Source organism: Streptomyces sp. 63XJN7_1_ISO-PGPR-S23-121, assembly GCF_056173025.1.
Genome location: NZ_CM149653.1, coordinates 3,980,016 through 4,035,895 on the forward strand (window position 1 = coordinate 3,980,016; position 55,880 = coordinate 4,035,895).

Sequence of the window (55,880 nt, forward strand, 5' to 3'; positions counted from 1 at the left end):
GAGATGACGCTGCGGAGGACGCCGCTCTGGTTCCTCGGCTGCAGGATTCCGATGAGAGGGGTCAAACGCGCATGCCCTTCTCGACCAAATTTTTACGGCTCATGATCGCTTCAGCACGCACAGGCATGGGCCACGACATTGAGTTACCTCTCAGACACCATGCGTGAGCTGCGGGAACGTGCTCCCCGTGCCGCACGGAACCGGTCGCTCCCGCCGCCCCGAACGCACTGCCGAACCATCGAATGCGTGACGGATATCACATGGGTGGAACGTTTCCGGACTGAACAGGCCGGTCGCCGCACGGTCCTCGGCAGGGAAGGAGGGCTACAGGCCGAACTCCAGGTGCTCGATGTCCGTGAACCGGACCTCCTCCAGGGAGCCGGCCCGGCGGCCGCCGTCCTGGAAGTACACCTCCTTGAGCCCCTCGGCCGCGATCTCCCGCAGCTCGTGTTCGCCGGCGCCGGCCTCCCGGGCGTCGAAGAGGCGGGCGGCGTACTGCGGGGGCAGGGCGACGGTCAGGTGCCGGACGCGGTCCTGGTCCGTGGACCCGACCGGCGCGGTGTAGCCCATGCGGGCGCGGGTGTCAATGACGATGCCGCTCGTGGTGGCCGCCCGCCGCCGGGCCCTGGCCCGGACCTGCGGCTGCCACCGGGCCTTCACCTCGCGCTCCAGGCGCGCGGCGAGGTCCGGGCGGGGTCTTTTGATCTGGTCCTTCACATAGCGCTCGACGGTGCGCTGGGAGATCCGCAGCAGCCGGGCGGCGGCCCTGGTACCGCCCAGCTGCCGGACCAGGTACCGCATCCGCGCGCCGGCGCCCTTGGGCGCCGGGCGGGTGAACGCCTTCTGCACGGCGGCGTCCAGGCCGTCCCCGAACAGGCTCATGGGCGCCTTCTCCTACTCTCCGCCGTCGGCGTCGGTGACGGTGCCGTCCTTGATGTACCGGGCGAGGTTAAGGCCGGGTGCGTCGAACCGCTCGCGGACCTCCTCGCCCCACAGCACGGTCTGGGTGCCCTCGTGCTTGACCAGGCCGGGGTTGACGCCGAGCCTGAAGCCGCCGGGCAGCGGCCTGCCGTCGCGGTAGGGCAGGAAGTCCAGCGGTGAGGGCCCGTCGGCCGCGTAGACGACGCAGTCGGAGAGCACCGCGACCGGGTAATGCCCGGTGTACGCCGCATGCTTGACGATCTTGCGGTGGAGGTTGGTGCGGGTGCGGGAGATGACGGCCGCGCGGATGTCCGGCCGCCAGGTGGGACGGGACAGGGCGCGCCACGGCCGGCCGGGCCGCCAGCCCTCACCGCGGGGCCGCTCGCGCAGCTTGCCCAGGCCACCCTTGACCGTCGCCTTGATCGCCGAGACGACGGCCGCCAGCTCCGGGTCACGGTCCCGGTGGCCGTCCATCGCGGCGAGGAAGCCGGCCGGCGTCAGGTCGGCGGTGACGCCGAGGTCGGCCATGGTGGCGAGGTAGGCGTCCCGCAGCCGGTTGTACCAGCCGTCCAGATAGCGGCCGGTCTCGTAGCGCACCCACGCCTCGATCGGGCGCACCTCGCAGCCGAGCTCCACCGCGTAGGCGACGGTGGGCGTGGCGTACCAGGCCGGGCCCTCGGGGCGCTCGCCCTTCGGTGTGAACGGGCTGGGCAGCATCGAGGCGTCCAGCTCCACCCATTCCTTGCCGAGCCTCACCCTCGACAGGTCGGCGCGGGAGAGGTCCACCAGCCACGAGCCGGGCAGCTTCGGGTCGAACGCCGGGGCCTTGACGTGCGTCGGCGCGCCGAGGCCGACGGTCAGTCCGTTGGCGCCCGCCGCGAAGGCCATGTTCACGTCGATGCCGACCAGGTACCGCAGGGTGCACTCGTCGTCCGTCATCGGCCGCGCCCAGTCGTACGCCTCCTCGAAGAGCTTCTCGCCGGGGCCGCGGACGTGGAAGCGCGGCAGGTCCGCCAGGAGCGGGTGCCCGTCGGGGGCCTCGCACGGCGCCGGGTCGACCGGGTCCTTGCCCAGGCTGCCGGGGTTGTGCTCGGAGTGCCGGCGGCCGTCGGCGTCCGGTTCGGAGGCGCGGGTCGCGGGGTGCAGGGCGGTCATCAGCTCGAGGCCGGTCACGGCGGTGGAGCCGCGCGGTGTCATCACCCGGGACGCGTACACGCCCAGCACGCGCGCGAGGTCCGCCGGCGGAAGCTGTCCCGCCCTCCCCCAGTGCCGGGTGTCCAGCGCGTTCCACGACGGGATGCACAGCTGCACGCACCGGCGGTCCGGGCCGGTGGCCGGGCGGTAGATCCGCGCCCACGGCCCGAACCCGCGCTTCGTCAGCTTCCACTCCGCACGGACCAGCTGCTTGACGACCTTGTGGCCCTCCGGGAGCCGCCCGGCGTGACGCTCCTCCTCGGTCAGGGCGACGGGCAGGCCGTAGCGCTCCAGCGCCGCCTCGGTGAGCACAAGGAGCGGGTCGGCGTCCTTGCCCGGACCGGACAGCTTCGGCTGCCCGAGCCGCGCCTCCTCGAGGGCCCACTCCACCAGGGCCGGGACCGACTTGGCGGGCACGTCCAGGACCGGGCCGCCGGTGCAGTACGCCAGCGCCCTGCCGTCGGCGTCCACGTCGACGACCGCCAGCGGCCCGTTCGGGAACCGCGGGTCGCTGACCTGCGCCGGGGCGGCCTTCGGCACGTCCGCACGGCGCGCCGCCGACGGGGTGGCTCTGCGTGCCGGACGCGGCGCGGCGGCCGGGGCGGTGGCCGCCGGCGAGGCGGCCTGGGCGGGGGCCCGGTTCTTGCGGGGTGCCGGTGTGGCCGGGGCGCCGGATACCCGCTCCGCGGCCGGTGTCCGTGCGTCCCCCGGGGCGGGCGCGGCGGGTGCCGGGGCGGGCGGCTCCTTCGGTGTGGGGTAGAGCTCCGCGAGCTGGTTCAGCAGCCGCGCGTACGCCTCACGCTCGGGGCCGCGCGGCTCGGTCGGCTTCCTGGCCGACTCCCAGCCGGACACCGTGGCCCGGCGGACCTTCAGCGCGGCGGCGACCTCGTCCAGCGTCAGGCCGTGCGCGGTGCGCAGCCGCTTGCGTTCCTCCGCCGGCGGCAGCGCGGAACGGGAAGCGACGAGCGCGTCGACCGCGTCGAACAACTCGGACATGGAGCACCTCCTGCCCCACACCCTAGTTCCGTACGGATCGCGTACGGACCACGTACCCGGTTCGTACCTCGCCCGGCGTTGCGTTCGCGCGTCCCGCGTCCGCGGTTTGCCAGGCGTTGCCAAGCCGGTGTGCCGGTTCCCGGCCGGCTGGGCCTCGCAGGTGGGCGCGGGTCCTCGTGCCGGGGTGGGCGGTGTCCGGGGTGTTTCTCGAGCGGTTTTTGCTCGGACGCCGTGCGCGGGCCGCGGTCGAGCTGCGGATGGCGGAGATCTCGCTGTAGCCGGGTTCGCCGGCGGCGGTGGAGGAGCGGGACCCGCTGACGGCCCCTGAGCAGCGGGGGGCGGCGCTGGCGGCGCGTGGGCTGACGAACCGACAGATCGAGGCGGGGCTGCTGCTGTCGGTGAGTACGGTTCAGCAGCGGCTGACGCGGATCTACCGCAAGCTGCGCATCCGGGGACGGGAGGAGTTGCCGGAGGCGCTGGTGCAGCGGACGCGGTCGCCGGCTGACGCCGGGCCGCTCGAGTTTCACTGGACGCGCGCTTGAGACGGCCTGCGTCAGGGGCAGTTGGGATCGATCGGGGGTGCTTGAATGAGCGGTGCCGGCAAGGTAATCGACCGCAGGGAGCGCACCGCGATGCGAAAGTCGTTCTACGCAGCGCACGTCTACATGATCGTCGGGGTGGTCTCGGGGCTGTTCTACCGGGAGTTCACCAAGATCAAGGACTTCACCGGGGACACACAGCTGTCGGTGATGCACACGCACCTGCTGACGCTGGGCATGTTCGGTTTCCTGATCGTCCTGGGGCTGGACAAGCAGTTCGGGCTGTCCTCGTCGAAGTTGTTCACGAACTTCTTCTGGTTCTACAACGCGGGAATCGTGGTGTCCGTGGGCATGATGGGCGTGCACGGCTGCCTGACGGTGCTCGGGCACGAGATGCCGGAGGCGCTGTCGCTGGTCGCGGGGCTGGGGCACATCCTGCTCACGGTCGGGCTGATCCTGCTGTTCGTGCTGCTGGGCAAGCGGCTGAAGGAGCCGGCCGGGCAGCACCGGCCGCCCGCCGGGGAGCCGGAGCACGCGAGGACCTCGGTCTGAGCCGCCGGCCGGGGGCTGCCCCGGGCCGGTGGGTGGCGCGTCCGGTTCAGGCCGGCTGGGCGGCGGGGCCGGTGAGCACGTCGGTCAGCACGGCCAGTCGCTCCGGGGCCTGGCCGGCGTCGAGGCGGCCTGCGTTGGCCAGGGTCGCCATGCCGTGCCAGGCGCTCCACAGGATCGGGGTGAGCGTGCGGGGGTCGCGGCCCGCGGCCAGGGGGGGGGGCGACGGTCTCCTCGATCTCGGCCAGGACCTCGGCGAGGCGGCACGGCTGGCCGGGGAGGTGAGCGCCGCGCTGCTGGCGCTTGCGCTGTCGGCTCCCTCGACCCCGGTGGACGACCTGCTGCCGGCGGCCCGGGCGGCGGGCGCGACGCCGGCGTCGCTGCCCGGTTAGGTGCCGCCGGGCCCGGGCCGGCCCCGGTGCGGGGACGGCGGCCGCGCAGGTGGCCTACGGCGTGGAGCACGCCTACCGCAGCGGCTACAGCCTGTGGGGCAGCCGGGGCCGGCTGCGTCTGGAGCGTGCCTTCAGCACCCCCGACGAGCACACGCCCGTGCTGAGGGTGGAACGCGAGGGGACGGTGCGGGAGATCGCCCTGCGGCCGGACCGTCACTTCACCAACATCGCCGGTGTGTTCGCCCGGACCGTGCTGGAGGGCGGGGACTTCGCCCCTCACGCACGCGACATCCTGGAGGAGGCGGAGCGGGCGGCGGCCGGCTGAGCGGGGGCTGCCGGCCGGGGTCCCTCCCCCGGCCCCGGCGGCGTGTGCGGTCCGGGCTCCGGCCGGGGGGTGTGGCGTCAAGGTCTGCCGGGTCACGGGTTCGTCCCGGCGGGGCGGCCGGCCCGCCGGCGGGTGCCGGCCGCGGGCTCGGGGCCGGGCGGCAGGGCCGGGGCCCGGGCCCGGGCCCGGCACGGTGTGTCCCGGTGCGCCGGGGCACACCGTCGCCGTGTGCGGGCCGGGCGGTGTGTAACAGGGGTGTCCTGGCAGGCGGCCGCAGGGAACGGCACCCCGGTCCGGGCCGGTCCTGTTGGGCACGGACACCCGCTCGCACCCCGCCGGGGCCGGGCGGCCGGCACCTGCCACCGACACTGAGGAAGAAACGATGCGCGTTCGCAAGGTCACCTTCGCCGCCCTGGCCGTCGCCGCCGGTCTGTCGCTCGCGGCCTGCAACGGCGACGGCGACGGCGACACGTCACGCGGCGGCTCCGCGTCCGCGTCCGCCGCCTCCCCGGACGGGACCGCGGGTTCGGCCGGCGCGGAACAGGACGGCGGGAAGGACACCGTCGGCAAGGGCTCCGGCTCGCGGGACACCGGCGGCAAGGGCTCCGCCGGGGCCGGGACGGACGCCGGGGCGGGCAAGTGCCGTACCGACGACCTGGACATCACCGCGTCGGACAGCACCATCGACGGCGACACCGAGGGCTCGGTCGCGGTCACGTTCGACAACGGCGGCGGCCGGGACTGCCTGCTGTCCGGCTACGCGGGCGTCGATCTGAGGACCGACGCGGGTGACCTGTCCGCCGAGCGCACCGGCCAGGACGCCGGCCCCGTGGTCCTCAAGGCCGGCGAGTCGGTGTCCTTCACCGTCGGCTACCCGGTCAACGACAGCGGCGGCTCCGGCGTCCGCGTCACCGCGCTCGTGGTGACCCCGCCAAACGAGACGAAGCCGTTCTCCCTCGAGTGGCCGGGCGCCGCCACCCTGCCCGTCACCGACGGCTCCGGCTCCCCCGTCACGGTCGGCCCGATCGGCAGCGCCGGGCAGGGCGGGGCGAGCTGAACCCGGCGGGCGCATCCGCCGGCGGGCCGGGCCGCCGGCGGATGCGGGCGGCTCACGCCTGCTGGAGCGCGTAGAAGTCGACGCCCAGCCGGCGGAACACGCCGCCCATGTCGAGCTGGTCCCAGTGCTCGGCCAGCAGGCCGTCCTCGACCCGCCAGATGTCGATGGACTGGAAGGTCAGCGGGCGCCCGGTCGCCTCGACGCCGAAGAAGGTGCCCCGGTGGGTGCCGGAGTACTCGAAACAGCCCCCGATCCGGTCCCCGCCGACGATCACGTCGTGGGCGACGACCCTCACGTCCGGGAACGCGTCGAAGACCGCCTGGAAGAAGGCCGCGCTGGCCTCCAGGCCGTCGGCGACGACCGGACTGTGGTCGATGCGGCCCGGCGCGGTGTGCTCGCCGATGATGCCGACGTCATGGTTGTTGATCATGTCGACGAAGGCCTGGATGAGTGCACGGTGGTTGTCTGCCATGCCTGGAGCATCACGGCCGCGTCTCGAGCGGCCCCGGAGGCCCCCAAAGGCGCGTGCGATCCCCCGCTCCCGCTCTGGCGCGCGTTCCTAGGGTGGCATGAAGGCTCTCGTACTCTCTGGCGGGGCCGGAACCCGCCTGCGCCCCCTCACCCACACATCAGCCAAGCAACTGGTGCCCGTGGCCAACAAGCCCGTGCTCTTCTACGGCCTGGAGGCGATCGCGGAGGCCGGTGTCACGGAGGTCGGGATCGTCGTCGGGGACAACTTCATCGTCGGCGGCATCTCCTCCATCGTCGACGACTTCCGCGCGCAGCGCCCCGACGCGCAGAGCCTGCTCACCCGGGTCTCCGGCCCGCGGGCCTTCGGCGTGGCCGAACCCGGCCCGGACAGCAGCGTGATCGGCCTGGAGGAGAAGCCGGCCACGTCCAAGAGCGACCTGGCCCTGGTCGGCGCCTACCTGTTCACGTCCGCGGTGCACCGGACCGTGCGCGCCATCAAGCCGTCCTGGCGCGGCGAGCTGGAGATCACGCACGCCCTGCAGTGGCTGATCGACCACGGGCACGACGTGCGCTCCACGACCGTGTCCGGATACTGGAAGGACACCGGGAACGTCACCGACATGCTCGAGGTCAACCGGTCCGTGCTGGAGTCCGCGGAGCCGCGCATCGAGGGCGACGTCGACGACGCCAGCGAGATCATCGGGCGGGTGCGGATCGAGGAGGGCGCCAAGGTCACCGCCTCGCGCATCGTCGGCCCGGCGGTGGTCGGCGCGGGCACGGTGATCTGCTCCTCCTACGTCGGCCCGTTCACGTCGATCTCGAACGACTGCGACATCACCGACAGCGAGATCGAGTTCTCCATCGTCCTGGACAATTCCTCCGTGCGCGGCGCCCGGCGTGTGGAGGCGTCGATCATCGGACGCAACGTGGAGGTGACGCCCGCCCCGCGGGCGCCCGCCGCGCACCGGCTCATCCTCGGCGACCACGGCAAGGTACAGATCTCGTCATGACCCTCACACGCATGCTCGTCACCGGCGGCGCGGGATTCATCGGTTCGCACTACGTCCGCCGGCTGCTGGGCGCCGGCGGGCCGGGCGACGTGAGCATCACCGTGCTCGACAAACTCACCTACGCCGGCAACCCGGCCAACCTCGACCCGGTCCGCGGCCATCCCGGGTTCCGGTTCGTGCGGGGCGACATCTGCGACCGGGACCTGGTCGCGGGCCTGGTGGCCGAGCACGACCAGATCGTGCACTTCGCCGCGGAGTCCCACGTGGACCGCTCCATCCTGGGCGCGGCCGAGTTCGTCACCACCAACGTGCTGGGCACCCAGACGCTGCTGGACGCGGCGCTGCGCCGGCCCGGCGGCAGTGCGCGGTTCCTGCACGTGTCCACCGACGAGGTGTACGGCTCCCTGGCCGAGGGCTCCTGGCCGGAGAGCGACCCGGTGCGGCCGAACTCCCCCTACGCCGCGTCCAAGGCCTCCTCCGACCTGATGGCGCTGTCCTACCACCGCACCTTCGGCCTGGACGTGCGGGTGACCCGCTGCTCCAACAACTACGGCCATCACCACTTCCCGGAGAAGGTCATCCCGCTGTTCATCACCAACCTGCTAGACGGGCGCCCGGTGCCGCTGTACGGGGAGGGGCTGAACGTGCGGGACTGGCTGCACATCGACGATCACGTGCAGGGCCTGGAGCTGGTGCGCGCCTCGGGCCGGCCCGGCGAGGTGTACAACATCGGCGGCGGCACCGAGCTGAGCAACAAGGAGCTGACCGCGCTGCTGCTGGAGCTGGCCGGGGCGGGCTGGGAGAGCGTGGAGCACGTGCCCGACCGGCTCGGACACGACCTGCGGTACTCGGTCGACTGCACCAAGATCTCCACCGAGCTGGGCTACCGTCCGCGCAAGGACTTCACCGAGGGTCTGAAGGAGACGTTCGCCTGGTACCGCGACAACCGCGCCTGGTGGGAGCCATTGAAGGCACGCGCCGCCCTGTGAACGGAACAGCCCCCCGGCCGCCACGAGCGCGATCACGGCCGTCCCGGATTCCCGGGGCGGCCGTCGCGCGTCGGCCGGCCAGCGCCCTGACGCCCTCCTGGATGCGGGCGCCGGCACCGTCGTTGAGGAAGACCAGCGGGGCATCGGCCGCGATGGCCATGTCCATGATCTTGTGGATCTTCGTGCCTCCACCGTGCCCCAGCCGGTGATCACACCGTCGGTATAGGGCTTTCCTGGCTCCCAGGCCGAAGCCGTTCGCGCGCGGTCAGCTTGCCCTTGGCGCGCTGCGCCGCCGTCGCCTTCTCGCTCGGCCCGGCCGCCGCCTGGGCACGGATGCCGTGCAGTTCCGCGAGGCGGCGGGGGCCGGGGGTCGGCGAGGTGGAAGAAGGTGCCCGGTGCCGGCCGCGGTGTGTGTGGGGGGGGTGGGTGAAGCCGGTCAGGGCGGTGACGAGCCGGGCCTGGCAGGCGGCGGCCGCCGGGCCGGTTCCGGTCACCGTCCGGTCCCCGGTGATCTTGGCCGGCAGGGTGTGTGCGGCGCCGCCGGCGGGCGGGGTGGACTCGCCGAGGACGAGGCGGAGGTGTTCCAGTACCTCGCCGGCCAGCGACGGCACGAGGTATCCGGCGGCGTCGGCCAGCATCGTCCGGGTCCGGGTGGCCGGTGCTGTGGCTGCGCGCAGGGCGGTCGCAGTCAGGGTTTCGCAGGCCAGCAGGCCGGCGAAGGCAGCGGCCACCTCCCCGGCATGGTCCTCCTCCAAACCGCCCGCCAAGCCGCCGCCACCACCACCCACATCACCGGCCACCACAACAACAACACCATCTTCAACACCACCACCAACGGACCCATCACCACACCCACCTGACCACGCGTCAGGACCTCGTGACGAATCAGGGCCGGCGATCCCCCTCCCCGCCCCCACCAGCCCCCAGCACCGGCAAAGCCAAATGAGCAAGGTCTCCAGGAGGAGACGTGCTCACCGGCCACAAAGGAGCAGCAACACCGTCAGCGACCGCGGCCGGGGCGTCGGTCAGCCGCATGCGTTCCCGCAGCCGGCCGTAGAAGTCCATGGGCCCCAGCCGCACCGCGCGCAGCCGGCGAGGGGCGGCGTAGACACCGAGCCAGTCGCCGGGATCGAGTACACCCCGCATCTGACCGTCGATGCTCACGGCGGCACGACCCGACCGTTCAAGAATGCGTAGTCCGACGGGCTCGTCCGGGGCGGTCACCACGGACCGGTCGAACGTCATGTGCGGGGCCACCGCCGTGAAGACGAGTGCCTCCGCCCGAGGGGAGACGACCGGGCCGCCGGCGGCGAAACTGTAGGCGGTCGAACCCGTCGGGGTCGCCACCAGAAGTGCGTCGGCGGAGTATGAGGCCAGCAGCCGCCCGGCAACGTAGACGCCGACCGAGATCTGCCGGTCCCTCGACAGCTTCTCGAGCACCACGTCATTGAGGGCCGTGACGTTCAGGGCGACGCCCCACTCGTCGCCACTGGCGCAGTCGTCGCGCACCCGCGGAGGTGGCAGCGACGGGCCTCGCCCGTAACGCAGCAGCGTCTCCATCTCCTGCGGGATCTCCAGCGGACGAGAGGCGCGCAGAGTGAGCAGCATGCGGTTCTCCGGCTGCACGAGATCGCCCTGGACGGCGTCGAGCGCCGCCCGCACCTCCGGTGCTGGGACCTCGGTCAGAAACCCGACCCGCCCCAGGTCCACGCCCAGGATCAGGGCGTCGTTCCGCGCCGCCAGCCGAGCGCCGCGCAGGAAGGTGCCGTCACCGCCCAGGGTGACGATGAGGTCCGGGTCGCCTGCCGCGTCCAGCTCCTCCTGGGCGCTGCGCCGGCCATGGCCGCTCCACACGTCGATGTCCGAGCACCCGACGGCGTTCTCCGCACACCAGTCCCGGACCTCCCGTGCCGCCTGCGCGGCGCCCTCGCGTCCACCGTGCACCACGAGTCCGACCCGCTCGATCGCCATCGCCGTCTCCCTGCGGGTTTCATACCGGTATGCCAGGTGTGCTCTGAATCCTCGCCGACCCTGACGGCGAGGGGAGCACGACATGCCGGAGCGGGATGTGCGGCGGCGTTCATGGAGCGATCCCCTCATGTGCGAGGGGCGTGGCGTTGTGCTCTGGCGCCGAGGGAGCGGCCCCGGGCACCGGAGCGGACTTACATGAGGGGTGTGTCGTCCGGCTGGGTGTCCGAGAACTCCCACCACGCGAGCGGCAGCCAGTCGCCGCCGACGAAGCCGTCTACGGATGCGCCGGTGCCCCGGATGGCCACCCGGGTCCCCACTGGGTAGCTGGTGCCGGACAGCCCGGAGACCGGGACGAGCAGCACGCCGAGTCGTCGTGTCACGGTTTCTGATCCTTTCCGCGTCGCACGGAGGTGCGATTTTCCTTCCCTAGATGCAAAGCATTGCATCCTGGACCAATCTGGACAGTGAGGGAACACACAAATGGCCGGGCGAGCCGCGTGGACCAGGACCTCTTGTACGAGGGAGTGAAGAAGCTCTCCTGAGCCGCCGTTTCCAACAGTGATCGAGCGATTGCGTTGAGTGGAGGTACTCGACGATGAAGGCTGTCGTGTACAAGGGACCGTTCGAGGTAGCGATCGAGCAGGTCGAGGACCCCCGAATACAGCACCCGAACGATGTGATCGTGCGTGTCACGTCCAGCGCCATCTGCGGCTCGGACCTGCACATGTACGAAGGTCGGACCGCCGCCGAGCCCGGGATCGTCTTCGGGCACGAGAACCTGGGCGTCATCGAGGATGCCGGGGAGGGCGTGACGTCGCTCAGCCGCGGCGACCGAGTCGTCATGCCCTTCAACGTGGCGTGCGGCTTCTGCAAGAACTGCACGGACGGATACACGGGCTTCTGTCTGACCGTGAACCCGGGGTTCGCCGGCGGTGCGTACGGCTACGTGGCCATGGGTCCCTACGTGGGAGGCCAGGCCGAGTACGTGAAGGTGCCCTACGCGGACTTCAACTGCCTGAAGCTCCCCGAGGGCACCCAGAACGAAACCGACTTCATCCTGCTCGCCGACATCTTCCCCACCGGCTACCACGGCAACGAGCTGGCCGACGTGCGCCCTGGTGACACCGTCGCCGTCTACGGCGGTGGCCCGGTCGGGCTGATGGCCGCGTACTCGGCGATGCTGCGCGGGGCGAGCAAGGTCTTCGTGGTCGACCGGGTGACCGAGCGGCTGCAGAAGGCCGAGGAGATCGGTGCCATCCCGATCAACTTCACCGAGGGCAACCCGGTGGAGCAGATCCAGGAGCAGACCGACGGCCAGGGTACGGACAAGGGCATCGACGCTGTCGGCTACCAGGCCCAGGCCCGCGGCGAGGACCGTGAGGAACCGGCGATCGTACTGAACTCGCTGGTCGACACGGTCCGGCCGACGGGTGCTCTGGGAGTGCCGGGCCTGTATGTCCCGCGCGATCCGGGTGGACCGAACGAACAGGCCAAGCAGGGCATGCTGATGGTCTCCATAGGCCGCATGTTCGAGAAGGGCCTGCGCATGGGCACCGGTCAGTGCAACGTCAAGCGCTACAACCGGCATCTGCGCGATCTGATCATCGCCGGACGCGCGCGGCCCAGCTTCGTCGTCTCCCACGAGCTGCCCCTCGACCAGGCACCATCGGCGTACGAGAAGTTCGACAAGCGCGTCGAGGGCTACACCAAGGTCGTCCTCCATCCCCACGACTGAGGAGGCCTGTCCACGGAGGTTGAGTCCCGGCGCCGGGTAAGGGACCTGGTGCCGGGGCAGCCGTCGGACCTGGCTCGCTCGGCGGCAGTTCTCAGCAGCCCGCCTTGTCGCCGCTGCCCACGTTGGAGTTGGCGCTGATCAAGTAGCCGGCTCCGGTGGTGAGGTCGGGCCGGTTTCCGTAGCCGTCCTCCGCGAGGCCCTCTGGAGTGAGGAAGACGATCTGCAGGGACAGTTCTTCCTTGAGGAAGCACGGGTCGTCGGGCAAGGCGTCGAGGTCCGGCTTCCATCCGTCCCTCAACGCTGCCGTCCGGTAGTACGCGACGACGTCGGCCCTCGTACCGGGGAAGGCGTACGTCCGGTCGGCGTACATCAAGACATCGCCGCTGTCCGCCCAACAGCCCGCCTCGGCCTCTTCGAAGCCCCGAGCGACGGCGCCTCCGGCGGGCCGGGAATTGAGGATGCGCAGCGCCCTCATCTCCTTGACCCGGTCGTCTGTCCCCTCGCATTCCCCGGCGACTTCCAGCAGAGCACAGCCCGTGAGCGTTCCCATCGTGATCGCGGTCGACAGGACCAGGGACATCGGGCGGTTGACACCTGTCCGCAGAGGCACAGCAGGCTCCAGGGAGACAGAGACTGGGCGGAGGCAGAAGGAGGTCCGCCGAATAAGTCTTTCACGCCAACTCCCTCGCGAGCGGCGCTCAGTTCTGCCAAAAACCCGATGCCCTGACATCGCTCCCGGTGCGCACCGTCGTCGAGGTCCCCTCTTCGGACTCACGGTCCGACTCATGCACGGTGTCTGCCACGAACCGGCTCAGCCGATAGGTGCTCTGCTCCACTGGGCGTCGACACAGCGTGTCGATCCGGATGAGCGAGTCGTCGATTCGCGCTTCCCGGAGTGAGCCCAAGTGCGCGCGCAGCTCCGCCTGGTCCCCTGTTTCGAGGATCACTTTCCACTGCCCTCTGTCCGGTGCAGTGCGAGCAGCCAGCCGCTGCCACCCAGCCTCTTGCCGCCGCTTCCGCTTTCCCTGTCCTGGCATGCGCCCAGCCTTGCTGACCGACGTCTGCGCGACAATGCAGTGAGCCGGGACCGCACTGGCGCTGCCGTCCTGCGCCTCGTGCCAGTTGTCGCTCCAACTGGGAGAGCACGGCCTACGCTTGAAGGTCGCGCTGGTACCAGGTGCCCGACTTGCCGCCGAGATCGGACGGAGCGGCCGGGCCGACCGGGACGAAACCGGCCTTGCTCAACACCTTCTGGGACGCGGCATTGTCGTGGGAGGTGGCCGCCCGTAGTGTCCGCAGCCCGTGCCGCGCTGCTGCCAGCCGGCAGACCTCCTGGACGGTCGCGGTCGCCACGCCGCGGCCGGCAACCTGCTGTGCGACCCGGTAGCCGAGTCTTGCGGTGCCGTCCTCCAGGTCGTACAGGTTGAACCGGCCCAGAACCGAGCCGTCATCCCCGACGAGCGCGTAGAAGGCACAGACGCCGGCCTCTTGCTCAGCCAGCAAGGCGCGGTGCCGGTCAGGGTACTGGTCGAAGAACGTGTCGCCGCGATCGCCGATCGAGGCAGCGAAGTAGGCGCGGTTCACCAACTCGAAGGCCAGGACTGCCGGGGAATGGCCAGCACGTAGTTGCTCCAGCTTGGGCACGCCCCAACTTTACCCAGATGGTCTGCTGGTGCCATCTGATTCCGCCACCGATGGCCGACAACCGGCACAGGACGACTGGGAGGGGCCAAGTGGGTTTGCCATACTGGCGCGATGTGTTTTCGTGGGGGAACTCCTAACCGACATTACGTGTGCTTGCCGTGCCGTTCCTCGTTCAAGAAGCGTGGCACGTGGGCGAGCCGATGCGCGCGCTGCGGCGGTGAGTTGATCGACGCGGGCCAGGACCTTGCTGTGCCGAAGCGAAGGGACTCCGCGGGGTGGCGTACGCTGACCGCCCTGCTGAACGCGGGTGTCACGTTCCACTCCGGCTGCTGCGACGGGCCCGGCTGGCGGCCGCGAACACCACGCGAGGTACGCGAGCGGCTGGCCGCCGCCGCCGGCACCGGCGTGCCGCTGAGTGTGGCGCTGACGACAGTCGACCCCGACGAGCTCCGTTCGGGGCACACGGCACGCTGAGCCTCGGCGTGGCCCGTCCGCACGCGGGGACGCGCTCCTGAGACGCCGTTTCCTCAGCCTCAGGCAAGCGGTGGTCCCGGCTGGATTCACTCGTAACGCAGGCGCAGTGACTCGCGTTCGACCTCCTCGATCTGGTCGACGGTCAGGCCGGGCAAATCCAGCTGGGCCAGCGTCACCTCGGCGCTGGTCGGCTGGGCTTCGGCAGGCACCCAGTGCTCCGGTCGCCAGGCGTTGGCGCGCATCAGCGACTTCGGGCAGTGCGGGTAGGCCTGCTCGACCTGCACCACGATCGCCGAGACCGGCGGTTTGCCGACGGGAGTGAGCTGGGCGAGCAGCTCCGGGCGCGCCGAGACACAGGCGCGGCCGTTGACGCGCAGTGTGGTCGGGCGGCCGGGGATGAGGAAGAGCAGGCCGACGCGTCCGGTCTGCAGCACGTTGTGCATGGTGTCGAGCCGCTTGTTGCCGGTCGCGTCTGGGATCGCCAAGGTCCGCTCGTCCAGCACCGAGACGAACCCGGCCGGGCCGCCCCGCGGGGTCACGTCCGCACGCCCCTCGGCGTCCGCAGTGCCGATGAACACAAGCGAGGAACAGCCGATCAGCGCCCGGGTTTCCTCCGTCAGGCGGTCGGTCTCCTTGCGGAGCGCATGCGGCTTCGGCTGCGGGTAGAGCTCGCGCAGCTGGTCCGGGCTGGTGAGGGCGTCCGCCCGCAGGGCTTCGAAGAGCGCGCCAGCGGCTCCGATGTCGATCATCATACGGATGACCCTAAGAGATGACCGGGGCAATGCGCGGGTCAGCGGGTGATCTCGCCCGCATTGAAGCCGGGCTGGGGCGTGATCTCCCCGTGGCTCACCGATGTGTGACGGCCGCCGGTGAGCGGCCGTCAGAAGAACAAGGTGTGCGGGGTGCTGCTCCGACCGGCGTATCACTGTTCCTAGCTCGATGGTCTGAGATGCCTCGCGGACGCGTGGCCCCAAGGACGCACATGCTCCCCCTCTGATGGCTGATGTGGTCGCGTGGAGGTGAGTGAGAGCCTCCGGGGTGTCGCAACAGTCGGAGAAACCGGGAGCCGGCCTCATGACCATCAGCGCGCCACCGCCCACCCCTGCACGCCCCGCAACCACCGCACCCGTCCCTCCATGGGCCCGGCATGCGGCAGGCGCGGTCCTGTGGACCTCCATGCCGTCGGCGTTGTGGCGGTTCGCTGTGGTGACCGGTGTTCCGCTCGGGCTCGCCCAGTCCGAGTACGAGGCGATGCAGATTCCCGGTTGGGGATATCTCGTTGTGCCGTTGCTGTCCGTGCTGCAGGAGGCCCTGGCCTTCCTGACGTTGGGACTGGTGCGGCCGTGGGGCGAGGTCTGGCCGCGGTGGGTCCCGCTCCTACGCGGGCGCCGCATCCCAGTGCTCGCCGCAGCCGTGCCCGCGACGCTGGGCGCACTCGCCTGCACGGTCTACGGCGTGCTCTTCGTGTGGACGACGCTGCACTCCGACATGGCGATCACGCAGTGGGGGAAGTGGATGATGACAGCCTGCTATGTGCCGATGGTGGCGTGGGGACCACTGTTGGCTGTCGTTACCACGCACTACTACCGCCGACGCACTCGCCCGTGACTCGCCGCCGGGACCGAGAAGGCGTCGACACTCGGCCGCGTTCCCGGCGAGCGCGTGGCCGCGGGCCTGGTAGAGACCGGACAGCGTGGCCATCCAGCGCCCGCCGGTGTCCGCCGCGCCGGCGCCCGCCCCGTAGGAGAGCATCGCACCGGCAACGCGACTTCCGGTTCGCGCTCCATCCAGATGTTGCCGGTGGGGTCTCGGTCGTTGCGTTGTCGGACCATCCGATTGGTTTCCGCTGCGCTCTCCGAGATGCACGACGAATGGATCGCCTTACCTCGGCACTCCCCCCCCGAGTCGATATGGGCGATATCTACCATAGGCTCTGTTTTAGTTCCTTCGCGCCACCCAACGCACCGAAATACAGCGCCAGTTGATGCCCAACACCATGACGAGGGATACTGCCTGGCGGATGCGTGCTCCCGACCGAGTGGCACTCGCTTCAATACCCTCCCGTGCGGGTCATCACAGGTCATCTATCCAGAGACTACTGGGCAGTTGACCTCAGGGTTTCGTGGTAGCGTCCTCGCTCGGAGGGACAGTGCAACCTGAAAGGGAAATCGTGAACACGGAGAAGATCGCCGCTCGCCGCCTCTCGCTGGAAGAGGTGACGAAGCTCGGCGTGAAGGACAGAGTCTTCGTATCCGCCGACACGGCAGAACTCAAACTTCCCGACTGCTATGTCCCTGCTTTTCTGACCAAGTCCGGTGAGGAATTCGAGGGCGGCTCGATCACGGCGAGAACCGTATTCGAGGAAGAGGTCTCCTGCCTTCCCGACGACGAGAATGAAGCCGGAATATATCTCGCCGACGAGAACGGCTCGGCGACCATCGAGGTCCTCCAGTCCGCCGGTGTCGTGCTGGACCTGACACTCTTCGTCCCTGGTGGGGACAAGGGGGCCCTCACGGCCCTTTACGCTGCGGCCCGGCAGGCGTTCGGTGCCGACATCGTGCAGATCTGGCGCCAGGGCCTCAAGGAGGTTCCCGACGTGAAGGTCGACATCTTCGAGGAGCAGATTCCCCGGGGGCGCAAGGCGAGCGACAGCCCCAAGCGTGACCGTCGCGCGATCGACACCTACCCCACCCGTGCGGACTTCATCGAGTTCTCCCCCGGGTGGAAGCCGGTCGTTGAGATTCACAGGCCGATTGTTGACGACACCCCGACCATCTGAGGCCGCGTTACCTGCCGTCTCGGCCTGAGAGAACACCGCTCCGGACCCGGTCGACCCCTGAGCGGCCCAGTGAGCCGTCGGAAAACAACTTGGGTGTCGTAAACGCTCGGTTCGGCTCACCGAACACGCTGACGGAAACCGTGTCGCTGGCACGCCCGAACCTGAAGCCGACCTGGCAGGTAGAGGTCAATTTCAGGCGTGTGCAGATGACTTCGAGCCGCGCTCGCTCTCCAGCAGGACCTTGAGGGGTGCTGCGTAGCGGGTACCATCGCGTCGGCCGGGACGGCCTCGTCTGTCCTGCCGAGATCAGCCTCGGTCAAGGTGATGTCGGCAGCCGCCAGACCCTCCTCGATGCGGTGAGGTCGGCGGGCGCCCAGGACGTCTGCACGTGGTCGCAGCCGGTCGATCAGGGTGAGGTTCGTGGCGAGGTTGTCGGGGTGGAAGCGGGGCAGCCAGTGGGTGCGTGGGCCACCTCCGGCCGGCTGCCGGCAGGAACCGGTGAGCAGACCGTGTGCGAGGACCCCGTAAGCGCTGACGCCGATCCCAAGCTCGCGGCAGGTGTCCAGGATGCCGTTGGTCTCGGGGCCACGGCTGAAGAAGGAGTACTCGATCTGTACGTCACAGATGGGGTGCACGGCGTGGCGGCGGAGACCTCACCTGGACAGCTCCTGCTCGACCCAGATCGTCTTGCCCGTCTGCCCGTACCTGCTTCCCCACCGGCGGCTTAGCTGAGCCACCAGAAACAGACCTCGGCCCCCTTCGTCGCTGGTGCGGGCTCGGCGCATGCGGGGCTGGGTGTTGCCGGGGTCGGTGACCTCGCAGAAGAGAGCCTCGTCGCGGATCATGCGCAGCCCCACAGGGCCGCCCGCGTACCGCACGGCGTTGGTGACGAGTTCGCTGACGATCAGCTCGGTCACGAAGGCATTGCCCTCAAGTCCCCATTCGGCGAGCTGGCCCGTCGCCGCGTCTCTCGCCGAGGCGACCGCCCGGGGGTCGGCCGAGAACTCCCAGTCGGCGACGGAGCCCGCCTCCAGTGCGGAGACGCGCGCGACCAGGACGGCGGCGTCGTCGCGTAGGGGACGTGCCCCGGAACCGGCCATGAGCGCCTGGGCAATTGCGGTGAGCTCACCACCGGAGGACTGGAGCCGCGCCAGCCTGTCCGCCAGTTCACGGGTGGAACCGTCGATGTCGATGCCGTAATACTGAAGGAGGCCATCGGTGTAGAGGGCGAGGTAACTGTCCGGTGGGACGTCGACGGTCGTCGCCTCGAACGGCAGGCCGCCGACTCCGAGGGGCGGCCCCGGCCGCATGGTCACCGGAGCGACTCTGCCGTCCGGTAGGGCCAGCAGCGGCGGCGGATGTCCCGCCGTTGCCATCGTGCAGCGTCCGGCCACCGGGTCGTGCACGGCGACCAGACAGGTCGCGCTGACTACGTCCCCCTGTGCGGCATCCGCCTCACCAGCCAGCCGGCACACCAGGTCATCCAGATGGGTGAGCAGCTCGTCGGGCGTCAGTTCCAGATCCGCCAGTGTCTGCACGGCAGTGCGCAGTCGCCCCATGGTGGCAATGGCGTGCAGACCGTGGCCGGTCACGTCTCCGACGACGAGCGCGGTCCGCAGTGAGGGGAGTTCGATCGCGTCGAACCAATCCCCACCGATTTCGGCGCCGCCCGACGCGGGCCGGTAGGCACCCGTGGTCTCCATGACGCGAGTGGAGGTGCACGCCTGCGGCAGCAGGCGCCTCTGCAGGGCCACGGCAGCGCGGTGCTCTCGCGTGTACCTGCGGGCGTTGTCCACGCCGAGGGCCGAATGAGCCGCGATCTCGGAGAGCAGGGCCGCGTCCTCCTCCTCGAAAGGGTCGGGGCGGTCGGTGCGCCAGGCAGCGACCAGTCCAAGCACCAAGCCACGCGCGAAGAGGGGGGCGGCGATCATGGAGTGTCCGACTTCGGGCGCCGCAAGGCGCAGGTGGTCCGGGTCCGCCAAGCCCCGCCGCAGAGTCTCCCGGTCGATCACGATCGCGCGGCCTTCCTGCAGCTCACGGACCATGGGGACGTTGGGGAAAGGCGGGACGGTCGCGCCGGGCCTAAGCAGTCCCGGCGGCCATCGACCATTCGCCGAGCGGACCGCAGCCCTGCGCAGGTGGAGATCGCCTCCGCCGAAGGTCTTGGGCGGTTCGTCTCCCGTGAGAACGGCATCCCCCAGATCCACCCACGCGACGTCGGCGAAGTCCGGAACCAGCGTGTCGACGATCTCTTCGGCCGTCCTGCTGATGTCGAGCGTGCCCCCGATGTCCGCTGACGCGTGATGCCTCAACTCACGCCGTCGCTCAGCCTGCCAGTGCTCGGTGGCATCGGTGAACAGGACCGCGACGCCCGTGGGCCGGCCGCAGGCGTCCTCAGTCCGTACCGCGGACACGGACAGGGACCACTCCACGTACGGTGGCAGCGCGGACCTGACCCGCTGCTCGTGTGCGGCGAGCGGAACCCCTGTCTGTAGTACGCCCCGCAGCTCCGCTTCTACGCCGACGGCGTCGGCCGGGTGCATCGCGTCGGAGAGCCGGCTGCCCACAGGAAGCGGCGGTCCGGCGAGCGGGCTACGCGCCAGGTTGCTTTGTACGACGGCGAGATCCGTGTCCCTGAGGACGAAGCCGATGCGACTCTGTTCGAGCAGCGCACGCGACAGGGCCGCGTCCCACTCGGACCCGGAGGCCTGGTCGGCGGCGACGGCCGGAACGAGCGACAGTACGGGATTCCGCAGTCCGTCGACGCGGTAGCACACGGGGATGATCTTCCCTGGGCCGGACCGCAGCGTGGTCGTTCCGCTGTCCGGCAGCCGCCCGGTGAGAGCAACGTCGGGGTCGGCCAGCAGCCGGAGGACGGAACGATGCAGGACCTCCGCGGCCGGCCGCTGCACGAGGTCTTCTGCGGCGCGTGACCAGCCGACCACGACACCGCGGCGGTCGATCAGTGCGGCCGCCACCTGGCTCGGCGGAGCACCCTCGGCCGCGTCGTCCATGTTCATGCCGTCGTCACCGCCTCCCGATGGGCCGGTGAGTCCATCATGTCGCGACGCCGGGAGCCTCGCCTTTCCGGCGGAGACGGCACGGCGTACATCCATCTGCTCGGTCGGATCAAGAACCACACGCTGTCCGTGCTGCCCACGAGCGACCAGCCCTTGCACGAGTACATCGCGCACCGGCACGTACTGCATCGCGACCTGGTCGATGCCCTGGACTCGCGTCACCGCGACGAGGCGCTGCGGCTGATCCACAAGCACGACACCAGTCTCCAGCAGCCCGTTCCCCCCGGTTGTTGATGATCAATGCCGTTGCTTTTGGGGTGTGCGTGGTGTTGAGCCATGCGTGTTGGTGTCGCGTCTGGAGCGGTTGGGGTTGGGCATCCTGACTCGGTCGTGTCCTGCTGAGCTGGTGGACCGGGTCGTTGCCGAGGCCGGGTGCGCGGAGAAACGCCGGCGTGTGCTGTCGGCCCGGTTCACGGTGTACTTCGTGCTGGCACTGTGCCTGTTTCCGCAGGCCGACTACCTGGAGGTCTTGCGGTTGGTGAAGGCCGGCGAGCCGACGCTTCGGCCGTGGGCCGGGGTGAACAAGTCATCTCTGACACGGGCGAGGCAGCGGCTGGGCTGGCCGGTGATGCGAGAGCTGTTCCGGGCCGTGGCCCGGCCGCTGGGCCGGAGCACGGAACTCTTCCACGGGCTGCGGGTCCTGGCCCTGGACGGGATGCTGCTGGCCGTCCCCGACTCGGCCCACAACCGGGAAACCTTCGGCAAGTCCGGCTCGCAACGCAATCCGATGGGCTATCCGCAGGCCCGGGTGGTCGCGGTGACGGAGTGCTCGTCGCACGCGGTACTGGACGCGGTGATCGGCGGCTGGAAAGACTCCGAGCGGATCGTGTCCGACGAACTGGAAGCCCATATCGGGGCCGGGACGCTGGTCTTGGCCGACCGCGGACTATGGGGCCTGGCCCGCTGGCACCGCTTTCGCGACCGGGGCGCCCACCTGCTGTGGAGGATCGAGCGCCGGGCAGCCCGCAGGGTCCAGGACGTCCTGCCGGACGGGAGTTACCTGGCCCTGATCCAGGCGAACAAGCACGCCAAGGCCGCCGGAACCGTCAAAGCTCCACCAGTCCTGGTGAGGGTGATTGAGTACCGCGTGGACGGTCAGGCGGACGTAATCCGGCTTGTCACCAGCCTGACGGACCATGAGGAGTATCCGGCCGCCGAACTCGCCGCCCTGTATGCCCGGCGCTGGGAGATCGAGATCATCTTCGATGAGATCAAGACTCATCAGCGGGGCAGACCGGTCCTGCGCTCGCAGACTCCGGACGGGGTCAGGCAGGAGATCTATGCTCACCTGATCGTCCACCACGCGACCCGCGACCTGCTCAACGAGGTGGCCCGGATCGCGCAGACTTCCGCCGAGCGGACATCGTTTACCCGGGCTCAGCATGTTGTCCGCCGTTCGGTGATCGCGCCGTGCGGCTTTTCCCCCCTCAGCCCGAAATCATGACCGCCTTCTCGGCCTCGCCGAGATCCGCTGGTCTCTCCTGCCACGACGACGCTCACGCGACTGCCCCCGCAAACTGAAGTCGTCGATCACCCCGTTCAGCAGCAAGGCCCCCGACGAACCTGCCAGCCACCGCCGCCCACCAGCCGTCATCACCGTGAACCAAAGATGGCAGTAACCACCAAAAGCAACGGCATTGTGTTGATGATCCGGGGGGGTGTCACCAGGTCCGGAGGCATCACGGACCCGGTGATGAGGGGCTTGAGCACCGGCTTCACCCGAGCTGGGAGAGCTCTCCGTGACGTGGATGTGGCAGCTCGGTGCCCAGGCAGGCCAGACGAGAACGTGACCGGGGCCTGCGTGTGATCGACATCGACGACATCGACGTCTTCCTCACCGGAACCCGGATCCTGATCGAGGTCGGTGACGGCAGCGCCTTCCCGACCGCCGGTCACCTCGCCGCTTACGCAGGACTCGCCCCGGCGACCCGGAGCTCGGGCTCCTCGATCCGCGGCGAACAACTCTCCAGACGGGAAACAATCAGCTCAAACGGGCCTTCCTCTCCGCCTTCGCTGCCTTGAGCGATCCGGCATCTCGGGCCTTCTGCGACAAGAAAATTGCGCAAGGAAAGCACCACACCCAGGCCTTCGCCCGACTCCATCCCGACGACCTTGGCGCTTCCGGCCGAGTGATGTTTGTCCCCGCCGACACACCTCTCGATGAACGCCCTGGGGACGACGGCTATGACCGCGCAGAGCTACGGCTGAAGCACGACCTCTCCCTGCCAGACAACGAGGTGCTTATCTACCCCGTCGAGCACCCGCACGCCAAAGAACTCGAGACTCACCTGCAGATCGACGGGTACTCCAGGGACTCCTACGGCGAGGACGACCCCATCACCGCGTCCGCCGCCATGGCGGCACAAAGGGCAGGGAAGCCGGAGGGCAGGCGGGCCAGCCCATGGGCACGGCCTCGTCCCGACGACTGGGCGCTCCTCGCTCAATGGTATGGCGGCGTCTTGGACTTCGGTAACTACTACATAGGCGGTGACGTCTTCTGGACGATCGCGAGGAAGGACGTGCGGGCGCGGTGCTTCGACCAGGTGACCGTCCTGGGGTGCTTCGAAGGCCCGTGAACTGCTGTCCGATTCTGGCTGACGCTTGTGGCAGGGATCCAGGTCGCGGCTTCGGCCGCTGTTCTCTGAAGATGTTGCCGGTGTCGGCCGCGCGCTCAGTTCGGTCGCTCGTATTCGTCAATCGTCCCGTCTCCGTTGTCGTCGTGCATGTAGTCGTATGCATCGCCGTAGTTGTGCCGGTAGCGCATACACGTGCCCTCGGCGCGCAGTTCGGGCTCGCCGTCGTAGTAGTCGAAGTGAAGGGTGACCCGGATGCCGTCGTCGAGGGTGGCGGTGATGCCGTTGTCGACGTTCTCGACGGTGCGGCCGTCCTCGCGCCAGGTGGCCCGGAGGGATGCCAGCGCCGCGCGGTAGTCGTCGTCGCTGGCGAAATCCAGGTCCCAGGTGAAGATGGGCTCATCCCGGCTGACGCCGGTGTCGTCGAAGCCGAAGTCATCCACGCACGAGGAGCTGCCCTGCCGAGAGGCGTATGGTTCCTTGGCCGGTGCCGGGGACAGCGCGCGGTAGGCATCCTCGCCAGCCCGGGTGGTGGCCCGGACATGGTCACGGAACTCCTCGGTGCTGTGAACGGGCCCGCCTTGTAACGTCTCGCACGCCTTGGCCGTCAGCCCGAGGAGAGCCACTAGGGCGACCCCGAGCACGGGGGCCACGATCTTCGACTTCATGCTGTCGATCAAAGCCGCCCGGGCGGGATGCGGGGCAGCGCTCTGCTACTCAGCCGGTCTGAGCAGTAGCACCCAGATCGGGTTGACCGAAGTGGTCAAACAGGGCGTAGGCCTCCGCCTGAACAGGCGGGGGCCTACGAAGATCCGTGGATCACCCGGCCGTGCTGTTCCCGCTCGAACGCCCCGGATCTCCAGCACAGTTACGGAAAGCCGGCAGACGACGGCTGATATCCATGCTGCGGCCCAAGGCACCGCGCATGGCAGAACGGCTCGTCGCAGACATCTTCTTGGCGCTCGATGAGAAAACACCACGTCGCCGCGATCGTCTGCCTGGCCCGACGCCGCATCGACGTCCTCTTCGCCATGCCCCGGTTCATCATCGACGACCTCGAGAATGTTCTGGTAGCTCCACGGCAGCACACTCGTGGCCATGCCCGGCTGCCACTTCAGCACCGACAGCGTCCCCACACCCCGACGCTCGGCCCCCTCGAACGGCGAACCCTTCCCCCGCCACCGTCGGCGGCGTCTCGCCCGCCGGCTCGTCCGCGCCGCTGCCGCCGGTCCTCCCGGCCCGGAGCGAACCAGCCGTCTCCCGGGTGATCTCCAGCCTTGTGAGTTTCTCCCGCTCGGACTCCAGCAGTTCGGTCACCTCGGCCAGCCGGGCCTCGAGTTACTCCACCCGGCCCCGGACCTCGGCCTCGATCGCCTCGAACAACGAGCCCTTCAACACCGCCTCCTCCCCTCAGGGAGAGGACCTTCCCAGCGAGACACCAATCAACGTCTCCCCAGGTCAGCCCATCCGTCGAAGACGTACCCACGGCCGTTGTCAGCGTCGGCGCCTAAGGTTCAAGCGCGCGGTCGGCTTTCGGGGGTTCCAGCTCTGCAAGGAATGGTTGCATCCCCGGCCTGTCAGGGGGTGGCCCGGAAAATCATTCGGGACCTAACCGACGGTCGGGCTTCGTCGATGGCCAGCGGATGACCTGCCAGAGCCGACCGCGCACCATCCGCTCAAGGAAGACGGCCTGCCCCCGGACACCAATCAACTTTTCAGGTCAGCCCATCCCTCAAGACGAGCCGCACCCATCCGAGAAACAGCGCCTACCGCGGTCGCCACGGCCATCGGCTGTGGCGCGGCCGTTGCGCTGGGGTGACATTCCGCAGTCCGGCGAGCAGTCGCCGCGAATCCTCCAGCGCGGCCCCGTGCGCCCCGGGGACGTCCTCGGCGAGCTGTTCGCGCAGGGAGAGCGCCTCTTCAGCCGTGGCGACGGCCTCGTCCATACGGCCGAGAGCGAGGTACACGCGAGCGAGCGCGTCGAGGCTGCGGGCCAGGTGGGGCGCCTGTGCTCCGACGTCTGTGCCGGTGGGCGGGCGCAGGGCGGCGACGGAGCGTTCCAGCGGGTCCAGCGCGTCGGCCGGACGGTCGGTCAGCGCCCGGCAGAGACCGAGGGTGTACAGAGCTCTGGCTGCCGCGGCCGCGTGGGGCGCCGGATCGTCGGCGACCAGGCGCTGCCAGAGTGCGGCCGTCTCCTCGGCGGCGACCAACGCCTCCGGCCATCGGCGCAGCACCGTCAGGACAATGCAGAGGTTGTTGAGGCAGCGGGCGAGTTCCGCGTCGTGCGCCTCGGGGTTGGCCTGTGCCAGCCGTCGGAGCATCGCCACCGCTCGCGTAGCGGGATCCAGTCCTTCGGCCGGATCTCCCGCCCGTGCCCGATTGATGCCCAGGTTCCCGAGCGCGGTGGCGAGCGGCCGCTCGTGGACCGCAGGGCATTCCTGCCGGAGTCGGCTCCGGATGGCCACGGCCGCCTCGGTCTGCGCCAGCGCTTCTGCCGGGTGGCCGACCTCCGCCAACCATTGGCCCCGGTTGTCCAGGGCCTGCGCCAGCATCGGCTCGAACCCGTTCGGGTTGGTTTCGGCCAGCCGCCGAAGCACGGCGATCTCCTGTTCGTTCGTGGCCAGGGCCTCATTCCACCGGCCGGCTTCCGCCAGGTCGACGCTGAGGCCGGACAGTGCGCTTGCGAGCCCGCGTTCGTGCGCCGCAGGGTTGCCGCGGGCCAGGCGCGATTGGATGTCGACCGCTTCACCCGAGGCAGCCAGAGCCTCCGCCCGGTGACCGAGCGCGGCAAGGTCGCGGGCGTGGTTGACGAGGATGTCGGCGAGATCGGGTTCGTGGGTTTCAGGGTGGACGGCGGCGAGTCGGCGCCGGATGGCCAGGGACTCCCCTGTCGCCTCCAGGGCCTCTGCGCGGCGGCCCTCGTCAGCCAGCCACGTGCCGAGGTTGTGCAGAGCAGTGGCGAGGCGGTGGTCGTGCTGCTCCGGATCCGTCTTGGCCACCGGACGCAGCAGTTCCACGGCCTCGACCAGAGCTTGTCCGGCCTCGGCACGACGGCCGGTTTCGGCCAGCCAGAGGCCGAGATTGCCGAGTGCCGCCGGCAGGCCGGTCTGGTCGGGAGTGAGATCGGCCCACCTCCGCCAGAGGGACACAGCACGTTCGCTCGCCGCGAGGGCCTCCGTGGTCCGTCCCGTGCGCCAGAGGTAGTTGCTGAGGCCGTTCAAGGCACCTGCCAGGCTGATCTCGAAGCCGGTACGCACCGTGGCCGCGGCCGCCTCCCAGTCCTCCACCGCCCGTTCCATCGCCGAGACGGCCAGGTCGTACTGTCCGGCGTACGAGTGAAGGACGGCGGTGTCGGAGCGTAGCAGCGCCCGCAGCACCGGGCGCTGCGACTCGTCTTCCAGCCGCGTTTCGACTATGAGCCGCTCGGCGAGGCGTGCCGTCAGCGCGGCTATCCCCACGTCCAGGTCGACGTGGCGGCGTTTAGGGAAGTGCCCGGCGATGGCTTGGCCCAGCGGGGTGTCCAGCCGGTCGATGCGGGCAATGCCGGCCAGTGCGGCGCTTCCGCCATCGACCGCGAGACGGGGATCCTTGTGCAGCAGCGGCTGCAGGTGTCCGGACAAAATGTGCGGCCAGCGCTCGGCAGCGGCGGCCAGGAAGGTGACCGCCCGTGGTGTCCAGGCCGGGGCGGCGCCGTGGCCATCACGGCCGAGGAGGGTTCGTACGGCATCGGCCGCCCAGAGCGAGGGCGGATAGTCGGCGCGATGGCCTGGGAGCGTGAGAGCGATGAAATCCTCGGCGAGGAGGTCGGGGTACAACGGCTCCAGAACCGGCACGTCGACCGCAGGACCTGCGCCCTTCTGGGTGTTCGCGCCCGGTACGCCATCCGGCGGGTAGCAGATGGCGTGGTCGCCGCAGACCTGTTCGGCCGGGCCGATGCCAAGTGATGAAAGTACGCCGGTACCGGCGGAGCGGGTGAGCGGGCCGGTGAGCGCTGCCACGAAGACGGCTTGGCGCATCACCTCGGGCGCGGTCCGGAACGTGCGCTTGGCCAGGTCCAGCTCATGGGTGCCGTCGCCGAACAGCCGGGCCCAGTGGGCGTGCTCGCGGTCCAGCAGGTACGCCGTCAGGCCCGCCGCGGCCCCCTCGGGCGGTGGACGGCCCTCAGTGTGGGCGTCGACGGCGACCAGTGCGGCCATGTGCACGGTCAGCGTGAGGCCGAAGTCAGGGTTGTCCAGACCGCTCGGGACCGGGACGGCCGCAGGGTTGCCGAGCCCGTAGCGGGCTGCGAAGGCGCGGCGCGCCGCGTCGAACATCAGTCGGCGACCTCCGCCCCCCTCATCCTGCTCCAACGGCTGCAAATACCGGGTGGAGGTGGCCGCCTGTTGGTTGGTGAGGGAGGCCCGCAGAGCCGGCCATGCGTCCGCGGTACGGGCGAGCAGCAGCACCCTGGCCCGTACCCCGGTCTGGTGCAGGAGCGCGTTGCTGAGCAGCCATGCCAGGTGGGTCTGGGGCCAGCGGTCGGCGTAGTCGACGATCAGTAGTATCCCGGCTGCCCCGTCCGCGCGGAGATCTTGGCTGCCGGGCGGCGGCAGCACACTGCCAGGGCCGTGGGTGGCCGTGATCACCTTCCAGCCTGCATCGACGGCCTCGGCGGCGAAGCGGGCTGCGAGCCGGGACTTGCCCTGCCCGCCCGGGCCGTACAGCCAGCGGGCTGAGAGCCGGGGCCCGTCACGGCACCAGCGGTGCAGATCGGCGAGCTCGTTCTGCCGGCCGGTGAACTCAACAACGGCGAAGCGGGCGTTGAGCATCCTGCTCGGCAGCTCACGGAGAAACTCCGGATCAGTGTCCGGAGCCGGACACCACTCCTCCAGTACATAGAGCGGCAGGCCGTCGCCGAAAACGTGGACGGAGGCACCCACCACACCGTATGCGAAACCGCCGACAGCGGTGACGTTCTGCTGAAGGGACGGTGGCACCGCGGGCCGCTCGGGCCCGGCCCCGCCCTCCTCACCCACGGTCTGCCTGCGTGGCGTCGCCGGCCGTCGGCGTGGCGGGCCCCGCGTGATAGTGGATGTCACCGCCCTGGACGCCGAATGCGGTGCCCTGACCGTGGGCGGTGACCTGCTGCACCCACCGGTGCTCGCCCTGCGGCAGAGCCGGTTGTATCTCGTCCAGGAGAGTACGCAGTTCGTCTGCGGCGGCCGGGTTCTCGCGAAGGAAGGCGACCAGTCTGCGGTTCCAGACCGGCACGAGTTCCCGTCGCACGCCGGAACTGTCAGCCTCGCTCAGCACCAGCTCGGCGTCGGCGTCCAACTGGTGTTCGACGGTCGCCTGCCGGGGTGGCTCACCCCGTCCGAGGAGCCTGGCAGTGCCGGTCCGGGCCGCTTCCCAGGCATCGGTGGCCATGGCGGCTACCACGGTGGTAGCACCGGACAAGGCGAGGGCGGCAAGGGTCTGGTCCAGCACCGGATCTCCTCCACGTCGAAGGCACGGACGGCATCGGGCGGCCGGAGCGGGCAAGTCTGGTCCCGGCGGCAACTGCGGCCGGTCGCCACCGCCCCTCCCACTCCTGAGCCTCCATTAGGACAACGCTCGGGGGCACGGAAACGATCCCCTTGACCGGGCCCGCACGATTCCGCACAGCTTCGCCGTCTTGGGGGTTCACCGTAGTAGCCGAATCCGCCGCCCACCTCCCCGTCAGGCCGTCCACGAAAGCGGAGCCGTAGAGGCCAGGGGCAGCAGCCGGCCCGCCGCGTCGTAGCAGCCCAGCATCAGCGCCCACCCGTTACGCAGCAACGACCGCCGCAGTGATGCTCGAGCTTTTTGGCTGGTCGAGCCTCGTGATGCGAGTGGTGAGCATGACAGTCTGCGGAGTCGACCCCAGGGGCCCAAGCCCTCCTTCGCGCACGCGGGATACGTCCGTAGCAGGAGTTCGCCGACCGTCCAAGTACGGTTGTCGGGCCTCCTCGCCTCGTCCGCTGTCCGGTACAGGGGGAAGGGGCCGGAACGGCTGATTCGCCCTTACCGTGCGGACGCTGGCGGCAAGCGATGGTACCCCCAGGGCATCACCACGAGCTACGACGCCTATGGCGGCTCCGTGCCGGAGGGTGGGGGCAGGAAGGTCGCTCTCGTCTCCTGGTACGACAGGCAGACGGGCGGGAACCAGGGCGCCAGGGTGTCCGTCATCGACGTCACCTGCACCGGCTCGTCGAGCCGCCCGCGATACGACCACGTCCTCCTGGTCATGCCCACCAAGGAGTCGGGTGAGCCCTACGACTACAACGTCACCAACCTCCACGCGGGCGGTATCGCTCGGGTGGGCAAGTGGCTGTCCGTGGCGGACAGGATCCATGGCCTGTATGTCTTTGACACCACCAGGACGCTCAAGGTGTCGCGCGGGTCGAGGAGGTGACCCGGGAGCGTGCTCGGCACTGGTGCGGCTATCACGGTGGGGACAACAAGTACTACGCGCACGGCTACCGGTACGTCATGCCTCTTCATCATGTGTACCGGTCGGCCAACTGGTCGGCGAAGCTGGAATACTCCCAGGTGTCCGTGGACCGTACCGGGGGGGGCCACACAGTCGCTCGTCGTCAGTGAGTACTTCGAGAGGAGTCCCGGCGGCGTGGCCGTGCGGTGGGCCCTGAACAGAACCGGCTACATCGCCACTGAGCGGGCTGCCTCGGCCTGGCCTCTGTGCATCCCCAGGGTGCAGGGCGCGGTCTGTGTCGGTGACCAGACCTACTACTCGGCCAACGCCCCCGTGGAGGTCAATCCCGGCGATCCGAAGCAGGAAACCTATGGCCGCAGTGGCCCCGGGGCGAGAAGATGACCGCGCCTCGAGGCAAGCTCAGCTTGGGGCCGGAAGACCTCAGCTACCAGCCACGGGCCAGGGGAGGCTCCCTGTGGGGCCTCGCTGAACACCCCGGCACCCGGCGCGTCTACCGCATCCGCCTCTGACAGCCGTCCCCCAACGCCGCCGCACGGGATGAAGGGATCAGGCGGCACCGGGGCTACGGCCCCGGGAGCGTCGGGATGCCCCTCGGTTCCGGCTGTAGGAACGGCGCTGCTGGGCCGGGGGCTCGGGTTCCTGGGAAGACCGCTCCCCTGGTGGACTACGCCGACGGCCGCCCCCGCCCGGCTCGCACAGCTGGTCCGGGACCACTGGAAGATCGAGGCCCTGCACCACGTCCGCGACACCACCTCCCTCCCAACTGCGGGCAGGCGATGCACCCCGGACGATGGCGACCTGGCGCAATCTCGCCATCGGCGCCATGCGGCTCAGCCACTCGGTCGGGACTGATCGGCCTGGGTCAGTTCGAGCCGGCACTGACGGCGAACAGGTTGGTGGACGACCCTGGCCGTTGGAGTACGCCGAGAAGGGGCGAAGCGTCCGAGCACGTCCGCGCATGGACGCTTCGCCCCTTCGTGTGGTCTTGATGCCACACCGGCGAGAGCAGGGTTCAGAATGCCGCACGAAACGGTCGGCGTTCTGCCCGGTTCTTGCGGCACGACGCCGCGAGGTGCGGCTCAGGTCACAGCTGAAGCAGCGCGCGGTGGGCGATGCTGCTGTCTCTCAGCGGTTTCAGCGCGAGGCGCACCAGGGCCAGTGCGTTGTCGTCGCCAGCGATCCGGTTGGCGCTGAGCTCACCGCAGGACTTGCACTGGTGGATGATCATCCACTCACCGTCTGGCCGCACGGACATGCTCAGTGCGTCCATCCGTCCACGGCAGTGCGCTGCTCGGTCACCCGGGATCCGGCGGTCGACGTGCAGGCTGGCCAGGCAGTTCGGGCAGTGATTGCGGTGTGTGGTGCCGGGCGCGTCCAAGGACACGTCCAGTCGGCAGCCCACGCACCGGAAATCGTGTCGCCGGTGCCCTCCCTGACGGTGCAGGACGTCCTTGTGCCGCTGTGGCCGCCGTGTTCTCTGGGTGCTGGATTTGTTCGCTCGTCTCGGCATGGTTTCTTCTCCTTCCGGTTCACAGGTCGCCGAATGCTTCGAGCGGGAACGGTGGTTGCGCCAGCGGACGCACGGCCATGCGCATCAGGACGAGCTGGTTGTCGTCGGTGCAGATCGGGTTGGAGGTCAGCTCGTCGCAGCGCACGCAACGGTGGATGACCATCCAGTCGCCGGTACGCAGCACGGCGACGGATATCGGCGACATCCGGCCCTGGCATTCGCTGAGGCCACCATCGACATGGTCGAGGACGTGCTGGGAGTGCAGGCACGACGGGCAGTGGTTTCGCCGTGTGCCGTCGCCAGTGGCGGCGGACACCGTCAGGCCGCACCACGCACAGGTGAAAGTGCGGGTCAGAGCGGAGTTCGGGCCGCTGGAGAGACTCTTGTTGGTACTGGACACCCGGAGGGCTCCTTGCTGAGAAGTCGGTCATGACAGCAAGAGCAGGCCGAGCGGCCTCGCCGAAGACGCGCCCCCTGTATGCCGCAGCGCGCGAGGGCTACGGGGTGAGTGGGCAGGTCAGAGCACCGGAAAGCCGCGTCCGGTAGCCGTCCGAGTAGGACGGGAGGCAGGAGGACGTGACGGCTGGAGCCGTGCAGCGAGGCGCGCGCGGCAAAGGCCGGGGCACAAAACTCACTCCCTCCGGGGCGCAGCAGGCCCGACTAGTTCGACGGAACGCCCGAACAGTAGCCATGGACCATGAGCGGGCGCCAACGGATTATCGGACCCGCCACCGCCATGATCAGCGAAGACGACTGGCGGAACCCGAGCCGGCGACGCCTGCCCCCAGTCTCCTGCGCGAGATCGTCGCGGCCATCGGGGGGGAAGGCGCTCGTGCGCATGCGACCAATGCGGGTGATTCGGCCTTCGATGCTGCCTCCCACCGGCGCTGTGTCTGCGTTGAGCCGCGTGGTGCGCCGGTGTATCCGCAGAGGAGGCCCGCCCCGCGTCGCCCGGCCGGCGCAGACATGCCCAGAAGATGCTACGGTTCCAGCGACAGTGGCCCGTGCCACTCATGGAGATCGGAGGAGATGCGCGATGACGGTCGTGGTGACCACCGCTGTGTGCGGTGCCCGACTCGTTCGCATCTCTCGGGTCTCGGCCTGACCTTTCCTCTGCCGGTTCTCTCCTCCGCGGGGAGTGGTTCCGGCATGTCTGCCGTCCGGCGAGACCCCCTCTCAAGGGTCTTCACTTTGTTTCACCAACACGCTTCACATCCGTCTGCTCTCTCCCATCCTTCGCGCGTCCTGACTCCGGCCGACTACGGCTGGGACACGGTGCGTGAGCGATCCTTCGTTCCATCGAGGAGCGAGGGACTGGTCCCGGGCCGTGTCGTGCGGGCCGAGCGCGGTCTGTGCAACGTCGTCGCCGAGACCGGCCCCGTCCGCGCGATGGTCCTCCCCTCCTCGGGCACCGGTGATCGGCTGACGCCGTGCACCGGCGACTGGGTGGCCGTCCGTCCGGCCGGCCCGGTCACCTCCGCCACCGTGGTGGAGGTACTGGAACGCCGGACCGCCGTGGTCCGCTCCACCTCCTCGCGCACCTCCCAAGCCCAGGTACTGGCCGCGAACGTCGACACCGTGGCGGTGGCCGTCTCCCTGGCCGCCCCGCTCAAGCTCGGGCGGATCGAGCGAATGCTCGCCCTGGCCTGGGAGAGCGGCGCCACACCCGTGATCGTGCTCACCAAGGCCGACCGGTCAACCGACCCCACCTCGGCGGCGTCAGAGGTGGCCGAGGTGGCCCCGGGGGTGGAGGTGCTGGTCACCAGCGCCACCTCCGGCGAGGGCCTGGGCATCCTGACCGCCGTCCTGTCGGGCACGGTCGTCCTGCTCGGACCCTCGGGCGCGGGCAAGTCCACCCTCGGTAACCGCATGCTCGGCGAGGAGCTCCTGGCCACCGGCGCGGTACGCGGCAGTGACGGCAAGGGCCGGCACACCACCGCCTGGCGCGAACTGATGCCGCTGTCCCACGGCGGAGTCCTGCTGGACACCCCGGGCCTGCGCGGCATCGGCCTGCACGACGCCGACGACGGCCTGGAGCACACCTTCGCCGAGGTCAACGAACTGGCCCGCGACTGCCGCTTCGCGGACTGCGCACACGCCACCGAGCCGGGCTGCGCGGTGCTGGCCGCCGTCGAGGACGGCCGTCTCACCCGGCGGCGCCTCGACAATTACCACCGGCTGAGGCGCGAGAACAGCTACGCCGCCTCCCGCACCGACGCGCGGCTGCGCGTCGAACTGGAACGGCCGATGAAGCAGATCTCGCGCCAGGTGCGCGCCCTCAAGCAGTCCCCCCACTTCAAGGCGTGACGGAAAGGAATCTGGTCATGGACCTTCCCCGCATCTTCACCATCCGAGAGAGCGGCCACCGCATCCACAACCCGCTGACCGCGGACAAGTTGGCCACCCTGGGCGAATCCCTCCGCCTCCCCGCTGGGACCCGCGTGCTCGACCTGGCCAGCGGCTCGGGCGAAATGCTCTGCACCTGGGCCCGCGACCTGGGCTTCACGGGCACCGGCGTCGACATCAGCACACTCTTCACCGAGCAGGCCCAAGCCCGCGCCGCCGAACTCGGCGTCGCCGACCGGGTCGAGTTCATCCACGGTGACGCCGCCGGCCACGTCGCCGGCCAGCCGGTCGATCTGGCCGCCTGCGTGGGCGCCACCTGGATCGGCAACGGCGTCGCCGGAACGACCCAACTGCTCCAGCGCAGCCTCCGCCCGGGAGGAATGATGCTGATCGGCGAACCGTTCTGGCGGCATACCCCTCCGGACGAGGAGACCGCCAAGGCATGCCACGCCACCTCCGTCGCTGACTTCCTGCTCCTCCCCGCTCTGATCGAGCGGTTCCAGGAACTCGGTTACGACGTCGTGGAGATGATGCTGGCCGACCAGAACAGCTGGGACCGTTACGCCGCAGCCCAGTGGCTCAGCATGCGCCGCTGGCTCGATGAGAACCCGGACGACGAACTCGCCCCCGAAGTACGGGAAGAACTCACGACCGAGCCCGCGCACTACGCCCGTTACGGACGTGAGTACCTCGGCTGGGGCGTCTTCGCTCTCATGAAGCGCTGACACTCCCGCGCCCTGTGGGGCCCAGGCGTCAAACCGTCCGGGCCCCACTCGGGACACTTCATCAGCACGGCGATCAAGCCGACGGCAAGGGCGAGCCGACACCCTCCGCCTCCGTGCAGGCCCTGACCTTCGTCCGGACCGGGGAAGCTCGGGGTAAGGCCGTCAGAACGACTCGGCGCAGCGCAGCGAATCCTTCTGGCCGCGACCGCTCCCGGTGGCCGCTACATCGACGTCGCGCCTTCACCGGCGGCGCGAGAACGCTGACACTTCGACGCTCTCCGGCCATCACCCGGCCCCGCCCCTGCGGCGGCCGACCTGAGCAGCGCTCCCTCGGGCGCGGGTGACCCATCCCAGCTCATACGCGACCAGGGGAGTGTCAGTTCGTGCGTGCCTCGGACCGGCCGGGGGGCCAGGTCCTGGACACGCGCGGCCTCCTGGTGCCGCGCGAACACGGTGTCGACGTAGCGGTGGCCGGTGTCCGCGGCGACGAACAGCACCGTACGGCCGGGCTCCTCGCGCCACTCCCACCGGGCGGCGAGGTAGGCGGCGCCGGTGGACAGACCCGCGAACACGGCGTGCCGGCGCAGCAGGTCGACGCTCCCGGCGAGGGCGGCGTCGAAGGCGAGCCAGTGCAGGACGTCGTAGAGGTCGTGACGGACGTTACCGAAGGGGATGGAGCTGCCGATGCCGGCGATGATGATCTCCGGGTCGGCGACGTGTCCGCTGCCGAAGGTGACGCTCCCGTACGGCTGGACGCCCACGAGTCGTACGTCGACGGAGCGTTTGCCGAGGTAGTGGGTGAGGGCGCCGGTGGAGGCTCCGGAGCCCACTCCGCCGACGAGGGTGAGGGAGCCGCCGCCGGTCCGGGCGTGTATCCGTTCGGCGACGGCTTCGTAGCCGAGGTAGTGGACGTCGTCGTGGTACTGGCGCATCCAGTGGTAGTCCGGGTTCTCCCGCAGGATCTCGCGGACGCGCTCGACGCGGCGGTTCTGGTCGAGCTTGAGGCTGCTGCTGGGCGGCATCTGCTCCAGGTGGGCGCCGAGTATGTCGAGCTGGGTGCGCAGGGTGTGGTCGACGGTGGTGGAGCCGACGATGTGGCAGCGCATGCCGTAGCGGTGGCAGGCCAGGGCGAGCGCGTAGGCGTAGATGCCGCTGGAGCTGTCGACGAGGGTGTCGCCGCGTCGTACGGCCCCGGTGTCGAGCAGGTGGCTCACGGCGGCGAGAGCGGAGACGACCTTCATGGTTTCGAAGCGGAGGCAGAGGAGGCCGTCGTCGAGGCGTATCAGGTCCGGGCGGCCGATGGCTTCCGAGATGTGTTCGTCCACGGGAACTCCTCGCTGGTGTGGGACGCGAAGGTGGTGAAGGTGCGGGTCGGTGCGATGCCCTCGCGGTCCAGGGCACGGGTGCAGCGGCGCAGTCTGTGCCGCAGGCCGGGAGTGCGGGGGTCGAAGAGGATGCCGGCGACGTTGCCGCTGTGGGCGATCTGCACGCCGACGGCGCCCGTGCTGTCCGCTATGCCGGTGAGGGCGGGGAACTCCTGGTGGTGCAGGACGCGTTGACGCAGGCGGGCGCTGGCGGTGCTGACCCGGCCGAGCAGTGCCGAGTCGGCGGCGCTCACCGCACGGCGGAGCATACGGCGCAGGTGTTCGTAGGCGGCGAGGTCGCCGTCGTGGTGGAGGGCAGGCAGGGAGAGGGTGTCGACCGGTGCGCCTCCGGCGAGCGCGCACCCGACCACCACGGCGGGCGGCAGCGCCGAGCCCAGGACTTCCAGAACACGGCCCTCGCGCTGCGCGAAGAGCAGGGGGCGTGAAGCGTGCATCAGGGGGTCGCTGGCGCCTTCGGCGCGCACCGCGATCCGGGCGATCGTCTCCGACGGCAGCAGCACGCCCCAGGAGTCGGCGACCGCCCGCACCGTGGCGATGACGTCGCTGGTGGAGGAGCCCATCCCGAGGCCGACGGGGAGGTCCCCGGTGAGGGTCAGCTCCCCGCCGCAGGGCTCCGCGTCGTGGAGGGCGGCGCACACCCGTACCGCGAGGACGGCCGCCGCCCGTGCCTTGGTCCGGCCGGCGGGCGTCACCGTCACCTCCTCCGGCGGGCTGCCGGGCCGGTGCGCGAACCGGGCGTTGCTGCCCGGTCCGTACAGAGGCAGCGTGACCAGCGCGTGGACGGGGCGACGCCGCTCGTCGAGGAAGACACCCTGCAGGATCTCGCCGTGATGGCAGGCCGCGCTTCCGGTGCCCAGCGCGGGACGGGCGGCGGCCTCCGGCCGGCGGGTGGCGGCCGTCATGCGTCGGCCGCCACCCGGTAGCGGTACAGCGTGGTGGGTTCGGCGCTGAACTGGGAGAAGGGGAAGGGCTCCGCGGACAGGGCGGTCACACCCCGTCCGAGGAAGGCTCGCGCCACCGCGCTGCCGGTCTGGGCGTAGACCACCAGAGGCACGCCGCGTTCGCGGCAGCGTCCCAGGACGGTGTCGAAGCTTCCGTTGCTGAGGGTCATCCCGGTGGCCACGACCGCGTCGGCCGTGTCGAGCACCTCGTGCATGTCGTCGGTGACCGGGTCGCCCCACTGCGTGGTGCGCAGGTTGAAGTCGCAGAGCAGGGGATCACCTCCGCGCTCACGGATGGCCGCGACGAGCGGGTTGACCACCCCGATCAGGCCGACCCTGGCCCCGGCGTCGATGTCGAGGAGCCCGGCGATGGCCGCGTCCCTGGCCAGCGCCCGGGTCTCGGGTGTCCCGGCGGGCAGGATGACCGGTTCCGCCTCCGCCGCCTCCCGGTGCGGGTGGATGGCGCTGAGGTAGGCATCGAGCGCGGCGATACGCAGCGGCATCGGCGCCTCGCGCAGCAGCGTGCCGATGGGGGTACCGGAGGCGTCGCGGCATATGGACGCGTCGACCTCACCCGTCTCGAAGGCGCAGCCGCCGAAGGAATCGCCCAGGCGGACGAGGACGTACTGGTTGAGGTAAGTGGTGTTGTTCCCGCCGGCCAGCCGGGTGCCGTGGTGCACCCAGAACACGCTGGTGGCGACGAGGTCGGCGGGGCGTGGACCGTACTCGCCCGCCAGTACGGCGGCCAGGAGTTCCTCGGTGTGCTTCATCGCTCTCCTCCGGTGCGGGGCGTGTCGTGGGTGATGCGGAAGAGGAAGGTCAGCACGCCGTCCTGCCAGTCGTGGAGATGGTCGATCCGAGGGCTGAGCCCGTGGTCCAGGGCGTGCTGGACCAGGGCCCGCAGATCAGCGGTGTTGGAGGCGATGACGTAGATCTCGCCTCCGGGGGCCAGCAGGTCCTTCTCCGTGATCTGGGCGAAGAACTTCGCCAGCAGCGGCGCGCCCACGCAGACGTTGCGTACGACGTCGGGGTCGTCGCTGACGGTCTGGCTGACGGCGGGCGGGTTGAAGGTGACCACGTCCAGCCGGACATCCTCCGGGAGTGCGTCGAAGACGTCACTCACCGCGGGGAGGAACGCGGTGTCCGGCCGCGCGCCGACCAGGCGCCGGTAGTGACCGGTGGCGGCGGCCACGCTCTCCGGGTGGACGTCGAGGGCGTGGATCTCCCGCGCGCCCCGGACGCCCGCCGCGACGGCCTCGACTCCCAGGCCGACGCCCATGGCGGCGTACCGGCGGCCACGGGTCTCGATACGGCCGTCGAGCACCCGCTCGTGGATCAGGCGGCTGGTCCAGCCGGGTGTGAAGACGCCGGGCGGAACGTCGAACGTCCAGCCGTTCCACCCGTAGGAACGAGTGGTGTGCAGGTCGGCCCTGGGCTGGTTGAGGGCGATGATCCGGTCGGCGGGCAGCGGTGGGGGCAACTGCTCCAGGAGAGCCTGGCCGATCACGTGGCGGTCCATGGGTTCCTTTCCTTGACGTATGACGGGGCGGTGCGCGTTCACACCGAAGTCCGGTCTGCCGGGCAGTTGTTCACGCGTGTCGGGCAGACCGTGGCGCGTGGTGACTCAGCCCTCGAGTTCACGCAGGTAGGTGGCGAACTTCTCCAGGCCGTCGATGTTGCGGGGCCCGCTGATGCCCTCGTTGTAGTCGAGGACGAAGAAGTTGTTCTTCCGCACGGCCGGGAGTTCCCTGGTGTGAGGGGACTTCTTCAGGAAGTCGATCTTCTTTTCGGCGGGCAGGTCGCCGTAGTCGAGGATGACGACGACCTCGGGCTCGGCCTCGGCCACGGATTCCCAGTTGACCTGGGTCCAGCGCTCGTCGAGGCCGCCGAAGACGTTCCGGCCCCCTGCCGTCTTGATGATGTCGTTGGGGGGCACCTGATTGCCCGCGGTGAACGGCTGGTCCGTGCCGGAGTCGTAGAGGAAGACGGGCACCGGGTCGCCCGCCGGGGCTTGGGCCTTGACCTCCGCCACGCGCTTCTTCAACCCGCCGACGACTTCCGTGGCCTTCTCCTCGACCCGGAAGATCCTGCCCAGCCGTTCGAGGTCGGTGTAGAGCGCCTCGAAGGGGGTCATCCTCTCGGGGTGGCCGGGGTAGTTGAAGCAGCTCTCGGTGTGCATGAAGCTCTGGATGCCGAGCTTGTCCAGGATCTCGGGTGTGATGCCCCGCTCGTCCTTGAAGCCGGAGTTCCAGCCGGCCACGACGAAGTCCGACTTGGCCTTGACCACGACCTCCTTGTTCAGGAGGTCGTCGCTGAGCATCTTCACCTTCGCGTAGTCGGATGCCCACGGGGACTCGCTCACCGGCGGGTTCGCGGGAGGCATCACATAGCCGTACACGTGCTCGGTCAGACCGAGGGCGAACAGCTTGTCCGCACTGCCGCCTTCGTAGGCGACGGCGCGCTCGGGCACCGTGTACTCCACCGGTTCACCGCAGCGCTTGACGGTGACCTTGCCGGACTCCTTGGCCTTCGATTCGACCTCGGCACCACATCCGCCGAGCAGCAGGGCCGCCGCCAGGGCGGAGCCGAGAGCGGCAGGCCTGCGACCCGTGGCGGGGGTTCGGGATGTACGCATGTGTGGGCAGCCTTTCAGCGGGTGGAGTCGATCGAGTACAGGAGCTGGGGATCGCCCGTCAGCGGGTGGGAGACGATGCTGGTCCTGACGCCGAAGACGTCACCGACGAGCTCTGTCGTGAGCACTTCCACGGGCGTGCCGGAGGCGACCAGGCGGCCCCGGGAGAGCACGCCGATCCGGTCGCAGGCCGCCGCGGCGAGGTTCAGGTCGTGCAGGACGACCAGGACGGTGAGTCCCGACCCGCGCAGGAGCGAGAGCAGGTCGACCTGGTGACGGACGTCCAGGTGATTGGTCGGCTCGTCCAGGACGAGGATCTCCGGTTCCTGCACGAGCGCGCGGGCCAGCAGGACGCGCTGGCGCTCGCCGCCCGACAGCGTCAGAACGCCCCGGTGCGCGAGGTGTCCGATGTCGAGCTGGTCCATCGCCCGCTCGCACAGGCCGCGTTCCCGGTCACTGAGCGCCTGGTGGCCGCGGAGGTGGGGCGCCCGTCCGAGTGCGACGACCTCCTCGACCGTGAAATCGAAGTCGACGCCACCGTCCTGCGTCATCGCCGCGATGGTCCGCGCACTGTGGCGCACCGGCAACCGGGTCAGGTCCCGCTCGCCCACGCGAACGGTTCCCGAGCTGGGCCGCAGGGCCCGGTACACGCACCGCAGTGCGGTGGACTTGCCGCTTCCGTTGGGACCGACCAGGCCCACGACCTGACCGTCCGCCACCTCCAGGGACAGTTCGTGCACGAGGCTCTGGCCGTCGGTCACGACGGAGAGCGCGTCGAGTCTCAGGTCCATGTCAGCGCCCTCCGAACGTGTAGCCCCTGCGGCGCATCAGGGCAACGAAGACGGGCACCCCCACGAGCGCGGTGATGACCCCGAGCGGCAGCTCGCGCGGGGCGACCAGGGTCCGTGCCGCCAGATCCACCCACACCATGAAGATCGCTCCGACCAGTGGAGCCACGGCGAGCACGCGGGCGTGCGTGGCACCGACGACCATCCGCACCACGTGCGGCATGACGAGACCGACGAAGGCGATGGCGCCGCTGACGGCGACCATGACGCCCGTGACGAGCGAGACGAGCACCAGCAGCACCTTGCGGTACCGGTCGGGCTCGAAGCCGAGGCTCGCGGCGGTCTCGTCGCCCAGGGAGAGGACGTCCAGTGCCCGCCCGTAGCGGTGCAGGACCGCGAGTCCGACCAGCACCACGACGGAGACCACGGACAACGCACCCCAGGTCGCGGCACCGAAACTGCCCATGGTCCAGTACAGGACCATGCTCGTCGCCTCGCTGTCCGGCGCGAAGTAGATGGTCAGGCTCATGACAGCCTGGAAGCCCAGCGACATGGCCACGCCCGTCAGCACGAGGCGCAGCGGTGACAGCGCACCCCTGCTGGAGGAGGCCACGTACACCAGGAGCGAGGCGACAAGCGCGCCGATGAAGGCGCCGGCGGAGACGGCGTAGACGCCGAGTGCGGCGAGCCCTCCGGTGACGGTGACGCCGACGGCACCTACGGAGGCTCCCGAGGAGACGCCGAGGACGAAGGGGTCGGCCAGAGCGTTGCGCACCATGGCCTGGATCGCCACACCGACCGCGCTCAGCCCGGCCCCCACCAGCGCCGCCAGCAGCACTCGCGGCGTACGGATCTGCCAGATGATCTGGTACGTCGTCACCTCGTCCGCGGCGATGCGCCCTCCACTGAGAGCCGCCCACAGATGATGGGCGGTCTCCCCCGGGGTGACGACCGCGGGGCCGAGCCCGATGGCAACGACGACGGAAATGAGCAGGATTCCAGCCAACACCGCGCAGCTGAGGAGCAGGACTCGCCGGGACGCGAGTCGAGCTCGCGCAGCCTGCGCGGAACAGGGCGCCAACGCATCGGCCGGGACGACCGCGTCCGTGCCGGCCGAGGACACCGAGCCCGCGGGCGGAGGCCTGTGCGATAGCTTCACTTTCCCTCACTAATGAAAATCATGTTCATGTACAGGAACCTAACACGCCCCCTGCCCCTGCAGGCAATCCAGACCAGCGGGTGGCACGGAGTCGCGACATCCGTCACGAAGGGGCGCCAGGTAGGACTCTAATGGAAATGATTATCACTGCGATAGTGTGTTGCTCCCGCCGCGCCGCCCGCCGTGCGCCAGCTGCCCCCGTTGCTCAACTGCACTGGCAGAGCAGGGAAGTTGCAGCCGGTTCACGTGCAGTCCGTTGCCGCAAACAGGACAGGAGTACTCCCCCATGCCCACCCCATCCGCCCCCGCGACCGCCGCAGTGTCCCCTCCCACGAAGCAGCGCTCGATCCTGCTCGACCTCCCTTTCCTCCGCCTCTGGACAGGCGCCACCGCCTCGGGCCTGGCCACTTGGGCCCTGCCCTTCGTCCTCGGCCTCGCCGTCCACGACCGGACCCTGGCCGCCACCGACCTCGGCCTGCTGCTCGCCGCACGCACCGTCGGGTTCCTGGCAGCGGTGCCCGTGGCCGGAGTGCTCGCCGACCGGCACTCCCGCCGCGGCGTCGTACTGTGGGCGGGACTTACCGCCGGAGCCGCAGCCCCGGTGATCGCCGCCGGGCTGGAACGCTCAGTGCTGCTGATGGCAGCGGCCGCCGCGGCAGCGGGAGCCGGCCAGGGCGCCTGCCGACCCGCCTACCAGGCCCTCACCGCCGAGGTGGTCGACACCGGTCGCAGGCAGCAGGCCAACGCCGCCATGACCCTGGCGGTACGGGTCACCACACTCGTGGGCCCCTCCCTGGCCGCGCTCCTCGCCGCCTTCCTGGAAACCTGGGCCCTGCTGGTGGGCATCGGCCTGCTCTGGCTCGTCGCGGCCTGCGTTCCGGGACGGGGCGCACGGCCTGGGGCTGCGAAAGACGCGTCGGAGCCTTCGGCCGGGACGGGCCGGTCGTCCTTCCTCGCCGAGTTCACGGAGGGTGTCCGCGAGGCGCGCAGGCACCCCTGGTTCCTCGCCGGTCTGGGCGCGTTGACAGCCGTCATAGCCACCGGCTACTCCGCGACCGGCGTCGCCCTCCCCATGGTCAGCCGCGACGAGTACGGGACCGAGGTCGTCCTCGCGGGTGCGATGACCGCCTACACCGCCGGAGCGCTGGGCGGTGCACTGCTCATCGCCCGCTGGCGCCCACGCTCCCCCGGCTGGGCCGCCCTCGCCGGCCTGGCGTCCTACGGCTTCGCCCCGCTCAGCCTGGTGCTCCCCGTGCACCCGGTCCTCGTGATGGCCGCCTACGCCATGGCGGGCCTCGGCATCGAACTGTTCAACGTGCCGTGGTTCACCGCCGCCCAACGCGAGGTCGCCCCGGACAAACTGGCCCGTGTCTCCTCACTGGACTTCCTGCTCTCCTACGGCCTCGCCCCGGCCGGACTCGCCGTCATCGCCCCCGCGATCGACGCCTTCGGCGCCACAGCGGTCCTCACGGGCTGCGCGCTCATCTGCTTCGCGGCACCCGCCACCGCCGCCCTCGCCCCCAGCGCCCGTACCTTCTCGACCACACGACGGTCCAATGACGCCCACTGACAGCCACCAGGAAGGTGCCCCTGACGAGGGCAGCCTGGACGACCGCACACTCACCCGGGGGTCCTGCGCGGTCGTACGCGCCACCGGGACGGGATCGACCGATATCGCGGGCACTCGGCCTGGCTTCGACGCCGTGATCACGCCATGCTCGGTCAGTGTCCGGTAAGGCGGGCCGTCAGCCGGGACAGCAGGGAGACGGACTCGCTGAGCATCTGTTTCTCGTCGGGGTCGAAGGTCTCACGGATGGCGGCGCCGAGGGCGCCCGCGCGGAGTGCGCGTTCCCGTTGGAGGCGGGAGCGGCCGGCGTCGGTGAGGTGCAGCACGAACTTGCGGCCGTCGTCGCGGTGCGGCTCCGGCCGGACCAGGCCATCACCGGTGAGTGCTTTGACCGACTTGGCGGCCGACTGGTGGGTGACGCCGCGCAGTCGGGCCAGGTCGGCTGTGGTCAGGGGGCCGCGGCGGTCGAGGAACCCGAGGATGGCGGCCTCGCCGGTCGGCATGGTGTCTACGGTTCGTACCGCCCGTACCAGTTCTCCGAGTTCTCGCCGCAGATCCTCAGCCAGCGCGTCTTCGTCCATGCAGCCATCGTAGCCGGAGCTTCGCTACCTAGTTGTACAGTTGAGTTGTATATTTTGTTGGCGAAGACGGAAGGACATCGCGGTCATGGAGCTCACCAAGTTCGGTCATGCGTGTGTGCGGCTCGAGAAGGACGGGCGCCGCCTGGTCATCGACCCTGGCGGTCTGAGTGACCCGGCGGCGCTGGAAGGCGCGGAGGCCGTCCTCGTCACGCACGAGCACTTCGACCACTTCTCGGAGGAGGTGTTGCGTCGGGCGGCCGCGGCGCGACCGGGGCTGAGCATCTGGACCACCTCCTCCGTAGCGAAGCGACTGGACGGCCTCGGCACGCAGGTAGCCGCCGTCGGGGACGGAGACGCCTTCAGTGTTGCGGGCTTCGACATCCAGGTGCACGGCACCTGGCACGCGCCCATCCACCCGGATGTCCCGCGCATTCCCAACATCGGCTTCCTGGTGGAGGAGACCCTCTTCCACCCCGGCGACGCCCTGACCGTCCCCGGCACTCCCGTCAGCACGCTTCTGCTGCCCGTACACGCCCCCTGGTCCACTGTCGGCGATCTGATCGACTACGTGCGCGAGGTTGCCCCTCGTGAAGCCTTCGCCGTGCATGATGGCGCCCTCAACGACATCGGTACCACGATGGTCGAGGGCTTCCTCGGAGAGCGGGGCCCTGGAGTGCCGGCCCGCTACCGCCGGTTGGTCCCGGGCGCGAGCATCAGGATCGACTGAGGTCAGGGGGGCGGAGCCCGCGAACCCGCCGGGATGCCGGCCGGGCGGGCTCGTGGTGGAAGCGGCAGGCCGCCTACCGAGTCGGCCTCGTCCCGCAAGGCCCGCACCGTCCGACGGCGTTACCCGCCCCGCGTCCGTCCTTCTCCCGGCCGACGGACGACAGGTGATCCCGCAGGTATGTCGATGCCTCGGCGCGTTCGCCGGCCAGGAGGAGGTCGGCGATACGCACGTGCTCCGCGCAGCGCAGGACCGCGCGGTCGCGTTGGAGGGAGCGCCGGTACTCGATGAGCCGGCGCAGGTGGTCGTCGCGGCACAGGGAGTCGATGAACGGCACCACAGATGGGCGGGCTCAGCGGACGGCTGTCCACGCACGGCCGGCCCAGTCCGCGTACCGGGTCCAGTTGATCTCGGGGTGATCCCCGTGGAGCGCTGGGATATCGACGTGGTATCCCCCCTTGCCGAAGAAGGCCCACATGGCATGCATGTCAGGATCCTTCACCGCCGAGAGCGGAAAGCGCTCGTGCCGAACCTCCCGCCCCAAGGCGCCCTCTAGTGCTTCGGCCATCTGCACGGGAGTGGGCGCGTCACTGGCGAGTTCGATGCGCTGACCGGCGTACCTGACCGGATCGAGCAGTACTTTCGCGGCGAACGCCCCGAGATCTGCGCGGTCGAGCGGCTGCAACGGACGGTCCCCCGGCAGCGGTAGATCCAGGAGACCCTCGAGGATGCGCTCGGCTCCGCCAAGTGCGTTGTCGAAAAAGTACGTGGGTCCCAGCACCGTATGCGGGACGTCTCCCGAGGCCAACTCCGCTTCGATCAGTGCCTTGCTCTCGAAGTGCGGCACCCCGCTGTCCTGATTGGCTCCAGCCACCGAACTGAACACGAGGTGCGGGACGCACGCCCGCGTTGCGGCAGCGATGATCGACCGTCCCTGTGCGACTTCGGCTTCAAGGCCGGCCTCGAACGGAGTGGTGTAGGCGAAGACCGCCCTCACTCCGGCCATGGCCACAGTGAGAGAGTCGGCGTCGCTCAGCGACCCGGTGACGACCTCGACCCCGGCTGCGGCGAGCTTCCGTGCGGCTTGCCGGGCGGGGTCGCGTACCACCGCCCGGACGCGGGCTCCGCGGCCGGCCAACGCCTTCGTCACCGCACCACCCTGTCCACCGGTGGCCGCGAGCACCAGAATCGGTTCATCGGTCATGAGGGATCCTCGTTTCACTCGCTTCGACTTCCGCTCGCCCATCATCGGCCTGTGACCACTGTCTACCTGGACGGCGTGCCCGACGGCTGGCAACAGGGCACTCGGAGGCACAAGCTGTGCACGCTCGGGCACGGCAGGCAACCCGCCATCCCAGGGGCCGGGCTGTGGATACGTCCGGCCGAGGGTCGATGCCGACGCCAGGCATACATGCACCCTGCTTCTACGGAGGCGGACTACGGCCAGGGCCAACGGAGTCGTAGCGGCATGTGCTGGTGCCGCGTCAGGCAACGTCCGCCCCGTCCTGCCGGGTGGGGTGGCGGCCCCTCCGGCTCTGCCTCACGAGGCGGTGGTCGAGACGATGGAGCGGGCTCTGCGTGGGCGTCGGCCGAGTCCCTCACGCGGGGGCAGCTCCCGGTGGTCAGGTGGGGTGAGTAGGTGTCGCGGATGATCGTGATGCGCACGTCCGTCGGGGGAAAGGTGACGCCTTCCTCGCGGAGCAGTGTCAGGTGGCGTGGTCACAGCGCGATGCGGACGGTCTTGACCTGGGTGTAGGTGTCGAGTCCTTCCAGGCCGCCTTCGCGGCCCAGGCCGGACTGCTTGTAACCGCCGAAGGGCAGGTTGCCGGTGCTCATCTCGGCCCAGGTGTTGATCCAGACGGTGCCGGCCTCGATCGCTGCGGCCATGCGGTGTGCGGTGGTGAGGTTGGTGGTCCACACGGAGGCGGCCAGTCCGTAGTCGGTGTCGTTGGCCTGGGCGACGGCGTCGTCGATGTCGGTGAAGGTGGTGATCACGCCGACGGGGCCGAAGATCTCCTCGCGGACGACGCGCATGTCGGGGCGGACGTCGTCGAGGAGGGTGGGGGCGAAGAAATATCCATGGTCACCGAAGCGCCCGCCGCCGGTCACCACGTTCGCGCCCTCCTCGCGGGCGATGTCGAGGTAGGAGCTGACGCGGTCGAACTGCGCCTTGGTGGAGAGTGGTCCCACCAGCGTGCCCTGGGTCAGCGGGTCGCCCGGGGTGTACGCCTCCATCGTCTTCAGCAACTTCTCGACGAACTCCTCGCGGATGCTCTCCTCGACGAACACCCGTGATCCGGCGACGCAGACCTGTCCCGCGTTACCCAGGAAGCCGGCCGCCACGCCGCGGACCGCGACGTCGCGGTCGGCGTCGGCGAAGACGACCGACGGCGACTTGCCGCCCAGTTCGAGCGTTACGCGCTTGAGCGTGTCGGTGGCCTGGCGCTGGACCAGCTTGCCGGTCGCGGTCGACCCGGTGAAGGCGATCTTCGCGACATGGGGGTGCGTGACCAGCGCCTGGCCCGCCTCGGCGCCCAGGCCGGTGACGACGTTCACGACACCGGCCGGCAGGTCGGTGCCGGCCAGCAGCTCGGCCAGGCGCAGCGTGCTCAGCGAGGCGGTCTCGGCCGGCTTGAGCACGACGGTGTTACCGGCGGCCAGGGCCGGGGCGAGCTTGCCGGGCAGTTGGCCCATCGGACCGTTCCAGCCCCAGATGATGCCGACGACACCGAGGGGCTCCTTGCGGGTGTAGGCCATGCGGTCCTTGCCTGCGGGAACGCTCACGCCGGACAGCTTGGTAGGCCAGCCCGCGTAGTAGCGGAAGACCTCACTCGCCTCGGCCAGCATGTGTGCGGTCAGCATGCGGGGTGCGCCCATGTCGCCCCGGCGCGCAGGGCACGGGCGACGTTCTCGTCGTTCTCGAAGGTCGTGAGCACCAGAACCCGGGTGCCGGACAGCTCCTCGCGTCCGCAGATGTCGGCGGTAGCGGCCAGCCCGTCGGTCGAGGGCATCCGGATGTCCATGAGGACCACGTCCGGACGGTGGGTGCGCGCGAGCTCGACCGCTTCCCGGCCGTCCGCGGCCTCCGCGACGACCGTCAGATCCGGTTCGGACTCGATCAGGATACGGAAGGTGGCCCTGAGCAGGGTCTGGTCGTCGGCGAGCAGCACACGGATGGTCATGCGGCGGACCGTTCGTCGTCGTTCAGCGGAAGGGAGCAGAGGACTTCGAAGCCGCCACGCGCGCGCGGTCCGGCCCGGAAGCTCCCCCCCGGCGGCGAGGACCCGCTCGCGCATGCCGGCCAGTCCGAAACCCCGCTCGGCACGGCGTGGGGCCGCGCCTGCCCGAGGGTCGGAGTCGTTGGTGACGGCGACCGTCAGGTCGTGTGCCGTATAGGCCAGCCGCACGCGTGCGCGCGAAGTGGCGGCGTGTTTGGCGACGTTGGTCAGCGTCCTGGACGATCCGGTACGCGGTCAGGTCGAGGCCGGGGTGCAGGACGCGTGGCTCTCCCCGTACCTCGACACTTACGTCCAGGCCCGCTTCGGAACAGGTGGTGACCAGGTCGGGGAGCTGGTCGAGGCCGGGAGCCGGACCCAATTCCTCGGAAGTGTCAGTGTCCTGGCGGAGCAGGCCCACGGTGCGTTTCATCTCGCGCAGCGCCTCGGCGGTGGTGCCGGAGAGGTTCTCCAGCATCTCCACGGCCCGCTCCGGGTTCGACCGGGCCAGGTGTGCGGCCGTGCCGGCCTGCGCGTTCGCCAGCGCCAGATGGTGGGCGACGACATCGTGGCAGTTCCCGGGCGATGCGCATGCGTTCCTGGACGACCCGGTGACGGGCCAGTTCCTCCCGTTCACGCTCCATGTGCTCGGCCCGGGCGGCGGCGTACTCCCGGCGCACCCGGACGTAACTGCCGAAGGCCGCTGTCAGCAGCACCCGCCCCGCCGGGTTGATGAAGGCGATGATCAGCGAGTGCCGGAGACCGGCGCCGAGTCCGATCCCCAGCCCGGCGACTGAGTTGCGTGCATGCCATGTCAGCCGGCGTCGGGGACGCTGCCCTCCGAAGCTTGTGGCTACCGTCGAGATCAAGCCCCTGAGATCGCGGCTGAGTCAGCAGCCGTGGTCGATGACGTCGTGGAGGTACTGCATGGCGAGCTTCTCGGCGTGGTGGCGCCGTTCGACGATCGCTCCAGCGGCATCGGACCATCGGCGGTAGAGCTCAACGGTGGCGAGGAGCGCCCGTCCGGCTTCGTGGCGGTCATAGCCGCACAGAGTTGCCTGAAGGTCGCGAGCCTCTTCGGGCGCGATGGTCTCCAGGTGGCGTACACCACGGGGGATCGCGCCCATCCGGTAGGCAGCGAGGGGGCCGAGTACGGTCTCGCGGAGGTAGGTGAGGAAGCCGATGGTTTCGAACAGCTCTCCGCGGCCTAGCTTCGTCGCACCGTAGTGCACCCAGATCCAGAACCGGTCCTCGATCCACTGCAGGTCAAGAGCCGGAGTGACCGGCGGGTGCTGGGCGAGGGCGCCGGCTAGGAGGCCGTCCCGGTCCCACAGGATCTCCGGGTCCTCGGTCCGCTCGGCGAAGCCGGAGGCTCTGACGAACTTGAAGTCGACGTGCAGGAGGGGCGGCCCGACGAGCGTGATGATCAGGCGCGGCTCGCCGACATGCTCCCCAGTGAATCCGGCCACCAGAGAGGCCCAGGAGCCGATCAGCACGAGCCGCTCCCGCATGACCGTGTCGTACGCCTCGTCATCGACGACCAGGATCAGGTCCAGGTCCGAGTAGACATCGGGGCGGCCTTCCACGAGGGACCCGGTGATCGCCACGCCGGCCACTCGCGCATCCTGCCGGATTCGAGGAAGCACGTCGCCGAGGAACTGGCTGTGCAAGGAGGGAACGTCCATCTGCTTTCCTTCCGATCGGAGCAAAGCAGAGCAACGTAAACCCAACGGGACGGGCGTCGCAATCCCAATTCATCACAACCGACCCTTCACGCACACGAGGTCCCTCGGCATCCAGCTAGACGGCAGCCGCATCGGTGCCCGCCGTCGGGCGGCCGCAGCCGAAGGCCGCTTCCACGAAGCACTGTTGGTAGGCCGCCTGCGTACCCTGGCGCAGTGCGTGATCCAACGCTTCCGGTCCTGGCGGGACCCGCCGGGACCAGCCGTTACCGAGGAGGCTCACGACGAATCCGGCGAGGAAGGCGTCTCCGCAGCCCATCGTGTCGCGCATCGTCCCAGGGTCCGCGAAGCGGGCCGGCGCGGTGGCCGTGACACGTCCGTCGTGCACGATCGCTCCCTCGAGGCCACGCGTGGCGAGCGCCATCCCGGCACCCCGTCCCACCACCTCCGTGAGCAGCCCGCGCGTCGCGGACTCGTCCAGGTGCGAGCACGACAACAGCGCCAGGTCCACGTGCGGACACACCCGGTCGAGGTAGGCGGGAGTACGGAATTCCTCCTCGTCGGAAAGGTCGAAGCTGATCAGGGGGCCGGCGGCGGCGAGCCCGGGCAGTTCGGCTTCGGTGCGGGAGTAGACGCTGGAGTGCACGAGAGTGAAGGATGCCGCGTAGGACAGCAGGCCGGGGTTCAGGACGAGTGGCGCGCGCACGGCCTCACCACCTTCGTCGTATGTGAGGAACACCCGGTCGCCGTCCCGCACGTGCAGGGTGGAGACCGATGTCCCGCCCCGGCGTACCGGGCTGTGGTCCACGGCAACGCCCTGCGCCGTCACGGCCGTACGAAGGAAGGTGCCGAGGTCGTCGTCGCCGAAGACTCCCAGGTAGGCGGCGTCCAGACCGAGCCGACGGGCGTAGACGGCGACGTTGACGCAGTTGCCGCCGGGGTAGTCGGTGCCGCGGTCCACGAAGCGGTCGACGGTGTTGTCTCCGAAGCCGAGCACGTTCATCAAGCTCTCCCGAGGCGCGGGCACGGCGTGCGGGGAACGCGGTGCCCGCCATGGGCGCGCCGGTGCCGGGGCACCAGCGCGCGGGGTGGATGTACGAGGGGAACCGGCCCGGCGGTCAGTAGTCCATGACGCGGTAGTAACGGCGCAGGTCGAGCGAGTGGTCCCGCACCCGCTCCAGGTGCTTGCTGACCCGGTCCATCACCGTGTCCAGCACCAGCGGCGCGAGCAGTCCGCGGAACTCCGGGCTGATGCCCTCCAGGGGGTAGTCGCGGGTGTCGAAGACGGTGACGTCCTTGGAGACGCGCTTGGCGAAGGCCTCGGCCCGGTCAGTGAGCCCCCGCGTCTCGTCCTCACCCTGGAAGACGATCACGCTGGTGTCCTCCTCCAGGAGCTCCAGCGAGCCGTGGAAGAACTCCGCGCTGTGCACTCGGGTCGTGCGCAGCCACTGCATCTCCTCGAGGATGCACATGGAGTACAGGTAGGTGAATCCCCACAGGTTTCCGCCGCCGATGAGGAAGTGGTAGTCGTTGTCCTTGTGAGCCTCGGCGAAGGCCGCAGCCACCGGCTCGGCCTGCCGGGCGACGTCCACCAGGATGCGCGGCAGCCCCGCCAGCTCGTCGGCCAGCCGCTCGTAGCCCTCGAACTCGCCCCGCCGGGACAGCAGTCGGCCCATGAACAGCAGCAGCTGGACGTCGAACGGCCAGGCCTTGGGCGCGGAGACCATCGCCGTGTCCACGTTCTGCGCGACGGGCGAGTCCGCGATGCCGGTGAAGCCGATCGTGAGAGCGCCCCGGGACTTGCAGTAGTCGATGGCGCGGAGGCTGTCCTCGGTGGTGCCGGAGACGGAAGTGAAGACGGCGACGGTGCGCTCCCCGATTCGGGCGTCGCCGGAAGCGACGAGCTCGGCGGCGACGGCGGCTCGGACCGGCAGCAGCGAGGTGCGCCGAGCGAGGTGCTCGTAGGGCCACATCTGCGCGTACGTCCCTCCCGCACCTACGAGGAGGACATTGTCGTACCCGTCGTCGATCAGCCGGTCGGCGACCTTCTCGATCTGGGGGCGCAACGCGACGAGGCTTTCCGTCTGGGCGACGAACTCGGATTCGTTGAAAGAGAGCACGGTGACTGGTTCCTTCGTGGGTTGTTCCGCACCGGCCGGCGAGTGCCGGTGAGCCGGTGACAAAAGTGGGCGCGGGGACCGGATCGGGTCAGACCGCGCGGCGCCGGGAGAACAGCACGTTCGCCCCGGCGATGACGAGGCCGCCGACGAAGATGAGCGTTCCCATGACGTTGACCTGCGGGGGTACGCCGGTACGGCTGGCGCTGTACACCCACAGCGGGAAGGTGACCGTACGGCCGGCGTTGAAGCTGGTGATGACGTAATCGTCGACGGACAGTGCGAAGCACAGCAGCGCGCCGGAGGCCACACCCGGCAGCAACATCGGCAGGGTGATCAGCCGGAACGCCGTCCAGGGGCCCGCCCCCAGGTCGCGGGCGGCCTCCTCCAGGGTCGGGTCGTACCCGGTCATGCGTGCCCGTACGGTGATGGCGACGTAGGGGATGCAGAACGCCACATGAGCGATGACGACCGTCCAGTAGCCGCGGGGCACGCCCATGACGATGAACAGCGACAGCAGAGCGGCGCCGAGGGCGATCTCGGGTGCGGCGATGGCGGCGAACATCAGCAGGTCCACGGAGCCCCGGCCACGGAAGCGGTAGCGGCCGAGCGCCAGCCCGATCGGGGTGCCCAGCAGCGTCGCGACCACGGCGACGACCACAGCGATGGTGAGGCTGTTGACCAGGGCGGCGGTCAGGTTGGGGATGGCGAACAGGTTCCGGTACCAGTCCAGGGTGAAGCCCTGCCAGGTGAAGTTCACCTTGCTGCCCGTGTTGTTGAAGCCGAACAGAATCATGACGGCGATCGGCAGCAGCAGCCAGGCCAGGACCAGCCCGGTGTACAGGGTGAGGGCGGGGCGGCGTCGCACGCGCCGGACGGGGCGCGGTCGCGCAGCGGCGGGTACGTCGGTGGCGGGCACGACGGTCTGTGCGGTCATCGCGCCGCCACCTCCAGGACCTCGTCGGTGCCCAGGGCGCGGGCGTAGGTGAACACAGCCAGCAGCAGCGCGCCCATGAGGACGAAGGACAGGGCGGCGGCACCGGGGTAGTCGAGGTTGGTGAAGTACTCGGTCTGGATGATGTTGCCGATCATCGTGGTGGAGGGGCCGCCGAGGATGCCGGCGTTGACGTAGTCGGCGGAGGCGGGCACGAAGGTCAGCAGCACGCCGGCGAACACGCCGGGCAGCGACAGCGGCAGCACCACGCGCAGGAACGTTCCCGCCTTGGAGGCGTACAGGTCGGTGGAGGCCTCGATGACCTTGGGGTCCACCCGTTCCAAGGCGACGTAGATCGGCAGCACCATGAACGGCAGGAAGTTGTAGGTCAGTCCGCCGATCACCGCGTACGGCGTGGCCAGCAGGTGGAAGTTGTCGGAGAGCAGGCCCATGTCCTTCAGCGGCCCGAGCAGGACGCCGCGGTCGGCGAGCACCACGTTCCAGGACTGGGTGCGGATGACGAAGGAGACGAAGAACGGCAGCAGGAGCACGAAGAGGAAGACCGACTTGTGCCGGCCGGCCCGGAATGCGATCCAGTACGCCACCGGGTAGCCGATGAGGGCGCAGGCAACGGTGGCCGCGGCGCCGTAGACCAGGGACCGGACCAGCTGAACGTGATAGGTGCCGATCGCGTCGGCGTAGGTACTGAAGTGCCAGGTCTGGCGGAAGCCGTCGATGAAGTCGCCGGTCTGCAGTGACAGCGACACCATCACGATCACGGGGGTGACGAAGAAGGCGGCCAGCCACAGCCAGCCCGGGAGGATCATCCAGTAGGGCGCCAGCGCGGGCCCGGGACGCCGCGGCCGTCGCCTGCGGGTCACGCCTGGTAGATCGGTTCGAACAGTGCGTTCCACTGCTTCTCCTCCTCCTGGTCGAGCACCCGCAGGTGGCGCAGCCTGGCTTCGTCGGCCTCGGTCGGGAAGACCAGAGGACTGGTGCTCAGGGCGTTGAGTACGGTGCGCCGCTTGCCGGTGGCGGCGGCCGCGTCCCGGGCGACGACCTGCTGCGCGGCGGGAACGGGGCAGACGAACTGCACGGTCTCGCTGATCTTCGCGGCGACCTCGGGGCGGTAGACGTAGTCCATGTAGGTCAGTGCGTCGACGGGGTGGGCGGCCGTCGACGGGATGCAGAGGTTGTCGGTCCACAGCAGACCGCCCTCTTCAGGAATGACGAATTCCAGAGCCGAGCCGCTCTGATTGGCCTGGAACACATCGCCCGAGTACACGAGCGAGGCCGCCAGGTCGCCACGCTGGAGCGAGGACTGGTAGGTCGCGGTGGAGTAGGAGCGGACCATGCCGGCGTCGCGCTGCTTGCGCAGCCAGGCCGCCGCCTTGTGCCAGTCGGCGACGGTGGAGGTCTCCGGATCGACGCCGATGGCCAGCAGGGCGATGTTGCCCATCTGGATTGCGTCGTTCCACATGCCGACCCGGCCCTTCAGCTTCGGGTCGAGCAGGTCCTGCCAGCTGGTGATCTTCCGGCCGACCTGGGCCGGGTCGTAGCCGATGCCGGTCATGCCGGACTGCCAGGGGATGGTGTAGACGTTGCCGGGGTCGAAGGAGGAGTTCTTGAACGCGGCCCCGCCGTGCTGGGCGAAGTGTGGCAGCCGGCTGTGGTCGAGCGGGGCGAGGCAGCCCAGTTGGATGTACTTGGTGAGATAGCTGTCGCCACCGACGACCATGAGGTCGTAGCCGATTCCCTGGCCGGAGGCGAACTCGGGCTGGATCTTGCCGAACCAGGAGGCGCTGTCGTCGATCAGCTCGTTGTAGGAGACCTCGATGCCGCTTTCGCGGGTGAAGGCGTCCAGGGTGGGATGCTTGCCCTGGTCGGCGGGGTCGACGTCGATGTACTGCGTGTAGTTGGCGAAGTCCAGCTTCCCGGACCTGTCCCTGCCGGTCCAGAAGTCGCTGACGGCCGCGGCGATCTCGGCCTTACCGGTGGGAACGTGCACGCGGGCGCCGGGAACGCTGCACGCGGCGAGCGGGGCCAGCACGGCGGCGCCGAACGCGGCACGCAGCAGACCGCGCCGGGAGAGGCCGGGCGAGATCGGTCCGCGCCGCCGGGGCGGGAAGGGTATGGAGTGCTCGGGCATGGTGGTCTGCCTGTCGTCAGCGCGAGGTGAGGGGAACCGGGCCGGCGGCGGTCGCCGAAGGGCTGGGTGCGGTGGTGAGCAGGTAGGAGTGGGCAGTGGCCCAGCAGAGCCACACGGTGTCGCCGCGGGCCGGGTCGACGGGGGCAGTGCCGTCGTTGGGCTGGAAGACCGTCATTTCCACGCCGCCTCGGGTCTCCACCGTGTAACTGGTGGAGGTACCGAGGTAGACCACTTCCCGGACGGTGCCGCGGACTCGGCTGGCGCTGTCGGCCGGCCCGGTGGCCAGTCTGATCTTCTCGGGCCGCACGGTGACCTCGATGTCCGCTCCGGGACCGAGGGAGCCGCGCAACGGGACCGTGATGCGCTCGCCGTCGCCGAGGTCGACCACTCCGGTCTCCGTGTCCGTTGAGGTCAGACGCCCGCCGATCAGGTTGGAGGTGCCGATGAACCCGGCGACGAACGCGGTCGCCGGCCGTTCGTAGACCTCCTGCGGCGGGCCCACCTGTTCGACCAGTCCTTGGTTCATCACCGCGATCCGGTCGGACATGGTCAGCGCCTCGGCCTGGTCGTGCGTGACGTAGATGAAGGTGATGCCGACCTCGCGCTGGATCCGCTTGAGTTCCAGTTGCATGGACTGCCGGAGCTTGAGGTCGAGGGCGCCGAGGGGTTCGTCTAGCAGCAGCGCACGGGGGCGGTTGACCAGGGCGCGGGCGAGTGCGACGCGTTGCTGCTGCCCGCCGGAGAGCTGGCGGGGGCGGCGGTCGGCCTTGTCGGCGAGTTCGACGGTGTGCAGGATCCTGTCGACGCGGTCGCGGATCTCGTCCTTGGGGACGCGCTTGCGGCGCAGTCCGAACGCCACGTTGTCGGCGACGCTCAGGTGCGGGAAGAGGGCGTAGGACTGGAAGACCATGTTGATGTCGCGCTTGTTGGCCGGTACGCCGACCATGTCGCGGCCGTGCAGGAGAATTTGCCCGCCGGTGGGTTCTTCGAAGCCGGCGATCATCCGCAGGGTGGTGGTCTTGCCGCAGCCGGAGGGCCCCAGCAGCGAGAAGAACTCGCCCTCGCCGATGGTGAGGTCGATGCCGCGGACGGCCGCCGCGTCCCGGGCGCCGCCGAAGTCCTTGACCACGTCGACGAGGGTGATGGCCGGGCCTGCGGCCGGTGGCGGCGAGAGGGTTTCGGGTGCCATCCGTGATACCTCCGGTGTTCGGGCGTGGGATCGGGGTGACCGTGCACGAGGGCATGCCGTGGTCGCCCGGGGAAAGGCGGACGGGCGGTGGCCGGTGGATTTTGATAACGTTACCAACGGGCTCGTACCTTACCCACCAGCAGGCGCCGTCCGTCAATGGTTGAATGGCGCTGGATTTCATCAACCCGTTCCCCGGCGTCCGCCGAGCTCTCACCGACGAAGAGACCACCCATGCCGAGTCCCCCCCGACCTCCGCGCCGCGTCACCATTCCCGACGTCGCCCGGCACGCCGGAGTGGGACAGGCCACCGCCGCACGGGTCCTGGGCGGGTACGGGTCGGCGAGCGCCGCCACCCGAGAACGCGTCCTGGCCGCCGCCACCGAACTGGGCTACAGCACCAACGCGGTGGCCCGGAGCATGATCAGCGGCCGCACCCACACGCTGGGCGTGGTGGTCGCGGACGTGGAGAACCCCTACTTCGCCCGTGCCGTGCGCGGCGTCACCGACGTCGCCGCCAAGGCCGACCTCCAGGTCGTCCTCGCCAACAGCGACGAGAACGGCGAAACAGAGAAATCCGCAGTACAGATGTTCATCGAACGGCGCGTGGACGGCCTGGTCGTGGCACCCGCGGCCGCCGAGCACGGGCATCTCGACAAGGCCGTCGCCTCGGGCATCCCCGTGGTCCTCCTGGACCGGGTACTCGCCGGCGCCGAACTGGACACGGTCGTAGTCGACAACCGCGGTGCCGCCAAGGCCGCGGTGGCCAGGTTCACCGACGCGGGGCACCGGCGGATCGCGGTCATCACCTCGGCATCCGGTGATGAGGTTGCCGGGCAGCTGGCGCCGGGCGCGGACATCTGGACCACGACCGAGCGACTCACCGGCTACCGCCAGGCCCTGCGAGCCACCGGTGTCCCACGCGAGGCCGAACTCATCCGCCACACCGGATACGACCGGACGTGGGCGCGCTCCGCCGTACTGGACCTGATGACCTCGGACGACCGGCCCACGGCGCTCTTCACCACCGACAACGTGGCCACACTCGGAACGCTGGACGCCCTGCTCGACCTCAACGCCCGCATCCCC

At 69.8% G+C, this 55,880-nt stretch carries 52 protein-coding genes and 4 pseudogenes (1 of these 56 only partly in view); 21 read left to right on the forward strand and 35 right to left on the reverse strand.

Annotated features, from left to right (window positions below; all coding sequences use genetic code 11):
- Nucleotides 1–324: 324 nt before the first annotated feature.
- Both tpg and tap read right to left on the reverse strand, forming a co-directional pair.
- A complete protein-coding gene (gene tpg, locus AC0VYN_RS17660; protein ID WP_475531688.1) occupies nt 325–882 on the reverse strand; it encodes a telomere-protecting terminal protein Tpg in 558 nt (185 codons plus the stop codon).
- 12 nt (nt 883–894) lie between these two features.
- On the reverse strand, nt 895–3,111 hold the full coding sequence (gene tap / locus AC0VYN_RS17665; protein ID WP_475531689.1) for a telomere-associated protein Tap: 2,217 nt from the start codon (nt 3,109–3,111) through the stop codon (nt 895–897).
- Nucleotides 3,112–3,407: 296 nt separating this feature from the next.
- Between tap and AC0VYN_RS17670 the strand changes: the two genes are divergently transcribed.
- From AC0VYN_RS17670 to AC0VYN_RS17690, 5 genes are all read left to right on the forward strand, one after another.
- Nucleotides 3,408–3,653 carry a helix-turn-helix domain-containing protein gene (locus tag AC0VYN_RS17670; RefSeq protein ID WP_475531690.1) on the forward strand — a complete coding sequence of 82 codons (246 nt, stop codon included), beginning with the start codon at nt 3,408–3,410 and terminating at the stop codon, nt 3,651–3,653.
- A gap of 90 nt (nt 3,654–3,743) precedes the next feature.
- A complete protein-coding gene (locus tag AC0VYN_RS17675; RefSeq protein WP_385470636.1) occupies nt 3,744–4,202 on the forward strand; it encodes a DUF2871 domain-containing protein in 459 nt (152 codons plus the stop codon).
- 179 nt (nt 4,203–4,381) lie between these two features.
- The gene (locus tag AC0VYN_RS17680) at nt 4,382–4,591 is read left to right on the forward strand and encodes a hypothetical protein (RefSeq protein ID WP_475531691.1); all 210 of its coding nucleotides are present in this window, start codon (nt 4,382–4,384) and stop codon (nt 4,589–4,591) included.
- Between the two features lie 61 nt (nt 4,592–4,652).
- Nucleotides 4,653–4,916, forward strand: a complete 264-nt coding sequence (locus tag AC0VYN_RS17685) for a hypothetical protein (RefSeq protein WP_475531692.1) — start codon at nt 4,653–4,655, stop codon at nt 4,914–4,916.
- 382 nt (nt 4,917–5,298) lie between these two features.
- Nucleotides 5,299–5,973 (forward strand): DUF4232 domain-containing protein, encoded by a 675-nt coding sequence (locus AC0VYN_RS17690; protein ID WP_475531693.1) that lies wholly within the window; start codon nt 5,299–5,301, stop codon nt 5,971–5,973.
- 52 nt (nt 5,974–6,025) lie between these two features.
- Here the strand turns inward: AC0VYN_RS17690 and AC0VYN_RS17695 are convergent, their stop codons facing one another.
- Nucleotides 6,026–6,445: an ester cyclase gene (locus tag AC0VYN_RS17695; protein ID WP_475531694.1), complete on the reverse strand. Its 420-nt coding sequence runs from the start codon at nt 6,443–6,445 to the stop codon at nt 6,026–6,028.
- 97 nt (nt 6,446–6,542) lie between these two features.
- Here AC0VYN_RS17695 and AC0VYN_RS17700 point away from each other — a divergent pair, with 97 nt between their 5' ends.
- The gene (locus AC0VYN_RS17700) at nt 6,543–7,454 is read left to right on the forward strand and encodes a sugar phosphate nucleotidyltransferase (RefSeq protein WP_475531695.1); all 912 of its coding nucleotides are present in this window, start codon (nt 6,543–6,545) and stop codon (nt 7,452–7,454) included.
- Nucleotides 7,451–8,443 carry a dTDP-glucose 4,6-dehydratase gene (gene rfbB, locus AC0VYN_RS17705; RefSeq protein ID WP_475531696.1) on the forward strand — a complete coding sequence of 331 codons (993 nt, stop codon included), beginning with the start codon at nt 7,451–7,453 and terminating at the stop codon, nt 8,441–8,443. The genes AC0VYN_RS17700 and rfbB overlap by 4 nt, the downstream gene beginning before the upstream one ends.
- A 46-nt stretch (nt 8,444–8,489) precedes the next feature.
- Here the strand turns inward: rfbB and AC0VYN_RS17710 are convergent.
- The 3 genes and pseudogenes from AC0VYN_RS17710 to AC0VYN_RS17720 all read right to left on the reverse strand — a co-directional run.
- A pseudogene (locus AC0VYN_RS17710) lies at nt 8,490–8,883 on the reverse strand (carboxyl transferase domain-containing protein); the annotation flags it as partial.
- 445 nt (nt 8,884–9,328) lie between these two features.
- On the reverse strand, nt 9,329–10,414 hold the full coding sequence (locus tag AC0VYN_RS17715) for an NAD(+)/NADH kinase (RefSeq protein WP_475531697.1): 1,086 nt from the start codon (nt 10,412–10,414) through the stop codon (nt 9,329–9,331).
- Nucleotides 10,415–10,605: 191 nt separating this feature from the next.
- Complete coding sequence (locus tag AC0VYN_RS17720) at nt 10,606–10,794, reverse strand: hypothetical protein (RefSeq protein ID WP_386926849.1); 189 nt, start codon at nt 10,792–10,794, stop codon at nt 10,606–10,608.
- Nucleotides 10,795–11,009: 215 nt separating this feature from the next.
- On the opposite strand from AC0VYN_RS17720, the gene AC0VYN_RS17725 reads away from it, so the two are divergent.
- A complete protein-coding gene (locus tag AC0VYN_RS17725) occupies nt 11,010–12,149 on the forward strand; it encodes a glutathione-independent formaldehyde dehydrogenase (protein ID WP_385457545.1) in 1,140 nt (379 codons plus the stop codon).
- Between the two features lie 91 nt (nt 12,150–12,240).
- Here AC0VYN_RS17725 and AC0VYN_RS17730 read toward each other — a convergent pair whose 3' ends face one another.
- Both AC0VYN_RS17730 and AC0VYN_RS17735 read right to left on the reverse strand, forming a co-directional pair.
- On the reverse strand, nt 12,241–12,729 hold the full coding sequence (locus AC0VYN_RS17730; protein ID WP_475531698.1) for a hypothetical protein: 489 nt from the start codon (nt 12,727–12,729) through the stop codon (nt 12,241–12,243).
- A gap of 569 nt (nt 12,730–13,298) precedes the next feature.
- The gene (locus AC0VYN_RS17735; protein ID WP_475531699.1) at nt 13,299–13,793 is read right to left on the reverse strand and encodes a GNAT family N-acetyltransferase; all 495 of its coding nucleotides are present in this window, start codon (nt 13,791–13,793) and stop codon (nt 13,299–13,301) included.
- A gap of 249 nt (nt 13,794–14,042) precedes the next feature.
- Between AC0VYN_RS17735 and AC0VYN_RS17740 the strand changes: the two genes are divergently transcribed.
- Entirely contained in the window at nt 14,043–14,267 is a 225-nt protein-coding gene (locus AC0VYN_RS17740) for a hypothetical protein (RefSeq protein ID WP_386926843.1), read from the forward strand.
- A gap of 86 nt (nt 14,268–14,353) precedes the next feature.
- Here AC0VYN_RS17740 and AC0VYN_RS17745 read toward each other — a convergent pair whose 3' ends face one another.
- Entirely contained in the window at nt 14,354–15,019 is a 666-nt protein-coding gene (locus AC0VYN_RS17745; protein ID WP_475531700.1) for a pyridoxamine 5'-phosphate oxidase family protein, read from the reverse strand.
- A 322-nt stretch (nt 15,020–15,341) separates the two neighbouring features.
- Here AC0VYN_RS17745 and AC0VYN_RS17750 point away from each other — a divergent pair, with 322 nt between their 5' ends.
- On the forward strand, nt 15,342–15,875 hold the full coding sequence (locus AC0VYN_RS17750) for a hypothetical protein (RefSeq protein ID WP_475531701.1): 534 nt from the start codon (nt 15,342–15,344) through the stop codon (nt 15,873–15,875).
- Nucleotides 15,876–16,437: 562 nt separating this feature from the next.
- Nucleotides 16,438–17,046: a hypothetical protein gene (locus AC0VYN_RS17755; protein WP_385457557.1), complete on the forward strand. Its 609-nt coding sequence runs from the start codon at nt 16,438–16,440 to the stop codon at nt 17,044–17,046.
- Nucleotides 17,047–17,162: 116 nt separating this feature from the next.
- Here AC0VYN_RS17755 and AC0VYN_RS17760 read toward each other — a convergent pair whose 3' ends face one another.
- Both AC0VYN_RS17760 and AC0VYN_RS17765 read right to left on the reverse strand, forming a co-directional pair.
- Nucleotides 17,163–17,681, reverse strand: a complete 519-nt coding sequence (locus tag AC0VYN_RS17760) for an aldo/keto reductase (RefSeq protein WP_475531702.1) — start codon at nt 17,679–17,681, stop codon at nt 17,163–17,165.
- An 18-nt stretch (nt 17,682–17,699) separates the two neighbouring features.
- Nucleotides 17,700–20,060, reverse strand: coding sequence for an ATP-binding SpoIIE family protein phosphatase (locus tag AC0VYN_RS17765; RefSeq protein WP_475536907.1), 2,361 nt, complete (start codon nt 20,058–20,060; stop codon nt 17,700–17,702).
- A 412-nt stretch (nt 20,061–20,472) separates the two neighbouring features.
- Here AC0VYN_RS17765 and AC0VYN_RS17770 point away from each other — a divergent pair, with 412 nt between their 5' ends.
- Nucleotides 20,473–21,570 (forward strand): IS4 family transposase, encoded by a 1,098-nt coding sequence (locus tag AC0VYN_RS17770; RefSeq protein ID WP_475531703.1) that lies wholly within the window; start codon nt 20,473–20,475, stop codon nt 21,568–21,570.
- 392 nt (nt 21,571–21,962) lie between these two features.
- Nucleotides 21,963–22,225, forward strand: a pseudogene (locus AC0VYN_RS17775) (transposase); the annotation flags it as partial.
- A 572-nt stretch (nt 22,226–22,797) separates the two neighbouring features.
- Here AC0VYN_RS17775 and AC0VYN_RS17780 read toward each other — a convergent pair.
- Complete coding sequence (locus AC0VYN_RS17780) at nt 22,798–23,367, reverse strand: hypothetical protein (protein WP_475531704.1); 570 nt, start codon at nt 23,365–23,367, stop codon at nt 22,798–22,800.
- A 146-nt stretch (nt 23,368–23,513) separates the two neighbouring features.
- Here AC0VYN_RS17780 and AC0VYN_RS17785 point away from each other — a divergent pair.
- Nucleotides 23,514–23,675, forward strand: a pseudogene (locus AC0VYN_RS17785) (IS110 family transposase); the annotation flags it as partial.
- Between the two features lie 790 nt (nt 23,676–24,465).
- On the opposite strand, the gene AC0VYN_RS17790 reads toward AC0VYN_RS17785, so the two are convergent.
- Nucleotides 24,466–27,714: a tetratricopeptide repeat protein gene (locus AC0VYN_RS17790; RefSeq protein ID WP_475531705.1), complete on the reverse strand. Its 3,249-nt coding sequence runs from the start codon at nt 27,712–27,714 to the stop codon at nt 24,466–24,468.
- Nucleotides 27,707–28,165 (reverse strand): hypothetical protein, encoded by a 459-nt coding sequence (locus AC0VYN_RS17795; protein WP_475531706.1) that lies wholly within the window; start codon nt 28,163–28,165, stop codon nt 27,707–27,709. The genes AC0VYN_RS17790 and AC0VYN_RS17795 overlap by 8 nt, the downstream gene beginning before the upstream one ends.
- Nucleotides 28,166–28,796: 631 nt before the next feature.
- On the opposite strand from AC0VYN_RS17795, the gene AC0VYN_RS17800 reads away from it, so the two are divergent.
- Nucleotides 28,797–29,111 (forward strand): hypothetical protein, encoded by a 315-nt coding sequence (locus AC0VYN_RS17800; RefSeq protein WP_475531707.1) that lies wholly within the window; start codon nt 28,797–28,799, stop codon nt 29,109–29,111.
- 1,123 nt (nt 29,112–30,234) lie between these two features.
- On the opposite strand, the gene AC0VYN_RS17805 is transcribed toward AC0VYN_RS17800, so the two are convergent.
- On the reverse strand, nt 30,235–30,660 hold the full coding sequence (locus AC0VYN_RS17805; protein WP_475531708.1) for an RNHCP domain-containing protein: 426 nt from the start codon (nt 30,658–30,660) through the stop codon (nt 30,235–30,237).
- A 19-nt stretch (nt 30,661–30,679) separates the two neighbouring features.
- On the reverse strand, nt 30,680–31,060 hold the full coding sequence (locus AC0VYN_RS17810; protein WP_475531709.1) for an RNHCP domain-containing protein: 381 nt from the start codon (nt 31,058–31,060) through the stop codon (nt 30,680–30,682).
- Nucleotides 31,061–31,851: 791 nt separating this feature from the next.
- Between AC0VYN_RS17810 and rsgA the strand changes: the two genes are divergently transcribed.
- Both rsgA and AC0VYN_RS17820 read left to right on the forward strand, forming a co-directional pair.
- Nucleotides 31,852–32,967 carry a ribosome small subunit-dependent GTPase A gene (rsgA, locus tag AC0VYN_RS17815; RefSeq protein WP_475531710.1) on the forward strand — a complete coding sequence of 372 codons (1,116 nt, stop codon included), beginning with the start codon at nt 31,852–31,854 and terminating at the stop codon, nt 32,965–32,967.
- A gap of 17 nt (nt 32,968–32,984) precedes the next feature.
- Complete coding sequence (locus AC0VYN_RS17820) at nt 32,985–33,731, forward strand: SAM-dependent methyltransferase (RefSeq protein WP_475531711.1); 747 nt, start codon at nt 32,985–32,987, stop codon at nt 33,729–33,731.
- A 221-nt stretch (nt 33,732–33,952) separates the two neighbouring features.
- Here AC0VYN_RS17820 and AC0VYN_RS17825 read toward each other — a convergent pair whose 3' ends face one another.
- From AC0VYN_RS17825 to AC0VYN_RS17855, 7 genes are all read right to left on the reverse strand, one after another.
- Nucleotides 33,953–35,056, reverse strand: coding sequence for a pyridoxal-phosphate dependent enzyme (locus AC0VYN_RS17825; RefSeq protein ID WP_475531712.1), 1,104 nt, complete (start codon nt 35,054–35,056; stop codon nt 33,953–33,955).
- Nucleotides 35,014–36,018, reverse strand: a complete 1,005-nt coding sequence (locus tag AC0VYN_RS17830) for a GHMP family kinase ATP-binding protein (RefSeq protein WP_475531713.1) — start codon at nt 36,016–36,018, stop codon at nt 35,014–35,016. Before AC0VYN_RS17830 ends, AC0VYN_RS17825 begins: the two co-directional genes overlap by 43 nt.
- Nucleotides 36,015–36,827, reverse strand: coding sequence for a Rossmann-like domain-containing protein (locus AC0VYN_RS17835; protein WP_475531714.1), 813 nt, complete (start codon nt 36,825–36,827; stop codon nt 36,015–36,017). The genes AC0VYN_RS17830 and AC0VYN_RS17835 overlap by 4 nt, the downstream gene beginning before the upstream one ends.
- Nucleotides 36,824–37,576 carry a class I SAM-dependent methyltransferase gene (locus AC0VYN_RS17840; protein ID WP_385457633.1) on the reverse strand — a complete coding sequence of 251 codons (753 nt, stop codon included), beginning with the start codon at nt 37,574–37,576 and terminating at the stop codon, nt 36,824–36,826. Before AC0VYN_RS17840 ends, AC0VYN_RS17835 begins: the two co-directional genes overlap by 4 nt.
- A gap of 105 nt (nt 37,577–37,681) precedes the next feature.
- A complete protein-coding gene (locus AC0VYN_RS17845; protein WP_475531715.1) occupies nt 37,682–38,692 on the reverse strand; it encodes an ABC transporter substrate-binding protein in 1,011 nt (336 codons plus the stop codon).
- A 14-nt stretch (nt 38,693–38,706) separates the two neighbouring features.
- Complete coding sequence (locus AC0VYN_RS17850) at nt 38,707–39,480, reverse strand: ABC transporter ATP-binding protein (protein ID WP_475531716.1); 774 nt, start codon at nt 39,478–39,480, stop codon at nt 38,707–38,709.
- Nucleotide 39,481: 1 nt separating this feature from the next.
- Nucleotides 39,482–40,483 (reverse strand): FecCD family ABC transporter permease, encoded by a 1,002-nt coding sequence (locus tag AC0VYN_RS17855; protein ID WP_475531717.1) that lies wholly within the window; start codon nt 40,481–40,483, stop codon nt 39,482–39,484.
- Between the two features lie 439 nt (nt 40,484–40,922).
- On the opposite strand from AC0VYN_RS17855, the gene AC0VYN_RS17860 reads away from it, so the two are divergent.
- Complete coding sequence (locus AC0VYN_RS17860) at nt 40,923–42,206, forward strand: MFS transporter (RefSeq protein WP_475531718.1); 1,284 nt, start codon at nt 40,923–40,925, stop codon at nt 42,204–42,206.
- A gap of 152 nt (nt 42,207–42,358) precedes the next feature.
- Here AC0VYN_RS17860 and AC0VYN_RS17865 read toward each other — a convergent pair whose 3' ends face one another.
- On the reverse strand, nt 42,359–42,784 hold the full coding sequence (locus AC0VYN_RS17865; protein ID WP_475531719.1) for a MarR family winged helix-turn-helix transcriptional regulator: 426 nt from the start codon (nt 42,782–42,784) through the stop codon (nt 42,359–42,361).
- Nucleotides 42,785–42,869: 85 nt separating this feature from the next.
- Here AC0VYN_RS17865 and AC0VYN_RS17870 point away from each other — a divergent pair, with 85 nt between their 5' ends.
- Nucleotides 42,870–43,511, forward strand: a complete 642-nt coding sequence (locus tag AC0VYN_RS17870) for an MBL fold metallo-hydrolase (protein ID WP_475531720.1) — start codon at nt 42,870–42,872, stop codon at nt 43,509–43,511.
- A 349-nt stretch (nt 43,512–43,860) separates the two neighbouring features.
- On the opposite strand, the gene AC0VYN_RS17875 is transcribed toward AC0VYN_RS17870, so the two are convergent.
- From AC0VYN_RS17875 to AC0VYN_RS17890, 4 genes and pseudogenes are all read right to left on the reverse strand, one after another.
- Complete coding sequence (locus AC0VYN_RS17875; protein WP_475531721.1) at nt 43,861–44,712, reverse strand: NmrA/HSCARG family protein; 852 nt, start codon at nt 44,710–44,712, stop codon at nt 43,861–43,863.
- A gap of 515 nt (nt 44,713–45,227) precedes the next feature.
- Nucleotides 45,228–46,370 (reverse strand): aldehyde dehydrogenase family protein, encoded by a 1,143-nt coding sequence (locus AC0VYN_RS17880; protein ID WP_475531722.1) that lies wholly within the window; start codon nt 46,368–46,370, stop codon nt 45,228–45,230.
- A 14-nt stretch (nt 46,371–46,384) separates the two neighbouring features.
- Nucleotides 46,385–46,690: pseudogene (locus tag AC0VYN_RS17885) on the reverse strand (response regulator); the annotation flags it as partial.
- Nucleotides 46,691–46,712: 22 nt separating this feature from the next.
- On the reverse strand, nt 46,713–47,234 hold the full coding sequence (locus AC0VYN_RS17890; RefSeq protein ID WP_475536908.1) for a hypothetical protein: 522 nt from the start codon (nt 47,232–47,234) through the stop codon (nt 46,713–46,715).
- Here AC0VYN_RS17890 and AC0VYN_RS17895 point away from each other — a divergent pair.
- Nucleotides 47,146–47,520: a hypothetical protein gene (locus AC0VYN_RS17895; RefSeq protein WP_475537062.1), complete on the forward strand. Its 375-nt coding sequence runs from the start codon at nt 47,146–47,148 to the stop codon at nt 47,518–47,520. The two genes, AC0VYN_RS17890 and AC0VYN_RS17895, sit on opposite strands and share 89 nt — an antisense overlap.
- A 93-nt stretch (nt 47,521–47,613) precedes the next feature.
- On the opposite strand, the gene AC0VYN_RS17900 is transcribed toward AC0VYN_RS17895, so the two are convergent.
- From AC0VYN_RS17900 to AC0VYN_RS17930, 7 genes are all read right to left on the reverse strand, one after another.
- A complete protein-coding gene (locus tag AC0VYN_RS17900) occupies nt 47,614–48,408 on the reverse strand; it encodes a nucleotidyltransferase domain-containing protein (protein WP_475531723.1) in 795 nt (264 codons plus the stop codon).
- Nucleotides 48,409–48,523: 115 nt separating this feature from the next.
- Nucleotides 48,524–49,408 carry a PfkB family carbohydrate kinase gene (locus AC0VYN_RS17905; protein WP_475531724.1) on the reverse strand — a complete coding sequence of 295 codons (885 nt, stop codon included), beginning with the start codon at nt 49,406–49,408 and terminating at the stop codon, nt 48,524–48,526.
- Between the two features lie 115 nt (nt 49,409–49,523).
- The gene (locus AC0VYN_RS17910) at nt 49,524–50,525 is read right to left on the reverse strand and encodes an SIS domain-containing protein (protein WP_475531725.1); all 1,002 of its coding nucleotides are present in this window, start codon (nt 50,523–50,525) and stop codon (nt 49,524–49,526) included.
- Nucleotides 50,526–50,613: 88 nt separating this feature from the next.
- The gene (locus tag AC0VYN_RS17915; RefSeq protein ID WP_475531726.1) at nt 50,614–51,459 is read right to left on the reverse strand and encodes an ABC transporter permease; all 846 of its coding nucleotides are present in this window, start codon (nt 51,457–51,459) and stop codon (nt 50,614–50,616) included.
- The gene (locus tag AC0VYN_RS17920; protein ID WP_385457727.1) at nt 51,456–52,283 is read right to left on the reverse strand and encodes an ABC transporter permease; all 828 of its coding nucleotides are present in this window, start codon (nt 52,281–52,283) and stop codon (nt 51,456–51,458) included. Before AC0VYN_RS17920 ends, AC0VYN_RS17915 begins: the two co-directional genes overlap by 4 nt.
- A gap of 50 nt (nt 52,284–52,333) precedes the next feature.
- Nucleotides 52,334–53,605 (reverse strand): polyamine ABC transporter substrate-binding protein, encoded by a 1,272-nt coding sequence (locus AC0VYN_RS17925; protein WP_475531727.1) that lies wholly within the window; start codon nt 53,603–53,605, stop codon nt 52,334–52,336.
- 16 nt (nt 53,606–53,621) lie between these two features.
- The gene (locus tag AC0VYN_RS17930; protein ID WP_475531728.1) at nt 53,622–54,794 is read right to left on the reverse strand and encodes an ABC transporter ATP-binding protein; all 1,173 of its coding nucleotides are present in this window, start codon (nt 54,792–54,794) and stop codon (nt 53,622–53,624) included.
- A 231-nt stretch (nt 54,795–55,025) separates the two neighbouring features.
- On the opposite strand from AC0VYN_RS17930, the gene AC0VYN_RS17935 reads away from it, so the two are divergent.
- Nucleotides 55,026–55,880, forward strand: partial view of a LacI family DNA-binding transcriptional regulator gene (locus tag AC0VYN_RS17935; RefSeq protein ID WP_475531729.1) — the 5' portion only. Its footprint extends 243 nt past the window's final position; the window shows 855 of its 1,098 coding nt (coding positions 1–855); the start codon lies at nt 55,026–55,028; its stop codon lies beyond the right edge, outside the window.

Excerpts from the sequence above, each read along its gene's own strand:
- tpg (WP_475531688.1), bottom strand. The coding sequence starts at position 882 with ATGAGCCTGTTCGGGGACGGCCTGGACGCCGCCGTGCAGAAGGCGTTC.
- tap (WP_475531689.1), bottom strand. The coding sequence starts at position 3,111 with ATGTCCGAGTTGTTCGACGCGGTCGACGCGCTCGTCGCTTCCCGTTCC.
- AC0VYN_RS17675 (WP_385470636.1), top strand. The coding sequence starts at position 3,744 with ATGCGAAAGTCGTTCTACGCAGCGCACGTCTACATGATCGTCGGGGTG.
- AC0VYN_RS17690 (WP_475531693.1), top strand. The coding sequence starts at position 5,299 with ATGCGCGTTCGCAAGGTCACCTTCGCCGCCCTGGCCGTCGCCGCCGGT.
- AC0VYN_RS17695 (WP_475531694.1), bottom strand. The coding sequence starts at position 6,445 with ATGGCAGACAACCACCGTGCACTCATCCAGGCCTTCGTCGACATGATC.
- AC0VYN_RS17700 (WP_475531695.1), top strand. The coding sequence starts at position 6,543 with ATGAAGGCTCTCGTACTCTCTGGCGGGGCCGGAACCCGCCTGCGCCCC.
- rfbB (WP_475531696.1), top strand. The coding sequence starts at position 7,451 with ATGACCCTCACACGCATGCTCGTCACCGGCGGCGCGGGATTCATCGGT.
- AC0VYN_RS17715 (WP_475531697.1), bottom strand. The coding sequence starts at position 10,414 with ATGGCGATCGAGCGGGTCGGACTCGTGGTGCACGGTGGACGCGAGGGC.
- AC0VYN_RS17725 (WP_385457545.1), top strand. The coding sequence starts at position 11,010 with ATGAAGGCTGTCGTGTACAAGGGACCGTTCGAGGTAGCGATCGAGCAG.
- AC0VYN_RS17730 (WP_475531698.1), bottom strand. The coding sequence starts at position 12,729 with ATGTCCCTGGTCCTGTCGACCGCGATCACGATGGGAACGCTCACGGGC.
- AC0VYN_RS17745 (WP_475531700.1), bottom strand. The coding sequence starts at position 15,019 with ATGATGATCGACATCGGAGCCGCTGGCGCGCTCTTCGAAGCCCTGCGG.
- AC0VYN_RS17750 (WP_475531701.1), top strand. The coding sequence starts at position 15,342 with ATGACCATCAGCGCGCCACCGCCCACCCCTGCACGCCCCGCAACCACC.
- AC0VYN_RS17765 (WP_475536907.1), bottom strand. The coding sequence starts at position 20,060 with ATGGACGACGCGGCCGAGGGTGCTCCGCCGAGCCAGGTGGCGGCCGCA.
- AC0VYN_RS17780 (WP_475531704.1), bottom strand. The coding sequence starts at position 23,367 with ATGAAGTCGAAGATCGTGGCCCCCGTGCTCGGGGTCGCCCTAGTGGCT.
- AC0VYN_RS17805 (WP_475531708.1), bottom strand. The coding sequence starts at position 30,660 with ATGCCGAGACGAGCGAACAAATCCAGCACCCAGAGAACACGGCGGCCA.
- AC0VYN_RS17820 (WP_475531711.1), top strand. The coding sequence starts at position 32,985 with ATGGACCTTCCCCGCATCTTCACCATCCGAGAGAGCGGCCACCGCATC.
- AC0VYN_RS17830 (WP_475531713.1), bottom strand. The coding sequence starts at position 36,018 with ATGACGGCCGCCACCCGCCGGCCGGAGGCCGCCGCCCGTCCCGCGCTG.
- AC0VYN_RS17835 (WP_475531714.1), bottom strand. The coding sequence starts at position 36,827 with ATGAAGCACACCGAGGAACTCCTGGCCGCCGTACTGGCGGGCGAGTAC.
- AC0VYN_RS17840 (WP_385457633.1), bottom strand. The coding sequence starts at position 37,576 with ATGGACCGCCACGTGATCGGCCAGGCTCTCCTGGAGCAGTTGCCCCCA.
- AC0VYN_RS17845 (WP_475531715.1), bottom strand. The coding sequence starts at position 38,692 with ATGCGTACATCCCGAACCCCCGCCACGGGTCGCAGGCCTGCCGCTCTC.
- AC0VYN_RS17850 (WP_475531716.1), bottom strand. The coding sequence starts at position 39,480 with ATGGACCTGAGACTCGACGCGCTCTCCGTCGTGACCGACGGCCAGAGC.
- AC0VYN_RS17860 (WP_475531718.1), top strand. The coding sequence starts at position 40,923 with ATGCCCACCCCATCCGCCCCCGCGACCGCCGCAGTGTCCCCTCCCACG.
- AC0VYN_RS17865 (WP_475531719.1), bottom strand. The coding sequence starts at position 42,784 with ATGGACGAAGACGCGCTGGCTGAGGATCTGCGGCGAGAACTCGGAGAA.
- AC0VYN_RS17870 (WP_475531720.1), top strand. The coding sequence starts at position 42,870 with ATGGAGCTCACCAAGTTCGGTCATGCGTGTGTGCGGCTCGAGAAGGAC.
- AC0VYN_RS17875 (WP_475531721.1), bottom strand. The coding sequence starts at position 44,712 with ATGACCGATGAACCGATTCTGGTGCTCGCGGCCACCGGTGGACAGGGT.
- AC0VYN_RS17880 (WP_475531722.1), bottom strand. The coding sequence starts at position 46,370 with ATGCTGACCGCACACATGCTGGCCGAGGCGAGTGAGGTCTTCCGCTAC.
- AC0VYN_RS17900 (WP_475531723.1), bottom strand. The coding sequence starts at position 48,408 with ATGGACGTTCCCTCCTTGCACAGCCAGTTCCTCGGCGACGTGCTTCCT.
- AC0VYN_RS17905 (WP_475531724.1), bottom strand. The coding sequence starts at position 49,408 with ATGAACGTGCTCGGCTTCGGAGACAACACCGTCGACCGCTTCGTGGAC.
- AC0VYN_RS17915 (WP_475531726.1), bottom strand. The coding sequence starts at position 51,459 with ATGACCGCACAGACCGTCGTGCCCGCCACCGACGTACCCGCCGCTGCG.
- AC0VYN_RS17920 (WP_385457727.1), bottom strand. The coding sequence starts at position 52,283 with ATGATCCTCCCGGGCTGGCTGTGGCTGGCCGCCTTCTTCGTCACCCCC.
- AC0VYN_RS17925 (WP_475531727.1), bottom strand. The coding sequence starts at position 53,605 with ATGCCCGAGCACTCCATACCCTTCCCGCCCCGGCGGCGCGGACCGATC.
- AC0VYN_RS17930 (WP_475531728.1), bottom strand. The coding sequence starts at position 54,794 with ATGGCACCCGAAACCCTCTCGCCGCCACCGGCCGCAGGCCCGGCCATC.